Origin of the sequence: Nocardioides sp. NPDC057772 (genome assembly GCF_042798075.1) — a bacterium.
In the GTDB taxonomy this organism is placed as follows: Bacteria; Actinomycetota; Actinomycetes; order Propionibacteriales; family Nocardioidaceae; genus Nocardioides.
The window spans coordinates 1-43,999 of sequence record NZ_JBHVKN010000022.1 but is presented as its reverse complement, the minus strand read 5'-3'; the positions used below and the strand labels follow the sequence as shown (position 1 = coordinate 43,999).

The following is a 43,999-nucleotide window of genomic DNA, read 5'->3' as shown; positions in this document are numbered from 1 at the left end:
CGCCGATTTCATGGTCGACATGACTGATGGGAAACCGCTCGGCGTGGCAGTGGTCGGGGCCGGTTACTGGGGACCGAACCTGGTCCGCAACTTCCGGAACGCACGGGACTGGACGCTGATCGCGGTGGTCGATCTGGACCTCGAGCGAGCCCAGGAGGTGATCGGCGGCGGCACCGACGTGCTGGCCACGACCGACCTCGACGAGGTGCTCGCGCGCGAGGACGTGGACGCGGTCGCGATCGCCACCCCGGCCCGGACGCACCGAGCGCTGGTGGAGCGGGCGCTGCGGGCCGGGAAGCACGTGCTGGTCGAGAAGCCGCTGGCCGACGACGTGGAGTCGGGGCGCAGCATGGTCGAGGCCGCGCGGGCCGACGATCTGGTGCTGATGGCCGACCACACCTACTGCTACACGCCGGTCGTGCAGAAGATCCGCGAGCTGGTCGAGGACGGGTCGCTCGGCGAGATCCTGTTCGTCGACTCGGTGCGGATCAACCTCGGGCTGGTGCAGCCCGACGTCGACGTCTTCTGGGACCTGGCCCCGCACGACCTCTCGATCCTCGACTTCGTCCTCCCGGGCGGGCTGCGCCCCACCGGGGTCGCCGCCCAGGGCTCCGACCCGCTGGGTGCCGGGAAGGCGTGCGTCGGCTACCTGACGCTGCCGCTGGCGGGCGGGGCGATGGCCCACGTCCACGTCAACTGGCTCAGCCCCACCAAGATCAGGCAGATGGTGATCGGCGGGAGCCGGCGTACGTTGGTCTGGGACGACCTCAACCCGCAGCAGCGGCTCAGCGTCTTCGACCGCGGTGTGGACCTGGTCCAGCAGAGCGTGGACATCGCGGACCGCGCCGCCGCGACGATCTCCTACCGCCTGGGTGACACCTGGGCGCCGGCGCTGCCCGAGTACGAGGCGCTCTCCCGGATGGTCGGCGAGTTCGCGGGGGCGATCCGGGGCCAGCGTGCGCCGGTGACCGACGGGGCCGCCGGGCTCCGTGTCCTCTCCGTCCTGGAGGCGGCCCAGACCAGCCTCCGAGCCCGTGGCGCCCTCGTCGAGGTGGCCGCCGAGACCCCGACCCTGGAGCTGATCCGATGACGTCCTTGAACGGTGCGAACGTACTGGTCACCGGGGGTGCGGGCACGATCGCCTCCACCATCGTGGACCAGCTCCTCGACGAGGGCGTCGGCCATGTCGATGTGCTCGACAGCCTGATCCGGGGCCGCAAGGCCAACCTCGACGACGCGCTCGCCTCCGGCCGGGTCACGCTGGTCGAGGGTGACATCCGTGACCGCGACCTGGTCGGCGACCTGACCGCCGGCAAGGACCTGGTCTACCACCAGGCCGCCATCCGGATCACGCTCTGCGCCGAGGAGCCGCGGCTGGCCAACGAGGTGCTGGTCGACGGCACGTTCAACGTGGTCGAGGCGGCGGTCTCGGCGGGTGTGGACAAGCTGGTCTACGCCTCCTCCGCCTCGGTCTTCGGCCTCGCCGAGGAGTTCCCGACGCCGGAGGGCCACCACCACAACAACAACGACACCCTCTACGGGGCGGCGAAGTCCTACAACGAGGGGCTGGTGCGGTCCTTCCGGGCGATGCACGGGCTCGACTACGTCGGGCTGCGCTACTTCAACGTCTACGGCCCACGGATGGACGTGCACGGTGCCTACACCGAGGTGCTGGTGCGCTGGATGGAGCGGATCGCCGACGGCAAGCCGCCGCTGATCTTCGGCGACGGCCGGCAGACGATGGACTTCGTCTGCGTCCCCGACATCGCCCGCGCCAACATCCTGGCGGCGGCCTCCGACATCACCGAGGGGGTCTACAACATCGCCTCCGGCACCGAGACCTCGTTGCTCGAGCTGGCCGAGGCACTGCTGCGGGTCATGGGCGCCTCCGGCCTGGAGGTCGAGCACGGGCCCGAGCGCGCGGTCAACGGGGTCACCCGTCGGCTGGCCTCCATCTCCGCGGCCCGCGAGGACCTGGGCTGGTCGCCGACGATCGGGCTCGAGGAGGGGCTGCGGCAGCTGGTGGAGTGGTGGCGGCCGCTGCGCTCGGAGATCGCTGCCGGCCGGGCGCTTCAGGGTGGTCCGTCGTGAGCCGTGTGAATGTCATGCAGCCATGGCTGGGCGAGGAGGAGGTCGCCGCCGTCACCGAGGTGCTCCGCTCCGGCTGGGTCGCCCAGGGGCCGCGCGTGGCCGAGTTCGAGCGCCGCTTCGCAGCCTCGCAGCAGGCCGCCCACGCCGTCGCCACCTCGAGCTGCACCACGGCGCTGCAGCTGGCGCTGGTCGTCGCCGGAGTACGTCCCGGGGACGACGTCGTCGTCCCGTCCTTCTCGTTCATCGCGACCGCCAACGCTGCCGTCTACCTCGGAGCCCGACCGGTCTTCGCGGACGTCTCGGCGGTCACCGGGAACCTCACCGCGGCGACCGTGCAGGAGGCACTCACCCCGCGGACCACCGCGGTGATCGTGGTCGACCAGGGCGGGGTGCCGGTCGACCTGGACGCCATCAGGGAGGTCTGCGACCCGCTCGGCATCGTGGTGATCGAGGACGCCGCCTGCGGGGCCGGTTCGACCTACCGGGGCCGTCCCGTGGGCGCCGGCGCCGAGATCGCGGCCTGGTCCTTCCACCCGCGCAAGATCCTCACCACCGGCGAGGGCGGGATGCTGACCACCTCCCGCGAGGAGTGGGCCGTGCGGGCGCGCAAGCTGCGCGAGCACGCGATGAGCGTCTCGGCCGCCGACCGGCACGCCAGCCTGGTCTCCCCGCCGGAGTCCTACGACGAGGTCGGGTTCAACTTCCGGATGACCGACCTGCAGGCCGCCGTCGGTCTGGTGCAGCTGTCCCGGTTGCCGGAGGTCGTCGCCCGCCGCCGTGAGCTCGCCGCGGTCTACGCGAAGGCGGTCGCCGAGATCGAGGGGCTGCGCGCGGTCGCGGACCCGGCCTGGGGGACCTGCAACTTCCAGTCGTTCTGGATCGAGATCGGTTCGACGTACGGGACCGACCGCGAGGGGCTGCTGACCGCCCTGGCCGAGGCCGGGATCTCTGCGCGGCGCGGGATCATGGCGGCACACCGGCAGCCTGCGTACGCCTCCTCGGGGGTCAGCCTCCCGGCCACCGAACACCTCACCGACACCACCCTCATCCTGCCGCTCTTCCACCAGATGTCGGACTCGGAGCAGGCGCGGGTCATCGACGTACTCCGGGGGGAACGTCGATGACCGCGCTCGTTCTCGTCGCCGCGAGCGGGCTGGCGGGCGAGGTGGCCGCGGCGGCCGCGGCCAACGAGTTCCGCTACGACGAGATCGTCGCCGTCGACGACGACCGCGAACGCTGGGGCGAGGTGATCGGCTCCGTCGACGGTGTCGGCGGCGCCAAGGTCATAGGCCCGGTCGAGGTCGTCGCGGACTGCGGTGCCGACCTGGTGCTCTGTGCCGGAGCCGGCGCGACGCGACGCCGTCTCGCCGAACGGCTGAGCGGCTACGGGGTCGCATCGGAGCGTTACGCGACCGTCGTCCATCCGTCCGCGTCGGTGCCGAACGGCTGCGAGCTCGGCGCCGGGACCGTACTGCTCGCCGGCGTCGTGCTGACCGCCGGCGTACGCGTCGGTCGCCATGTCGTCGCGATGCCCAACGTCGTCCTCACCCACGACGACGTCGTCGGCGACTACGCCACCCTCTGCGCCGGGGTGACCCTCGGCGGGGAGGTCGTGATCGGCGAAGCCGCCTATCTCGGGATGAGCTCCTCGGTGCGTCAGCGCATCGCCGTCGGAGCCGACTCCGTCCTCGGCATGGGAGCGGTCCTCCTCAGGGACCTGCCCGCCGGGGAGACCTGGGCCGGCGTGCCCGCCCGCCGTCTTCCCGCCCGTTCGATCAAGCATGTCAGGAGCTGATCTGGTGAAGGTGCCGTTCGTCGACCTCGGGGCGCAGCAGTCGGAGATAGATGACGAGGTACGCCTCGGCCTGGACCGCGTCTTCGAGCGCACCGCGTTCGTGGGCGGGCCCGAGGTGACCGCCTTCGAGAACGCCTACGCCGCCTACGTCGGCGCCGACCACTGCGTCGGCGTCGGCAACGGGACCGACGCGCTCGAGCTGGCCATGCGAGCCGTCGGGGTGCGGCCCGGCGGGGAGGTGATCGTGCCCGCGAACACCTTCATCGCGACCGCCGAGGCGGCCACCCGGATCGGGGCCCTGCCGGTCCCGGTCGACGTCGACGAGTCGCACCTGTTGATCGACCCGGCCGCGGTGGAACGGGCTCTCTCGGCTCGCACGCAGGCGATCGTGCCGGTGCACCTGTTCGGGCAGAGCGCGTTCGTGGAGCAGCTGCTGCCGCTGGCGTCCGCGGCCGGGATCCCGGTGATCGAGGACGCCGCCCAGTCCCAGGGTGCCCTTCGCCACGGCCGGGCCGCCGGCTCGCTCGCCACCGTCGCGGCGACCAGCTTCTACCCCGGCAAGAACCTCGGCGCGGCCGGGGACGCGGGCGCGGTGACGACCTCCGACCCGGAGATCGCCCGGACCGTCCGGCTGCTCGCCGCGCACGGCTCGGAGACCAAGTACGTCCACGAGGTCGCCGGGATGAATTCCCGCCTCGACACGATCCAGGCCGTCGTGCTCTCCGCCAAGCTCGCGCGCCTGGAGAAGTGGAACGAGCTGCGTCGCCAGGCGGCCGACCGCTACCACCGTCTGCTCGACGGCATCCCCGGCATCCGTCTGCCCGAGTCCGCGCCGGGCAACGTCGACGTCTGGCACCTCTACGTGGTCCGGGTCGCCGACCGCGACCGGGTGCTGTCGGCGCTCCTGGACGCCGGGATCGGCGCCGGGATCCACTATCCGTTCCCGGTGCACCTGACGGCTGCGTACGCCTCGCTCGGGTTCGGCGAGGGCTCCTTCCCGGTCGCGGAGAAGGCCGCGGACACGATCCTGTCGCTGCCGATGTTCCCCCACCTGAACCCCGAGCAGCAGGAGTACGTCGCCGACGTGCTCGCCGCGGCGGTGAGGCATGGGTGAGGTGCGTACACCGGTCTCGATCGTCTGCGTCTACAACGACCCGGCGGTGCTGGAGTCGTGCCTGGCGGCCTCGGTCAAGGCAGGTACGGGCGCATCGCGGCAGACCGAGCTGATCCCCGTCGACAACGTCTCGGGAGCGTTCGCGAGCGCCGGGGCGGCGCTGAACCACGGCGCCCGGCTGGCACGCAACGAGGTCGTCGTCTTCGCCCACCAGGACGTCTACCTGCACTCGCTGCCGGCGCTGGAGGCCGCTGCGTCCGCCGTCCTGGCCGATCCGGCGATCGGGGTGCTGGGGGCGGTCGGGGTGAGCCACCGCGGCGAGGTCATCGGCGCGATGCGCGATCGGGTCGTCCCGCTCGGCCGCTCCACCTCGGTCCCGATGGACGTCGACACGCTCGACGAGGTGCTCTTCATGGTCACCCGCTCGCGGGTGCTGCGCGAACCGCTCTCGGAGTCACCCGACCTCGCCTGGCACGCGTACGCCGTCGAGTACTGCCTCCGGATGCGTGCCTCCGGCCGCCGTGCCGCCGCCGTCGACATCCCGCTGACCCACAACAGCATGACCACCAACCTCGCCCGCCTCGACGTCGCCCACCGCAGCGTCGGCCGCTCCTACGCGAGCCTGGTGCCGGTGCGGACCACCTGTGGGATCGTCGCCGGCGAGCACGGTACGGCGACCACGTCCTGGCCCGTCCGGCGCGCCCGCGGCGCCCGTCGGTTCTTGGGGGAGTCGGTCCGCGCCCGACAGGTCAAGCGCTCGCTGCGCAGGGTCTCCCGGCCCGTTCGGGGTCAGGTGGTGCTCGCCGACATCCGCCTGCTCGTCGACGACGTCGCGAGTCTCGCCGGCAGCTCCTCCATCCGCGTCATCGACCCCTCCCGCGACGGCACCGTCGGCGAGGCCGACGGCCTCGAGCGCAACGGCGTCCCGTTCTCCGCCGCCACCCTCCGCTGGCCCGGCGTCGTCGCCGCCGTCGCCGCCACCGTTCCCGGCCAGCTCCTCCTCGTCTCCGGCCTCCGGCCCGACGAGATCGCCCCCCTCGCCGCCACCACCACCGAGCCCTACGTGGTCGGTCTCGCCCGCGACACCGGCCTCTGGCTCCTCATCGGCGTCGAGCCCGGGGTGCTCGGGTCGCTGTGGAGTCGGCCGCGGAACCGGGCGTTCTTCGTGGGGTGAGGCTGGTTGGGATACCCGGTTAACCGGGTATTCCTGCACTTCTCTGGCAATGCAATGCCAGAGAAGTGCAGGAAGAGCCAGAGAAGTTCGGGTCCTTCGGCTGCGCGGACGCGATGCAGGGAAATGGCGCCACACCAAAATGTCGGTGGCCATCGGCAGGATGCAGAGCATGACACTCGCACTCGACGATTCCCGACTCGCCCCGATCGCGCTCCGCAAGGAGTTGCTCGACAGCGGGCACAATGATCGCTCTCTGGCGCAGGCGCTCCGCACGGGAGCGCTCGCGCGTCCGCGACGTGGCGCCTACGTGGATGGAAGTCTCTGGGAGGGGCTCTCGGCGGAGGAACGCTACGCCGTGCGCTGCCGCGCGGCGTACCGGCAGTCGAAGACCGATGTGGTTTTGTCTCACGTCTCGGCCGTGCCCTTCCGTGACGGGCCGTTGTGGGGCCTCGACCTCACCGAGGTGCACCTGAGTCGCTCGGACCACCGGACCGGCCGTCGCGAAGCAGGCGTACGTCAACACAGCGGCAAGCTGCTCGAGACGGACGTGGTGACGGAGAACGGTCTTCTGCTGACCTCGCCCGAGCGAACAGCGCTAGAGGTGACCACGGTCGCTCCCATGGTCGCCGCTCTCGGCGTGGTGAACGACCTGCTGCACAGGGAGATCACGACGCTCGAGCGCGTGAAGGCCCGCTACGAGCTCTCCATGGAGCATTGGCCGAACTCGCTGTCGACCCAAGTGGTGCTGCGGCTGGCGGACCCTCGGGTCGAGTCGCTCGCTGAGTCGCTGTTCGTCGGAGTTGCTTGGCTCCAGAACCTGCCGATGCCGATTCCGCAGTACGAAGTGACGGATTCCGAGGGAAAGGTTCGGCGCCTCGACTTCGCGCTTCCAGAGTTCGGCGTGTGGTTCGAGGTTGACGGCAAGGTCAAGTACGAGCGCCCTTATCGAGTCGGAGAGACAGCAACTGACGTGGTTTTCCGGGAGAAGCGGCGCCAGGACAGGATCGTCGAGGCGACGGGATGGCGATGCATGCGGATCACCTGGGCTGACCTCCAAGATCCCGTACGCCTGGCGGTCCGAATCCGCGCATTCCTGGAGTCCGCCAAGGCCGCACAGGTTGCGCGGAGCGCCTGACACACGAGTTGGTGTTCGCCTACCGGATACGGCCGGGCGGGCGCCGCGCAGTCACGCGCGTCACAGCGCTCCGGCAGTTCCTGCACTTCTCGGGCATTGCAACGCCAGAGAAGTGCAGGAATCCCCGGTTAACCGGGTATCACTCCACCCCACCCCCGCGCCGCATCCGCGCCCGCACCGCCGCAACAGCCCACTCGGGCGCCAGGTCGCGGACGCGGCCGGCGCCGCCGCGGCGGGTCTGGCGCCACATCGAGATGCGATCGGTGAGGGGCATCGCGCCGAGGAGGCCGGCGGTGATGTCGGCGGAGGTGCGGCTGAACGGGTTGGTCGCCTGGACGGAGACGGTGAGGAGGTCGAGGTGGCCGCGGCCGCGGACAGGGGCGAGGAAGTCGTCGTCGAGGCGCTGCGGCATCCGGTAGAGGGACTCGGCGTCCTCGACCCAGCCGGGGCCGGTATGGCACTCCAGGATCGCCTGGGCGGTGGCGGTGCCGCGGGTGACCCGCTCGCGTGGGCGGCGGGCCAGGTCGAGGAGGGTGTCGCGCAGCAGGTCGGGGGTCTTCGGGCGCAGCATCAGGCGGTCGATGCCGGGGGAGTCCGAGCCCCACACCGCACACTCGGGCCGGTGTCCGCGGAAGGTGACGACCGGGTTGCCGAGGCCGCCGGACTCGAGCAGCGAGGTGAGCCCGGCGAACGGGAACGAGTCGAGGTAGACGTCGGCGGCGTGGTGGAGCGGGGCCACGTCGGTGAGCATGCCGACGGCCTGGATCCGCCCGGACGTACGCCGCGCCAGCCCCGCCCACGGCTCCGACTCGGGATCGGGGCCGGCGACCCGCCACTGCAGCCGGGGCTCGGCGGCCACGGCCGCCTCGACCGCCGCCAGGTAGGTGTCGCCGCCCTGGAACTTGCTCGAGTCGGCAGCGGTCACGACCAGCACGTCGGAGGCGGGGATCTGCCACTGCGGCTTCGCCGTCTCCCGGCGCCTCGTCCGGCCGCGTACGGCCAGCGGGCGGTTGCGCAGGACCGAGCGCTCCAACGGCAGGCCGCGGCGGTGCAAGGCGAGGTCCTGGCCGCTGCGACGCAGGTGGACGACGCGGTCATAGGCGTGCACGCCGACCCAGAAGACGTGGTCGGTGTTGTCGATGTAGACCACCGGCGGCAGGCCGCGACGGTCGGCGAACGCGAGCGCCGGGACCACGTCGAAGGGGTGGCAGTGGGAGACCACCAGGTCGGCGGTCGCGGCGAGCGCGCGCAGCCGCGCCGCGCGGTGCAACAGCGACCCGGGTGTGGTGTCGAGCATCGTCAGGCCGACCCGCTCTCCGAGGCGGGAGGCGATCTTGGCCGGCACGGGCGAGGTCATGTGCCGGGTCGCGACGATCTCGTGGGAGCGGTCGGCGAGCTGGTCGGTCCAGCCCGCGATGATCTGGGTGTGCCCGCCGCTCTGGTACATCTGCGTGACTACGTGCAGCGTGCGCGGCCCGCGAGCCGGCGAGGACGACGACGGGAGCGACCGGCCGAGGTCGGCGAGCAGCAGCTCGAGCGGTTCGTACGCGAACCAGCCGGTGTGGTTGCCCCAGGCGAACTCCGCCGCGGCCTGGGCCAGCGCGGCCGCGCGCTGCGGGCGTCGTCTCCCGGCGGATGCTGCGGCGACGTACATCTCCGCCAGGGCTTCGTTGTTGCCGTCGAGACGGTCAGGCATGGACGTCCTCGCTCCGGGTCGTGGAGGGCTCGGTCGGGGTGGGGGAGCCGGCACCGGAGCGGAACCAGCGGATGTCGTCGCGGCGGCGCCGCAGCAGCACCGCCCAGACGGCGGCGAGCACCAGACCGGTGGCTGCGCAGGTCACCCAGACCGACGGCTGAGCCGCACGAAGAACGACCGCGGCCGCCCCGACGGCAACAGCGCCGAGAGCCGGGAGGGCCGCACCCGCGGCGAGGCCGCCGAGCCCGATTCCCGCCCGCGCGAGGTAGAAGAGGTGCAGCGGCAGGATGACGACGAGCCCGACCACGAACGTGGCCAGTCCGACCCCGCCGACGCCGGACCAGGCAGCGCCGGCCACCAGGGAAGGCACCAGCGCGATCAGCCAGACGATCTGGATCGTCATCAGGCTACGCGTGGAGCCGGCGATGACCAGGTAGTCGTAGGCGAGCTCGAAGGAGATCCGCAGGACGGCCAGCGCGCCGAGCCAGGCCAACGGCGCCGCGGCAGCCTGCCAGGCCTCTCCGTAGACCAGCCGGATCACCTCCGGCGCCAGCGCGGCCAGCGCGGCGCAGCCCGGGAGCGTCACGGTCAGCACCAGCGCGGAGAGCCGCGAGAAGGCATGCCGCATCCCGTCCGGGTCGCGTTGCAGTCGGGAGAAGATCACCGGCGAGACCTGCCGCAACGGCTTCGACAGCATGGTCACCGGCCAGCTGGAGAGGTTGAAGGCGACGACGTAGAACCCGAGCGCCGTCGCGCCGAGCATGCTGCCGAGCACGATCTGGTCGGCGAACCCCACCGCGAAGACCAGGATGCTGGTCACCGCGAGCGGCGTGCCGAAGCGAAGCAAGGCGACCGCGTGATGACGGGAGAGTCCCATCCGCCACGGCAGCGGCGACATCCGCAGGAACATCACCGTGGTGACCGCGACACCGAGAAGGTGCCCGATGACCAGCGAGTAAGGGCCGGCGCCGGCCAGTGCCAGGCCGAGCATGACGGGGACCGCGACGAGCGTGGCCATCTGGTCGATGAGCATCCGTTTGCCCTGCATCAGGTTGCGCTGGAGCAGTGCCGCGGGGGTCGCGGTGATCCCGCTGAGCACCACCGGCACCGAGAAGAGCGCCACCAACGCCACCGCGTCCGGCTCACCCATCGCGCGCACATAGGGACCGGCCCCGATCACCATCCCGGCGGCGATGAGCAGGCTCGCGCCGACCGAGATCGTGGTCACCGTCGGCGCGATCTCTCGCGGGTCGTCCTTCCAGCGCACCACCGCGAGGCTCACCCCGAGCTCGTTGAAGCTCAGCACCGCCATCAGGGCGAGGAAGGCGACGGCGTACGTCCCGTAGCTCTCCGGACCGAGCAGTCGCGCGACGAGGATGCCGACGACCATCGTGCCGAGCTTCGTCACGGCGGTGTTCGCGATGCTCCAGGCGAGGGCCGTGTGCGGACGGCCGTGTCCGTGCTGGGTCTCAGACAACGTCGGGCTCCGTGAGGGTCTTGGCGCGGCGCTCCCGGCGCCGCAGCAGGATCGGGTCGATGCGTACGACCAGGTAGAGGGTCGCGGCCGCACCGAGCAGCCCGGTGACGGCGAACGCGCGCCGCGAGCTGCCGCCGACCGGATAGACGACGGTCGAGCCCGGTGCCTCCTTGGTGGTCATCCGGAACGCCTGGGCCACCTGGTATTCGTCCTGCACCTGGTCGAGCGCGGCCGCCATCTCCTCGACGAGGCGCTCCTTGCGGGTGCGGACGGTCACCGGGTCGGGGCCGACGACCTCGATGATCAGCCACTGGTCGACGTAGTTGGGCGCCCACTGGCCGCCGGTGTCGGGCAGCCGGACGGTCCACCCGTCACGTACGCCCATCCCGATCAGCCCCGCGTCGGTGGCGGTGAACTTCGGCACCTGACGGGTGCCGGCGACGAGCTTGCCGACCACGCCGGCGGTGATCACCAGGTCCTCGGAGGTCGCCCGCAGCGCGTTCGGGAACTGCGCGTTCTTCGGAGCCAGGAAGACCAGGTCCGTACGTGTCCAGTAGATGCTCCGGTCCTGACTGGCGTAGTTCGCGGCAGCGAGCGTGATGATCGCGCCGACCACCACGAACGGCCATCGCCGGACCATCGCCCGCAGCAGGTCCCACAGCGCCATGCTCCGAACGCTAGGTCCGTGGGCGGTGGGTCCGTGCAGGTCAGCGGGGTCATCGCCCAAATCGGGTAGGACCTCGGCGAGGTCGGCCCGGACCGGTCAGGCGTCGGTACGTTCGTGGCCATGGTGTTGTCGGAGTTCGTCGGTGCGATCCGGCGACGCTGGTATCTCGCGGTGATCGGCATCCTGCTGACCGGGGTGCTCGGCTGGAGCGCGTCGGCCTTCGTGGCGCCGTCCTACACCGCCCGCGGTCTGGTCCTGATGCTTCCCTCGAAGAACGCCGTCGGCCCGGGCGGCAACCCGTTCCTGGGGCTCGGTGGGCTCGACCTGCCGGCCCGGGTCGTGGTCGCCTACTACACCAGCGCGCCCGCGCAGGAGGCGATCGCGGAGGTCACGCCGGGCGCCTCGGTCACCGTCTCGATGGAGGAGTCGACGCGCGGTCCGGTGATCGCGATCGACGTCAGCGCGGACACCGAGGCCAATGCGATCACGGCGTTGAACTTCGTCGCCGACTCCATCCCGGACACCCTCGGCCGGCTTCAGGACGAGGTCAATGCGCGTGGCAACGCCCGGCTGCGCTCACGCCCGCTCGCGCTGGACGAGACGGCCGCGGTCGACGGCAGCGGTCCGCTGCGTGCGCAGATCATGGCGGTCGGGCTCGGTCTGGCGATGACCGCGGTGCTGGTCTATGCCATCGATGGGATCGTGCTGCGTCGTCGCCTGGCGCGCGAGGAGCGTGCGGCCTCGCTGGCTGCCCAGGACGTCGTCGACGACGAGCCGGACGAGGACGCCCGGGACGTCCGGAACAACCGGGACGACGACCACGTCGTCCAGCGTCTCCACGGCTGAGGTCCTGCGATGGCCGTCCGCCGTGGTGTCGACGCGGTGACCTGGCTGAGCCTCTACACGCTCGCCGTCTTCGTGATCCCCTCGTGGCTGGTCTTCCGGCCGCTGGGCAGCGCAGGCTCTGTCTCCATGCTGATGGGCCTCGGCAGCTTCGCGATCTGGGTGCTGCTGAGCATCGGCCGGCCGCTGCCGGAGAACCGGCCCCGGCAGCCGATGCGGCTGATGCTGGCGCTGTTCCTGTTCAGCGTCGGGATCACCTACGTGATCGCGATGTCGCGGCCGATCAGCCGCGACGAGGTCAGCCCGGCCGACGTCGCGATCCTCGCGATGGTCTCCTGGGTGGGCACGCTGCTGCTCGCCGGTGACGCCATCCCGAGCATGGCCAGGGTCCACGTGCTGGTGTGGCGGCTGGTCGTGGGCGGGACCTTCCTCGCGCTCCTCGGCCTGGCGCAGTTCTTCGCCAGGCAGGTGTTCGTCGACCGCATCTCGATCCCGGGCCTGACCCCGATGACGACGGTCGAGCTGGCGATGCGCAACGGCCTCGTTCGTCCGGCTGGGACCGCGCTGAGCCCGATCGAGTACGGCACCCTGATGGGAATGCTGCTGCCGATAGCGCTCCACGTCGGCTTCCACCACCGCAACCTCAACCTGTTCGTACGCTGGGCCCCGGTCGCGCTCATCTGCATGATCATCGCGGCCTCCTCGAGCCGGTCGGCCTACCTCGGTGCTGCCATCGCGGTGCTGGTCTGCATGATCGGCTGGTCGCGCAAGCAGCGTGGTCTGGTGCTGGGGCTCGCCGTCGGCGGCCTGTCGCTGGTGTTCCTGGTCGCGCCGCGGATCATCAACTCGGTGACCGGCATGTTCGTCGGCGCCGAGGAGGATCCAAGCGTCACCTCCCGCACCGACAGCTACGGGGTGGCCTGGTTCTTCGTTGAGCGCAACCCGTTCTTCGGGCGGGGGCTGGGGACCTTCCTGCCGAAGTACCGCATCTTCGACAACCAGTACCTCCAGATGATGGTCAGCATCGGGATCGTCGGCGTGCTCCTCTTCGTCGCGTTCGTCGTCGCGACGTTCATCCAGCTCGCCCGGGTCTACCGTGCTTGCGAGGACCCGAAGACCCGTGACCTGGTCATCGCGCTCATCGGCGCTGCCGCCGCCGGCTTCGCCGGCCTGGCCTTCTTCGACGCGTTCGCGTTCCCGATGACGATGGGCACGATCTTCCTGGTGCTCGGGCTGGGGAGCGCGGTCACCCGGCTGACCGCGCACCCGCCACCCGTGGACGAGCGACCCTCACTCGCAGGGCAGGTCGCGGATCGGGACGGGCTGACCCGCTGAGTCCATGGTCACCACGGCCGCGCTCCACTCGGTGACCACCGAGCAGTCCACGTCGAGCGGGCTGTAGACCCAGCTCTGGTCGACGACGTAGAGGCTGCGGACCGGCCCGGGCATGCCGTTGCGGAACGGGTAGCCGCCGCCGGCCACGACCAGGCCGTCGATGTCGACCGAGTCGTTGCCCTGACCTGCGGGGTTGAAGAAGGGAGCGGTGCCGTGGCAGTTGTTCTCGACGTCCAGGATCATCACCGTACGCCGCACCTTGACCTTGCCGCCGCCGTAGCCCTGCAGACCGTCGCCGTGCCAGTCGCTGCACACGTCCGGTGAGGTGACCCGAACGAACGAGTCGTGGATCCCGACGCCGCCGCAGCGCTCCTTGTTGGAGGCGCGCAGCCCCTCGGGGATGCCGTCGATGACGATGTTGCGCACCGTGTAGCCGCCCGCGGAGACTGCCGGCCAGGCCTCTTCCGTCGTCGGTGCGCTGCTCCGGACGAAGTCGGAGTCCTCGATGAGGAGCCCGCCGTTGCACTGGCCGTTGTAGTCGTTGACCACGACCGAGGCGATCGCCTCGATGCGGCGCAGCGTGACGCCGGGGGCGGTGACGTAGATGACGCCGTTGGTGATCCGCAGGTCCTCCACGACCGCCCCACGGTGCCGGATCCAGAAGTCCCCGGTCACGGTGCGCTTCGGCTTCCAGCCGGCCGGCAGACCCGCCGACTCGCGCGTGGGGAACCCCTTGGCCGGCGGAGCGGCAGCGGTGGATGACTTCGTACGCTCCGGGGTGGCCGACGGCGTGGGCGTGGGCTCCGACAGGGTCGACGGTGTCGGCGATGACGACGGGGTCGGGCTGGCCGAGGGCGTGGGGGTCGGGGTCGCGCTCATGGGCGGCGGGACGGTCGGCAGCGAGTCGGAGCCGACGTTGCGTACCTCGGCGGAGTCGGGCCACAGGAACCAGGTCGTGGCGGCCAGCAGCAGGACCAGGCCCCCTACGACCGCGATCCGCCGGCGCCGGCCTGGCTTGGTTGGCATGTGTTCGCACCCGTTCGCGTCTCGATGGCCACTGTCTTGTCGGCACTGTCCTGCCGACCCTGCCCGACCCAAGGGTTGGGGGCATCCTTCAAACTGGTTACTTCTCCCGCGGTCCGGTCCGGCTCATCGCAGCCTCTTGACCAGGCCCGCCGCCTGGCGCTCCACCCGCCTGGCGATGCCCTGCCCGTTGAGGATCTGGCTGCGTACGCTCGCGCCGTCGTCGGTCGCGGTGATGCTGAACCTCGGCTGCAGCCAGGCGCCGGCCACCGCGTGGGCACGGTCGCTGGTGTGCACGTGCTGGTATCCGAGGCGGCGCAGGTGGCGCAGCGTGGTGCGGTCGTAGCGGCCGAGCGGCAGCGCCGCCTCCTCCACCACCTCACCGGCCGCCATGGTGATCTGCTCGCGGGCCTCGATCAGCTCGCGGCGTACGCCCGCGGCGTCGAGGCCGCGCCAGCTGACGTGGTCCATGCCGTGGGTGCCGATCCGCATGCCGGCCACCCGGAGGAGGCGGATGTCGAGGCGGTCGACGCTCCCCGGCAGGCCCATCCGGCCGGCCAGGACGAAGAAGGTCGCGGTCAGGCCGCGGTTCAGCAGGCCCGGCAGCCCGAAGGCGACGTCGGAGCGGTTGCCATCGTCGAAGCTGATCCGCACCTCGGGCCGGCCGGCGACGGCGTCCAGGATGTCCTCGTAGGCGTCCTGGCTGATCCAGTAGCGCTCCTCGCCCGGCTCCAGCTCGCGCTCGGGCACGCCGATGCCGTGGAAGCAGATGTTGGTCACGTGGGCGGGCATGTTCTCCACGCTAGGGAGCCGGAGGCCGTGTCCGCTCGCCCGGTGCGAAGGCCTACCTCATACGGGGGATCTGCGGTCGGGAGGCGGGTCCGGCGGGGGGCGGAGCCGTCGAGACTCGTGACGTGTCGCAGCCCATCCGCTCCATCGCCGTCGTGGTGGTGACCTACAACAGCGCTCACCTGCTGTCCGATCTCGTCGACTCCCTGCCGGGTGGGCTCGCCGGTCTAGTGTGGCGGCTGGTGGTCGCCGACAACGCCTCGGGCGATGACACCGTGGTCGAGGCCCGCCGCCTTGCGCCGGACGCCACCGTCGTCGAGACCGGCCGCAACGGCGGCTACGCCGCCGGGATCAACGCCGGCGTCGCGGCCGCGTTCGCCGAGGACCGCGATCTCGATGCGGTGCTGGTGCTCAATCCGGACGTACGCCTCGAGCCGGGCTGCGTCGCGGCGCTGGCGCGCGAGACCGGGCCCGGTGTCGGTGTCGCCGTTCCGCACCTGGTCGACGCCGAGGGCCGACTGATCGAGTCGATGCGCGGTGCGCCGAGCCTGGTCAGGGCCTTCGCCGACGCCGTCGTGGGCGCCAACCGCGCCGGACGGGTGCGGTGGGCGGGGGAGATCGTGGCGTCGCCCGCGGAGTACGAACGGGCCCAGGACACCGACTGGGCCGAGGGGTCGACCCAACTGATCAGCGCCGCCTGCTGGCGCGCCTGCGGGCCGTGGGACGAGTCCTACTTCCTCTACTCCGAGGAGACCGAGTTCCATCTGCGCGCCCGCGACCGGGGCTTCCGGGTGCGGTACGTCCCCGCCGCCCGCGCCGTCCACCTCGGCGGCGAGTCCACCACCTCGCCCGGGCTGTGGGCGCTGCTGGTCGCCAACCGGGTGCGGCTCTTCACGGCCCGCCGCGGGCGGGCCCAGGGTGCTGCGTACTGGCTGATGGTGCTGGCCCGCGAGTGCAGCCGGGCGCTGCTGGGGAAGCAGACCTCCCGACGTGCCGTACGCACCCTGGTCAGCCCCCGGCGGATGAGCGCCCCGCGGGGACCCGAGTGGGTGGCGAGCGCATGAAGGCGAGGCTCGCTCCGATCACGGCCGAGGACCTTCCGGCCGTCTCGTCGTTCCTGCACGAGCAGCTGAACCCGCGAGTGCGGGAGCTGGAGTGGACCCAGGCGCTGCGGGTGCCGTGGGACGTACCTCAGCCCAACCACGGCTTCTTCCTCGCCGAGGCCGAGCGGGTCGTCGGGGCCTACCTCGCCTACTACTCCGAGCGGACGGTCGGCGATCGGACGCTCCAGATCTGCAACCTGGGGGCCTGGTGCGTGCTCGACAGCCACCGCCACCAGGGGCTGCGGCTGCTGACCACGCTGCTCAAGCAGCCCGGCTACGAGTTCACCGACTTCTCGCCCTCGGGCAACGTGGTCGCGCTCAACCGGAAGCTCAAGTTCACCGACCTCGACACGACCACCTCGCTGGTCCCCGCGGTGGCGCTGCCGGGGCGCGGGGTGCGGGTGAGCAGCCGTCCCGACGTACTCGACTCGGCCCTGCAGGGCGAGGAGCGCGACCTCTACGCCGACCACCGCGCCGCCGCCGCGGCCCGGCACGTGGTGCTGAGCACCGGCTCCGAGCACTGTTACGTCGTGGTCCGCAAGGACACCCGCAGGGGCGTACGCGCCTTCGCCTCGGTCCTCTACGCGAGCAACCCCGAGCTGCTCCGCCGACACGCGCCGCGGCTGGCCTCGCACCTGCTGAGCCAGCACGGCGCCGCGGCGACCCTGATCGAGCACCGGGTGGTGGGTGGCGTGCCGGCCGGGGGCCACCGACTGTCGCGGTCGCGGCCCAAGATGCTGCGCAGCGACGCCCTCGACCCGGCCCGGGTCGACTACCTGTACAGCGAGCTGACATGTCTGGAGTGGTGATGACCGACCCTGATGGACCGGCCGTAGGGGGTGTGCCGGTGCGGCTGCTGGCGGAGCGGGTCGGCTCGACCCCGTTCTTCGCGTACGACCGTGCCGCGATCGACGCCCGGGTCGCCTCCTTGCGTGAGGCGCTCCCGGAGGACGTGCACCTGAGCTATGCGGTCAAGGCCAACCCGATGCCCGCTGTGGTGCAGCACCTGGCCCGGATTGTGGACGCGCTCGACGTCGCCTCGGGCGCCGAGGTGCGGGTGGCTCTCGACACCGGGATCGATCCAGGTTCGGTGAGCTTCGCGGGGCCCGGGAAGTCGGTCGCCGAGCTGACGTCGGCGGTGGCGGCGGGCGTCCTCGTCGAGATCGAGTCGCCGCTGGAGGCCGACCGCCTCGTCGAGGCCGCCGAGCGGCTCGGGATCCGGCCGCGGGTCGCGGTGCGGGTCAACCCGGACTTCGAGGTCAAGGGCTCCGGGATGCGGATGGGCGGCGGCGCCCAGCAGTTCGGGGTCGACGCCGAGACCGTGCCGCTGCTGCTCAAGACGCTGCACGACCGCGACGTCGAGGTGGCCGGCTTCCACGTCTTCTCCGGCTCCCAGAACCTGCACGCGTCGATCCTCGCGGAGGCGCAGGAGCGCACGGTAGACCTCGTGCTGCGGCTCTCCGGCGATCTCCCGGCGGAGATGACCTTCCTCAACATCGGCGGCGGCTTCGGGATCCCCTACTACACCCAAGATCGGCCCCTCGACCTCGACCTCGTCGGCTCACGGCTCGAGGACCTGCTGGCCACCCGGGTACGTCCCGCACTGCCGTCCGCGCAGGTCGTGATCGAGCTCGGTCGCTATCTCGTCGGCGAGGCCGGGGTCTATGTGACCCGGGTCGTCGACCGCAAGATCTCCCGCGGCACGACCTTCCTCGTCGTCGACGGCGGCATGCACCACCAGCTCGCCGCCTCCGGCAACTTCGGCCAGGTCATCCGCCGCAACTACCCGATCTCGGTCGCGGCAGCCCGTGCGGCTGGCGAGGAGACCGTCCAGGTCGTCGGCTGCCTGTGCACACCACTGGACCTGCTCGGCGACAAGGTGAGCCTGCCGCGGGCCGAGGTGGGCGACCTGGTCGTGCTCCACCAGGCCGGGGCGTACGGCCTCACCGCCAGCCCCACCGCGTTCCTCAGCCACCCGGCGCCGCTCGAAGTGCTCGTCTGAACCTCTGAACCCCTGAACCCCGACCTCAAGGAGTCCCTGCTGATGACCATCGACACCACCGAAGCGACCCTCGACCGGGTCGGCGAGGCGATCACCGACGTGATCGGCCCCGACCACAGCGCCGGCACGCTCACCGCGGACACGCTGCTCTTCGGCTCCCTGCCCGAGCTCGACTCGCTCGCCCTCGTCGAGCTGATCACCGTCCTCGAGGACCGGTTCGGCTTCGAGATGGACGAGGACGACATCAACGCCGAGGTGTTCGAGTCCGTCGGGTCGCTGGCCGAGTACGTGCGGGGGCAGATCGGGTGATGTTCACCGAGGTAACTCGGTCTGGTGTCACTTCGTTCGTGGAGTTCCGCGAAGGAAGTGACCGCTCACTGAGGTAGCTCGGTGGGCATCCCGCCCTCGACCAGCGAGGAGCTGAGCCGCCGCCTGGTCGATCTTGCCGTTGCCGAGGCGGGGGAGCTGGGCGACGGGGACGAGTACGTCGGGCACCGAGTCCGGCCGCAGCATCGTCGCCAGGCGGCGGCGGAGGTCGTCGATGTCGGTGCCCTCGACGAGGCTGACCAGATCGCCCTCCGGGGTGGCGGCCGTGAAGGTGGCGAGGCCGAAGGCCTGCTTCACCTCGGCGTCCAGGGCGTCCAGGTCGACGAAGCTCGCGCTGCGCTTGACCCGGCGCCCCGCGCGGCCCAGGCAGAAGAGCTCCTCGCCGAGCCGGGCACCGAGGTCGCCGGTGAGCACCCGTTCGGTGCCGTCCCAGCGCGGGAACTCCCCGCTCGGGGTGCCGAAGAGATAGCCGCCTGGCAGGTGGGGTGACTCGATGGCGAGCATGTCCTCGCCCTCCACCAGCGATGTACGCCACCCCCCGACCGCACCGTGCCCGATCCCGACAGCGCCGTGGACCGTCGCCAGCTCGTCGCCGGCGTCGAACCGGGCGGCGCTGGCGAACCCGATGGTCTCGCTGGTGCCGTAGGTGTTGACGACGGTCGCGACGCCGAGGTCGAAGACGCGCCGGGCGTCGGCGGCGGAGAGCCGGTCGCCTCCGGAGCCCCACACCCGCAGGCTCCGCGGAGCCGCGTCGACCCGCTCGGCGGCCGCGAGGTCGATGAACCGAGGGGCCAGCCGCAGATGGGTCGCCCCGACGCGGGCGCAGAAGCCGAGCGGCCGGAGCCGGTCGCCCAGCGCCCCGGACAGGTGGAGGGAGGAGCCGGCGGCCAGGGCCACCAGCAGGTTGGTCATCGCCAGGTCGTAGGAGAGGTGCGAGACCTCGGCCCACACCGAGGCGGCGTCGAGATCGAGCGCGGCCGCGCCGTGCGGGACGAACGCGTCGATCCCGGCCCAGGCGGACAGCACCCCCTTGGGGCCGCCGCCGGTGGAACCGGAGGACATCGCGACGTACCCGGCCTCCACGCCGTCCCGAGACGATCCTGAAGAAGCGACCGTCCGGATTCCCGACCGGTCGAGCACGACGTCAGGATGAAGCGCCTGGACGAGGGTCCGCCGGTGCTCCTCGGGCGCCGACGGGTCCATGAAGCACACCGAGAGGTCGCCGAGGATCGCGGCCATGAGCGCGACGACCGCGTCGGTGGAGAGCGGCAGCGACACCGCGACCAGCGGCCGCGGGCCACTCGCCGCCGCGACGAGCGCGACGTGCAGTTCCTCGGCCGCCTCGACCAACCCGTCAGCTCCGAGAGCGACGCGCCGATCCGCGATCACCGACCCCGGCAGCGGTCGGGTGCGTACGGAGAGGATGCGCTCGGCCAGCGGGTTCACAGCAGGCGACGCTAGGAGCCGTAGGGCACCGCGGCACCCACGTCACCGTTCACGATCCCCGGATTCGGGGATATGCCGGGTGTCCCCGGTGAGCGGGTCTCCGCACTCCTCAACGCTGCTCGTATGGTCGACGCAGCCCAGCAGAGAAACGGCGTGGCAAGGACGCACGTGCTGATCATCGTTCAGAACCTTCCGGTGCCGCTGGACCGTCGGGTCTGGCTGGAGTGCCAGGCGCTGGTCGCGCGTGGCTACGAGGTCAGCGTGATCTGCCCGAAGGGCCCCGGAGACCCGGGACGCCAGCAGATCAGCGGCGTACGCATCTACAAGTACCGGCCCGCACCGCAGGCTCGCGGCGTGCTCGGCTACCTGCTCGAGTTCGTCTACTGCTGGATCCGCACGGCGCTGCTGGCCACCACGGTCTGGCGCGACCGTCCGTTCACGATCATCCAGGCATGCAACCCGCCCGACACCTACTGGCTCCTGGCCCGCATCTGGAAGCGCCGCGGCGTCCGGTTCGTCTTCGACCAGCACGACCTCAACCCCGAGCTCTTCCTCTCCCGGTTCGGCAGCCCGACCTCGCTGTCGGGTCGCGCCCAGCTGGCCGCGCTGCGCTGGCTCGAGAAGCAGACGTACGCCACCGCCGACCGGGTCATCTCGACCAACGAGTCCTACCGGAAGGTCGCGATCACCCGCGGCGGGATGGACCCCGACGACGTGACCGTGGTCCGCAGCGGGCCGGACACCTCGGTGATGCGTCCGGTACGTCCCCACGACCCCGCGCCCCAAGGCCGCCGGCACACCCTGGCCTACCTCGGGATCATGGGTCCCCAGGACGGTGTCGACACCGTGCTGGAGGTCATGGACGAGCTCGTCCACCGGCGTGGCCGCACCGACGTCGACGCCGTGCTGATGGGCTTCGGCGACTGCCTCGAGGACCTCAGGCGCCGCTGCACCGAGCTCGGCCTCGACGACGTGGTCACCTTCACCGGACGAGCCGGGTCCGCGCTGATCGCCCAGCACCTCAGTGCGGCCGCGATGGGCCTGTGCCCGGACCTGAAGACGCCGCTCAACGACGTCTCGACGATGAACAAGACGATGGAGTACATGGCCTACGCCCTGCCGTCGGTCTCCTTCGACCTGGTCGAGACGCGGGTCTCCGCCGAGGACGCCGCGCTCTTCGTCCCGTCGGGAGACGTGGCCGCGTTCACCGACGCCGTCGAGTCGCTGCTGGACGACCCCGAGCTGCGGGTCGAGCTGGCGTTGCGCGCCCGGGAACGGGCGGCGAAGGTGCTCGACTGGGGACCGCAGTCGGCGGCGTACGTGCAGGTCTACGATTCCATGTGTGCGATCGGGGAGGCCCCGGCGGCGGTCGAAGGGTTCGAGTACGTCGATCTGGATGACCCGGACGCGCTGCGCCAGTTCGTACTCACCCGCGGACCTGCGGTGACGTAACCGATTTGGGGTATATAACCCGGAATTCGGGACCGCGGTCCGCAGGAATCCCTTTAGATGGCTCCTTGTGCTGAAAATAGGGGCCATCGGCTCCTGACAAACGAGGAGTCAACCCCACGTGACCCCCACTGTACGGATGCTCGGGACCCGTGGCGTGCCCGCTGCCCACGGCGGCTTCGAGACCGCGGTGGAGAACATCGGACTCGACCTGGTCGACCGCGGCTGGCGGGTGGTCGTCTACTGCCAGGACGACGAGCCGCACGCGGACCTGCGCATCGACTCGTGGAAGGGCATCGAGAGGGTCCACGTGCCCGCCCGTCACGACGGTCCGCGCGGGACGATCGAGTTCGACGTCGGCGCGGTGCGCCATGCCGCAAGGGAGGCCGCGCAGGACGGCAGCGTCTGTGTGACGTTCGGCTACAACACCGGCGCGCTCAACTCGATACTGCGCTCCCGTCGCATCCCGAACATCATCAACATGGACGGGATCGAGTGGAAGCGGGCCCGCTGGTCCGGCGCCGAGAAGGCGTTCCTGTGGACCCAGGAGCGGGCCGCCTGCTGGCTGGGTGACCACCTCATCGCCGACCACCCCGAGATCGCCCGTCACCTGGCGACGCGGGTGCCGGCCGAGAAGATCACCACGATCGCCTACGGTGCCCCGAACGTCGTCGACGCGCCCGAGTGGGCGGTGCTCGACCACGGGCTGGAGCCTGGCTCCTACCTCACCCTGATCGCCCGCCCGGTGCCGGAGAACAGCATCCTGGAGGCCGTCCGCGCCTTCTCCAGCCGCCGGTGGGGCCGGCAGCTGGTGGTCCTGGGCGACTACGACCCGGCCGACGACTACCAGCGCGCGGTCCTCGAGGCCGCGAGCGACGAGGTCGTCTTCCTGGGCGCGATCTACGACACCGACATCGTCTCGGCCCTGCGCTTCCACTCGATGGCGTACGTCCACGGGCACCAGGTCGGTGGCACCAACCCGTCGCTGGTCGAGGCGCTGGGCTGCGGCAACGCCGTGATCGCCCACGACAACCGCTACAACCGCTGGGTCGCCGACGGTGCGGCGCTCTACTTCTCCGACGAGGCCGGGATCGTCACCGCGCTGGAGCGGCTGCTCTCCGAACCCGAGCTCACGGCGTCGCTGTCGTCGGCGGCGCGCGCCCGGCACTCGGCCGAGTTCACCTGGAGCCGGATCACCGATCAGTACGAGGCGCTCATCCGCGCTCACCTGCGCTGAGGTCGCTAGACGTCGGTGGTGATGTCCGCCGCCCGGGGCGCCGCCTCGCGGGCGGTGTAGGCGCGGTAGGCGAGGACGCAGGCGACGGTGAGGACCGCGGCGGTGGCCGCGCAGGCGGCGAAGAGGGTGTGCCACCGGTCGTGGTCGGCGGCAGGTCCGGCGACGACGGCGGCGACGGAGCTGCCGATGAAGAGGGACGCGGCGAAACAGGCGACGACGGTGCCGCGCGCCTCCGGCACGATCGAGGTGGCCCAGGTCTGCAGCGAGGTGTGCAGGAACGCCCAGGTGATGCCGAGCATGATGACGATGCCGACGATCGTGGGCACCGAGACCCGGACGGTCGCCGCTGCGTACCCGACCGTCAGCGCGCAGCCGCCGATCCCCATCAGCGCCCAGCGTGGGAGCCGCCGGGTGAGCGCCTTGAGGACCTGCGAGGAGAGCAGGACCGCGATGCCGTACGCAGCCGCGGCGAGCCCCGCCCGCGCGGCGTCGACCCCCTGGTCCTGGAGCGCTGGGGCGAGGAGGGTGAGGACGCCGAGGACCAGGCCACCCTCGACGAAGACGAGCAGCCCGACCACCAGCACCCAGCGGTTGCTCAGCGCTGCCCGGAACGCCGCTCGGACCCCGCCGTCGGTGGCTCGTGGCGGCTCGGCGAGCTTCCTCAGCCCCCAGGCGCTGACCAGCGCCACGACCGCCGGCACCGCGAACACGACCCGCCAGCCCGCGAGCTGACCGGTGATCCCCGCCGCGGCAGCGGCCAGCGCGGTCCCGACAGCCATCGCCGCCATCAGGTCGGACAGCGCACGCTGGCGGTAGGTGGTGGAGACGGTGTCACCGACGTAGGTCAGTGACGTCGGCACGATCGCCCCGAAGAAGGCCCCGGCGACCACCCGCACCACCACGAGGGTGACCAGGTTCGGTGCCGCGGCCGACACCAGTCCGGCGATCCCCGCGCCGACGAGAGCGCCCTGCATCAGCCGGACCCTGCCGAACCGGTCCGAGAGCGCGCCCCACAGCGGCTGGCTCAGCCCGTACGCCAGGTAGTAGCCGCTCGCGATCGCCACCGCCTGCCCCACCGAGACCCCGAAGGTCGTGGCGACCAGGACCAGGATCGGGCTCACCACGAACCGGTCGAAGCTGCTGACGAACGAGGCGACGGCGATCCAGAGGGGTGGGCGGTGGTTCTGGTCCGGGGGCACGTTTGTCAGGTTAGTAAAGGATGGTTGTCTGGGGGCTGGTGAGACCGGGGTCAGGAGGACAGGTGCGGCGTGGCGAGGTCTGGTGGGTGGAGTTCGACGAGCGGCGGCCGGTCGTGCTGCTGTCGGGAGACGAGGCGGCCGGGATCGAGGTGATGCAGGTCGTCGCTCCGGCGGGTGTCGACCTCGCCGGTCTGGGCGTCGAGGTGGCCGTGGGCGCCAGGGAAGGGCTGCCGTTCGACGGTGTGCTCCGGGTCGCGTTGCCACGCCCGGGATTCACCCCGTGCACGTGGCTGACCAACCTGACCCGGGACGATCTGATCGAGCGAGCAGGCGCCTTGTCCGCTGCGAAGCTCAGCGAGGTCGACGACGCCCTCCGCCTGGCCGGACTCGGGTAGCAGGGTTCAGGGCAGCAGTGCCGCCCGGAACGCCGCTGCGTGCAGAGCGGCAGACTCCGGCCACTCCCGTGCCGAGAGATCCGGCCGCCCGGACGGCGGGTGGGCGGCAACCGTCTTCAACGCACGCTCGAGGTCCTCGATGGTGAGGGTGCCTTCGAAGAGATGGATCCAGCCGTCGCCGACCTCCTCGGACAGCCGGCGGTTGACCTCGTTGTCGGGGGCGAGGACCGGGGTGTCGAGGGAGAGGGCGAGCAGCAGAGCGCCGGAGTTGTGCATCGCCTTGTAGGGCAGCACCACCAGGGCGGCGGCGGCGATCTCGGCGGCCAGGGTGGCGTCGTCGGCATAGCTCAGCTCGGCGCTCACGCGCGGGTCGGCGGCGACCGCGGCGCGGACCCGGGCCTCGAGGGCAGGGTCGGTCGGGGACCCGACGAGGCGTACGTCCAGGTCTGCCTCGGGACTGTCGGCGACCGCCTCCAGGAGGTGCTCGACGCCCTTGTAGGGCTTGATCAGCCCGAAGTAGAGGGCTCGCCGTGGGTTCGGGGTGGCCTCGAAGGCGGGCTCGAAGGCGGGCTCGATCCGTTCGAACCAGTCGCGGTAGTGGGCGTGGACGATCGTCGAGGTCGGCACGGCCAGCGGGGGAGCGGTCTGCTCGGTGAGGCGGATGACGTGCCTGGTGCGGCGCTCGAGGGCGTCGAGGAGCCGGTGGTCCCAGCGGCTCAGACCGTCGGGGCGGGAGAGGTTGTGCCAGGTGCGGACGACCGGGGTCCGGGTCAGGTGCAGCCGGGTCACGAAGGCGGTGATGAGCAGGCGGCGGGCGAGGCGGCGAAGCGGTGTGCGTGCCGACATGAGCAGCTCGGGCCAGTGCACGTGGAAGACGTCGTAGCGGCCGACGATGGCGCGCGCGAAGCCGAACAGGAGCACGTCGGTGTCGTCGCGGTGCTCCAGGGTCTCGACGAGTTGGACGATGTAGGGGTTGGTCGTCGCGCGTAGCTCCCGCACCGACTCCATGACCCGCACCGGCCGGTCACGGTACCCGTCGCGCAGCCCCTGCAGGACCGCGGAGAGGGGACGCACCGGGTGCAGGAGCTGTCGGCGCCCACCCCGCATCAGGATCTCGTACGCAGCCCCGACCGCCCCGCGACGCCAGGCCCGCTGCCGCTCCTGGCTGAGCCAGGTGCGTGCGAAGAGGGCGCGGTTGCGGATGTTGAAGTAGTAGTAGGCCGGCGACTTGGCGCGGGATCCCTCGGCGCGCTGGGTGCCGCCGCCGGAGTGGACCGCGGTGGCCCCGTCGACGACCGTGACCCGGCCGCCGAACGCCCGGACCCGGGCGCACAGGTCGACGTCCTCCCAGTAGAGGAAGTAGCGCTCGTCGAAGCCGGCCAGCCGCTCCCAGAGCTCACGGGTGACCGCGAAGCAGGCGCCGGTCACCCAGGGGAGCGTCTCGGCGCTCGGGGCCTGCTCGGTGCGACGTCGCCAGGGGCGCATCGTCCCGGTGTCGAGGTCGAGGTCGAGTCCCGCGGACGCGACCTCTCCGTCCGGGCCGAGCACGGTCGGCGCGGCGAGGAGGAGCGGCTCGGCCTCGACGGCTGCCATGAGGCGTACGGCCGACTCGGTGTCGATCGTGGCGTCCGGGTTGAGGAAGAGCACCACCTCGGCGCCCTCGGCCAGCGCTGCCGCGGCACCCAGGTTGCAGCCGGCGCCGAAGCCGGTGTTGGTGCCGGGGTAGACCCCGGTCCAGCCCTCGCGCTCGCACAGGGCCCGGACAGCGGCCCGGTTGGCGTCGGTCGAGTGGTTGTCGACCACGACGATCCGGGCGGGCCGGAGCGCGCCGGCGACCTGGGCCGTGTGTCGTTCCAGCAGCGCCGGGCCGCCATAGCCGACCACGACCACGGCGACGCGCGAGAGGTCGCTCATCGTGACCCCTGGGAGGGGCCGTCCAGCGCCCGCAGCTCACGCCACCACTTGCGCAGCGCGATGGCCAGGGCGGCGGCGTTGCAGACGAAGACGAGCGCGTAGGTCCACGCGAAGACCATGCCGAAGCCGAGCAGCACGAACATCCAGCACTGCGCGCCGTAGTCCGTCGGCAGCAGCGCCCACTTGCGCAGCGGGTTCTCGTGGGCGGTCGACGGCGACGACTCGGTGGGAGCCGGGCGAAGGGTGGGCATCAGGATCAGCCCGAAGTACGTCACCACGGCGACCACCTCGAACCCGAGCGGCACCAGCAGCCAGCCGTCGGTGACCGGGCCGAACCGGAACCAGGACACCAGCACCGCCAGATGCAGGCTGGCGGTCTTGAAGCAGTCGATGGTGTGGTCGAGCCACTCGCCCGAGCGCGACCCGCCGCCCCGCAGCCGCGCGAGCTGACCGTCGGAGGAGTCGAGGACGTAGCCCGCGGCCAGCAGCACCGCGACCAGGATCCCGGTCCACCAGCGCGGCTCGACCAGTGCGAGCACCGTCAGCCCCGCGGTCGAGAGCGTCGCGCTCAGTGCCGTGACCTGGTTGGGCGTCGCCCCGAGCGTGTGCGCCGCGGCGGCGACGACCCGGCCGGCGGGCCGGTTGACGAGCCGCGAGTAGGCCGCGGTGTTGAGCGAAGGCTTCTGCGCCCGACCCAGCGCCTCCAGGTGCGTACGGAACCCGCCGGGGGCGCGTTCGGCGCCGGTCGCGGCCATGCTGGATCCTGCTTCGCTGTGACGTGGGGGAGGGACAGCGGGACCTTAGACGAGGCGGGATCGGGCGTGGCCGCTCGGGCCGTCCGCTCCCCAGATCTGGGTAGGACTTTGCCAGGACCTTCGGCCCGGGCCCGTTCGGTGGCCTACCTTTGCTCATCATGCGTTTGTTGGTCGCCCACCCGTCGCCGGACGTCTACGGCTCCGACCTGCAGCTGGTCGAGACGGTGCACGGGCTGCGTCGGGCGGGCCACCAGGTCACGGTCGTCGTACCCGCGCGCGGCCCCCTGGTCCCGCTGCTCGAAGCCGCCGGCGCGAGCGTCGAGGTGATGACGTTCCCGGTGCTGCGCAAGGCCTACCTCAGCCCCACCGGGCTCCTCCGGCTGGCCGCGGCGCTGATCGTCTTCTGGGTGCGTGCGGCGCGGCTGTGGCGGCGGGTCCGGCCCGGCCGGCTGCTCGTCAACACCGTGACGATCCCGTGGTGGATCGTCGTCGGGCGGGCGGCCCGTGTCCCGGTGGTGTGCCACGTGCACGAGGCCGAGGACGACCAGCCCAAGCCCGTACGTCTCGCCCTGACCGCTCCGCTGCTGCTGGCCAACCGCGTGGTGGCGAACTCGCGGGCATCGCGCGATGTGCTCGCGCGCACGGTGAAGGTGCTGGGGCGGCGTACGACGGTCGTCTACAACGGGGTGCCGGGGCCGGAGTCGGTGACGGCGGCTCGCCCCCGGACCCCCGACGGGCCGCTGCTGCTGGTGCTGGTCGGGCGGCTCTCGCCGCGCAAGGGGACCGACGTGGCCCTCGAAGCGCTCGCCGAGGTGCGCCGCGGCGGGATCGACGCGCGGCTGCGGGTGTGCGGGTCGGTCTTCGCGGGCTATGAGTGGTTCGAGCAGGAGCTCCGCTCGCGTGCCTCCGACAGCGACCTCGCCGGCAGCGTCGAGTTCCTCGGCTACGTCGACGAGCCGGCCCGCGAGCTCGAGCAGGCCGACGTGGTGCTGGTGCCGTCCCGGGTCGAGCCCTTCGGCAACGTCGCCGTCGAGGCGCTGCTCGCCGAGCGACCGCTGGTCGCGAGCCGGGTGCAGGGGCTGGCCGAGATCGTGACCGACGGCGAGACCGGTCTCCTGGTGACCCCCGGTGACGCCGGCGACCTCGCCGAGGCGATCCGGCGGCTCGCCGCCGATCCCGCCCTGGCCGCCGAACTGGCGTCCGCCGGACGCAAAGACGCCGAGGAACGCTTCGGCGCCGAGCGCTACCGCGATCAGATCGCCACCGAGGTGCTCGGTTGAGCCTCGGTAGGAGTGCTGCCCGGGGCGGGATGGTGGTGCTCGGCGGCCAGGGCGTACGCATCCTGGTGCAGGTCGCCTCGGTCGCGGTGCTGTCCCGGCTACTCAGCCCCCGCGACTACGGCCTGGTCGCGATGGTGCTGGCGGTCATCGCGGTCGCCGAGATCTTCCGCGACCTCGGGCTCTCGACCGCCGCGGTCCAGGCCAAGGTGCTGACCCGCGAGCAGCAGACGAACCTGTGGTGGCTCAACACCGCCCTCGGTGGCGGCCTCGCACTCGTCGCCGTCGCCTCCGCCCCGCTCGTCGCCGCCCTCTACGACGAGCCCGCTCTGACGGGCCTGACCGCGGCGATGGCGGGGATGTTCGTGCTCAACGGCATGGCGGCGCAGTATCGCGCCGATCTCACCCGCCGGATGCTCTTCGCCAGGCTGGCCGCCGCCACGACCCTGGCGCCGCTGCTGGCCCTCGGGATCGCGGCGTACGCAGCAGCCAACGGCGCCGGCTACTGGGCCCTCGTCGTCCAGCAGCTGGCCCAGGGCGCTGTCGCCCTGGTGGCCGTCGGCGCGTTCGCCGGCTGGCTCCCCGGCCGCCCGCGACGTGGCGTGGAGATCGGCGAGTTCCTCCGTTTCGGCTGGTCGCTGGCGGGAACGCAGCTGATCAACTACGCGGCCAGCAACATCGACTCCGTGCTCATCGGCACCCGTCTCGGCGCCGACCAGCTCGGCTCCTACAACCGCGCCTGGCAGCTGCTGATGAACCCGCTGGTCCAGCTGCGCGGCCCCACCACGACCGTGGCGCTGCCGGTGCTGAGCCGGATTCGCGACAACCCGGCGCTGACCCAGCGGTTCGTGCAGCGCGGCCAGGTCGCGCTCGGCTACAGCCTCGGGGCCGGGCTCGGGCTGCTCGCGGGCGCAGCGGCCCCGGTCTGTGCTCTCTTCCTCGGTCCCGGCTGGGACGTCGCCGGCGTCTTCGCCCTGCTCGCCTGCGCGGGCCTGTTCCAGACGCTGGCCTACGTCGGCTACTGGGTCTACCTCGCCCACGGTCTGACCACCGAGCTGCGCCACTACACGCTGGTCGCCTCGGTCCTGAAGGTCGTCTGCGTGCTCGTCGGCGTGCGCTACGGGATCACCGGCGTCGCGGTCGGCTACGCGACCGCCCATCTGCTCGAGTGGCCGCTGTCGCTGTGGTGGATCTCCCGCCGCACCCAGCTCCGGGTCGGGCCGCTCTACCTCGGTGCCGCTCGCATCCTGCTGGTCGCGGGCGCGGTCGCCGGTGCGGCGTACGCCACCGCTCAGGCCCTTCACGGGCAGCACCCCGGGGTGACGGTGCCGGTCTGCGTGGTCGCCGGAGGCGTCGCGTACGCGCTTCTCCTTCTTGTCCCGTCGATCCGCCGTGACGTGATGTCGCTGGTGGTGACGGTGCGCGGAGCGGTCGGGCCGCGCTTGCCAGGCTTCAGCCGCGGCTCGGCCTGACCGGCCTGCCGGTGTCGTCCCAGACGTTGCCGGAGTGGGTGATCTTGGTGGAGGACGGGTGGATGATCGCGCAGCCGTCGATCCGCTGGTCGCTGAGGAACCGGTTGTCGCGGATCACGGTGCCACGGATCGGGCCCCGGCTCTTCTCGGCGATGTTGACGGTGCAGCCACCGCCACCGAGGAGGTTGTCGCGGATCGTGACGTCGCTGACGGCGCTGATGCTCTGGGTGATCTGCACCCCGGCGTTGAAGGCGCCGGTGAAGCGGTTGTCCGCGATCGTGATGTTGCTGCCGCCGATGATCTGGATCGAGTCGTCGTGGGAGGCGCCGCCGCCCTGGTAGGGGTCGCTCTCGAAGTGGTAGTTGTCGTGAAACCAGTTGTCGCGCACGATCACGTTGCTGCCGGTGATGTGCACCTGGTCGGTGACGTGGTGGATCTCGGAGTCCTCGAGGATGAAGTCGTGGCCGACCACGCCGTTGACGCCCGGCGCGGCGTTCTCGGCCATCACCTCGACGTTGCTGACCAGCATCCCCGCGCCGTTGGCGTTGTTGTTGGAGATCCCGGCGGTCTCGGAGCCGGTCGGCACGATCACCTTGGTGTTGCGGATCGTCACGCTCGGTGCCTCGACGCGGATCCGGCCGTGCACCTCGAGGCCGTCGACCACCTGTCCGGGCGTCCTGACGACCAGGTCGCCGCGATGGACCCGCAGCTTCTTCTTCGGAGGTACGCCGGTGTCGTCAGGTCCCGGTGACCCGGCGCCCGGAGGGGGTGAGCCCAGCGGCTCGCCCTCGCGCGGCTCCTCCTCGGAAGGCCGGTCGCCGGACCGGTTGGCCGGGTCCGAGGGCCGCGTCTTCGTCGCCGACGGGCTCGCCGAAGGCCTGACCGAGCTGGTCGAGGAGGCGGACGGGGACGCCGACGCGGACGGAGACGGCGTCAGAGTCACCGGCCCTCCGAAGTCGTCGGGCGGCAGGTCGGCGTAGTTCCGCTCCGCGCGCGGAGCCGGCTCCTCGGCGGGCCCCGACGTCAGCGCGTACGTCGAACCCAGCGCGACCACGGTGGCGATCGCGGACATGGCGAGGAGGAGGATCCGGGACGATCCGGGCGGGACAGCCAAGAGACGTATGCCTTCCTGTGGACTGTGCAGCCTACTGACGTGTCGGGAGTCTGCACCACGCAGTTTGCGCGGGTTGGGTGCCTGGGTCCAACACATACCCGATTCAGGGGATCGCAGCTGCGTTTCACGGGCGGATGGCTGTGGGTGTCCGCGACACTGCCGTGTCGCGGCCGAGGGAGCCGCCTTGTGCAGGGATGGATGATGACGCGGATTCGACGCCAGTGGCGCTTGATTGCGGCCGGGGCGGTCGCAGCTGTTCTCGGGGTGAGCAGCCTGGTCATGTCGGGAGGGGCGACGGCGGACACGGCTCCGGTCGACCCGGAGCTGCCGGAGACGGTCTCGGCCGACGTACTTCCGACGGTGCAGATCGACGGGGTCGCCTGGAAGCAGGTCATCGTCGGTGACACCGTCTACGTCGGCGGCAACTTCACCACGGCTCGCCCGGCGGGCGCCGCGGCCGGCACGAACGAGACCCCGCGCGCCAACATGCTGGCCTACCGGCTCTCCACGGGTGAGCTGATCCCGGGCTTCGCGCCGAGCTTCAACGGCCAGGTCAAGGACATGGCGCTCTCGCCCGACAAGTCCCTGCTCTACGTCGCCGGCAGCTTCACCCAGGTCAACGGGGTCAACCGTTACCGCGCTGCCGCGATCAACCTGGCCACCGGCGCGGTGACCAGCTTCCGGCCGATCTTCAACTCGACCACCAACGCGGTCGCGGCCACGTCCACCGCGGTCTTCTACGGCGGGGTCTTCACCTCGGCCGACAACACCGCGCGCACCAAGGTCGCCGCGGTCAGCCCCACCGACACCGGCACAGGTCTGCTGCCGATGAACCCGACCGTCTCCAACGGCTCCGTGCAGGACATCGTGGTCTCGCCCGACGGCGCCGACATCGTGATCGGTGGCAACTTCACCCGGGTCAACGGCTGGTCCAACCCCGGCTACGGCCTGGCCCGGATCAAGGTCGCGACCGGCGCCTCGATGTCGCTGCCGGTCAACTCCGAGGTCCGCAACGGTGGTTCCAACTCCGCCATCCTCTCCCTGGAGAGCGACGGCACCAGCTTCTACGGCACCGGCTACCACTACGGCAGCGGCGGCAACCTCGAAGGCTCCTTCAAGTCCGACTGGGCCACCGGCAAGCTGACCTGGCTCGAGGACTGTCACGGCGACACCTACTCGATCTGGCCGACCGCCAAGACCGTCTACCAGGCCAGCCACAAGCACTACTGCGGCAACTCCGGGGGCTTCCCGGAGACCAACCCGCGCAGCTTCCAGCACTCCACCGCGGTCACCCAGGCCGTACGCGGCACCAACACCCGCGACATCTACGGCTACCCCGACCACCCGGGCACCCCGCGGCCCGAGTTCCTCGAGTGGTACCCGAAGTGGACGCCCGGCACCTTCACCGGCGCCAACCAGGCCCCCTGGACGGTGACCGCCAACGCCGACTACGTCGTCTACGGCGGCGAGTTCCTCAAGGTCGACGGGGTCGCGCAACAGGGCCTGGTCCGCTTCGCGATCAAGACCATCGCGCCCAACAAGGTCGGTCCGGCCCTGTCCGGCGCGGACTTCGGGCTCACCGCGACCTCGCCCGCCGACGGCCAGGTCCGGCTGACCTGGCCCGGCAACGCCGACCGGGACAACGCGACCGTGACCTACAAGGTCTACCGGGCATCGGCCGACGCTCCGATCCACACCAAGGCCGTCACCGCGGCGTTCTGGAAGCAGACCACGCAGAGCTTCCTCGACACCGCGGCGCCGCCAGGCACCACCCAGAGCTACCGGGTCGTCGCAGAGGACGCCTTCGGCAACCAGTCGCCCACCGCGTGGGTCGCCGTCGACGTCGCCGGCGAGCCGGCACCGCCCGTCGAGGGCATCGTCGCCGCGGACACCTTCGGGCGTGCCGAGACGAGCGGCTGGGGGACGGCCGACACCGGCGGCGCCTGGGCCCGCACCGCCGGCACCGCCGGCAGCTTCTCGGTCTCCGAGGGTCGCGGCCGGCACGCGATCGCTCCCGGCGCGACCACCGAGTCCCGGCTCCAGGAGGTCTCGGCCGGCGACGTGGACGCGACCGTCAGCGTCGGAGTCTCCCGGCTCCCCGACGCTGGCTTCGTCTGGTCGATCCTCGGCGCCCGTGTCTCCGGCAGCGACCACTACGCCTCGCGACTCCGGTTCAACCCAGACGGCACCGTCGGCATCCACCTCGTACGCAGCGGCAGCCCGGTCGTCGGCGCCAACGCTGTCCCGGGACTCAGCGTCGCCCCCGGCGACCGGCTGAAGGTCCGCCTCCAGGTCACCGGCACCGCGCCGGCGACCGTGCGCACCAAGGTGTGGCCGGCCGGGTCGGCGGAGCCGTCGGGATGGACGTACGAGTTCTCCGACTCGACCGCGGCCAACCAGCTTCCCGGCGGGGTGATGCTGCGCGGCTACGGCTCCTCGACGATCGGTGCCACGCCTGTGGAGGTCAGCTACGACGATCTGAAGGTCATCGAGCCCTGACCGGCATACCCGATCTTGGGGAGTAGGCGAGCGGATCCCCCCGCGGGCGTCGGACTTGGGCTTGAATGCAACGTCTTCGAATCGATGTCTTTGTCCGACCCCGCCCGCGGAAGATCCCCCATGCTCAGTCAAGTCCCGCGATCGAGGATGTACGTCGCGGCAGCCGTCGCTGCCGTCGTCCTCGTGAGCGTCGCGGTCGTGCTCATCGTGCGCAACCCGTCCGGCCCGGCCACCGCCGGGTCGGACTCGACGGTGGCCGCCGCACCCTCTCCGACGGCGACCCCGTCGGAGGAGGAGTCCGTCTCCTCGTCCGACGAGGAGGAGACGGAGCCGGGGAAGCCATCGAACGGCAACCGCGCGGTCGGCCTGAAGGCCGAGGCGACCTCGGCCCCCGGCGTCACGGCACGGCTGGCCGAGATCGAATCCGTCCAGGCCACCGCGAGCCTGCCCGGCGAGGTCGGTGGTCCGGCGCTCGCGATCACCGTGAAGGTGAAGAACGAGACCGGGAAGAAGCTCGATCTGGCGCTCGGTGTCGTCAACGCCTACTACGGGCGCGAGCGCACCCCCGCGGTCAGCGTCGCCTCCGACGGCGAGGTGCCCTTCCCGGCCTCGGTCGCGGACGGCGAGTCGGCCACAGGCGTCTATGTCTTCCAGATCCCCGAGGAGGCCCGCCCCGTCCGCGTCGAGCTCGATCTGGGCAACGGCGCCGACGTGGTGGTCTTCAAGGGCCGTCCCCAGCGATAGACCTCCCCCACGATGAGAGATGTGATGAAGCCGATCCTGGCTGTGCTGGCGCTCGTGGCGACGAGCCTGACCCTGGCGACCTCCGCGACCTCCGCGTCCGCGGACACTGCGCCGACCGATCCTGATCTGCCGACGACGGTCTCTGCCGACGTACTTCCCACCGTGCAGATCAACGGCGTCGCCTGGAAGCAGGTGATCGTCGGCGACATCGTCTACGTCGGCGGCAACTTCACCTCGGCGCGTCCGGCGGGGGCCGCGGCCGGCACCAGTGAGTCGGCCCGGTCCCACATGCTGGCCTACCGGCTCTCGACGGGTGCGCTGATCACCGGCTTCGAGCCGAAGTTCAACGGCCAGGTCAAGGACATGGCGCTCTCGCCCGACAAGTCGACTCTCTACGTCGCGGGCAGCTTCACCCAGGTCGACGGCCTCAACCGCTACCGCGGCGCCGCGATCAACCTCTCGACCGGCAAGGTGACGAGCTTCCGGCCGATCTTCAACTCGACCACCAACGCGGTCGCGGCCACGTCCACCGCGGTCTTCTACGGCGGCGTGTTCACCTCCGCCGACAACACCGCGCGCACGAAGGTGGCCGCGGTCAAGCCCACCGACACCGGCACCGGTCTGCTGCCGATGAACCCGAAGGTCGCCGGCGGCAACGTCAACGACATCGTGGTCTCCTCCGACGGCACCAAGATCGTGATCGGCGGGGCGTTCACCAGCGTCAACGGCTCCTCCAACCCGGGCTACGGCCTGGCCCGGCTCGAGGTCTCCTCGGGGAGCTCGCTGGCGCTCCCGGTCAACTCCGAGATCCGCAACGGCGGCGCCGAGGCAGCGATCCTCTCGCTGGAGTCCGACGGCACCAGCTTCTACGGCAGCGGCTACAACTACGGCGGTGCCGGCAATCTCGAGGGCTCCTTCAAGGCCGACTGGGCCACCGGCAAGCTGACCTGGCTCGAGGACTGCCACGGCGACACCTACGCCGTCTGGCCGACCGCCAGCGTCGTCTACCAGGCCAGCCACAAGCACGGCTGCGACACCTCCGGCGGCTTCCCGGAGACCAAGCCGCGGGCCTGGTACCACTCCACCGCCACCACCCAGGACGTACGCGGCACCAACATCGCCGACGACAAGTACGGCTACCCCGACCACCCCGGCACCCCGCGACCGGAGTTCCTGGAGTGGTATCCTAAGTGGACCAACGGCACGTTCACCAGCGCCAAGCAGTCGACCTGGACCGTGACCGCCAACGCCAAGTACGTCCTGTTCGGCGGTGAGTTCCTGAAGGTCAACGGGGTCGCGCAGCAGGGTCTGGTCCGGTTCGCCGTCAAGGACATCGCGCCCAACAAGGTCGGTCCGACGCTGAAGGGCGCCAAGTGGGCGCTCACCGGCTCCTCGCCCTCCGCGGGCAAGGCCACGCTGAAGTGGCCGGGCAACCCCGACAAGGACAACGCCACGGTCACCTACAAGCTCTACCGCGGGTCGATCGACTCCACGCCGATCAAGACTGTCAAGGTCACGGCTCCGTTCTGGAAGCACGCCGCGATGACCTTCACCGACACCGGCCGCGCCAGCGGTTCGGCGCAGAGGTACAAGATCGAGGCCGTCGACCCGCTCGGCAACATCTCCCGCTCCGACTGGGTGACGGTCACGATCAAGTGATCTGGGTCTGCATGCTCACCTATCGGCGGCCCGAAGGGCTCGCCGAGGCGATCGGCATGCTCCGGGCCCAGCTCGACCTCGTCCCTGAGGCGCGGCTGCTCGTCGTCGACAACGACGAGCAGCCCAGCGCCGCCTCCGCGGTGGCGGGGGCGGCCGATGGAGACGTACGTGTGCGGTACGTGCATGAGCCGACCCCCGGCATCGCTGCCGCCCGCAACCGGGCGTTGGACGAGGCCGGTCCCGATGCTGTCGTCGTCTTCATCGACGATGACGAGCAGCCTTCGGAGAAGTGGCTGCCGACCCTGCTCGCGTGCTGGGAGGAGAGGGGCGCCGCGGCCGTGGTCGGGCCGGTGATCTCCCACTTCGAGGGGGCGCTGGACCCGTGGATCGAGGCGGGTGGCTTCTTCCGGCGCCTACGGCACCCGACCGGCACCGTCGTCACCACCGCGGCGACCAACAACCTCCTGCTCGACATGACTCAGGTCGGCGAGCTCCGCTTCGACCTCGGCTTCGGTCTCTCCGGTGGCTCCGACACCGTCTTCACCCGCACCCTGTCCGCCGCCGGCGGCCGGATCGTGTGGTGCGACGAGGCCCCGGTGCACGACCTGGTGCCCGCGGACCGGGCGACCCGGGAGTGGGTACGCGCCCGCGCCTCCCGCATCGGCAACTCCGACTCTCGGGTGCAGGTCCACCTCGCTCCTGCCGGCCGTCGCCCGATCGCTCGGCTGCGCGCCACGGCCCGCGGCCTCGTACGTGTCCTAGGGGGCTCCGCCCGCGTCGCCCTCGGCCGCCTGACCGGCTCGCAGCCCCACCACGCCCGCGGCACCCGCACCCTCCTTCGCGGTCTTGGCATGCTCCGCGGAGCCTGGGGTTCCCACGTCTCCGAGTACGCCCGCTAGCAACGCCGACCCGGCGCATCTGTCTCGCCGCAGATCGCCCAGTCGGCGCGTATGTCCCATATCCAGCTGCCGACTCGGCGCTGGTTGGCGGGACAGTTGCGCCGAGTCGATCCGTCTTCAGGAGCGCTGCGGACCCGCGGCGAGGTATCGGCGACGGGCGCGCCCGCCATCGTGGGCTTGGCGTTGCCGTGGCGGCTCCGACGTCCTCGCAGAGGACGGCGCCGGATCGGCTTCCTTGCGCTGCAGCAGGAACACCCCGAGCGCGAGCGCGAGCGGCGGCAGGGAGCTGATGATGGGGCCGAAGAAGAGGTTCCAGCCGAGCTGCAGGGCGAGGAAGATGCCGAGCGCGGTGCCGGTGCGGTGGGACATGCTGCGGCCCAGATAGATGGTGGCGAGCCACAGCAGCCACCCCGACAGCACCAGGCCGGCCAGGCCGAACCAGATCCACAGGTCGCCGATCAGCGAGTGCACCTCGATCCGGGTGCCGAACATGTAGTGCTCGACGTAGCCGTTGTCCGGGTCGTAGCCCAGGCGGGACATGCCTTGCTTCGCGGCCTGCATGTCGGTCGGCGTGGCCATGATGCCGGCGCCGTAGCCGAGGGGTTCGTGCAGCATCAGCGCCACCGTGGCTCCGATCTCGGGGCGGCCGCCGAGGATCAACGATCCGGCAGCCTGGGTCTGCTCCTGGGTGCGCTCCTGCGCCGACTGGCCGAGGTAGCCCTCCAGCGCGGCCCCTTCCAGCGCCCGGTAGAGCCCGAGGCCGAGCGCGCCGACCAGCACCAGCGAGAGCAGCGCGGAGGTGGTCCGCTTCGCCGTCCGCGGCCGGTGCTGCCACAGCAGCAGCACGGCGGTCATGATCAGGAACGCGCTCATCGAGCGGGCCCCCGACAGCGCGGTGACCGCGGTGAGAACCCCGAGGACGGTCATGTCCGCGAGGAGTCTCTTGCGGGGACGCCGCCGGATGAGCAGGCAGGCACCGAGCAGCAACATCGTCGAGGGCATCGCGAACCCGAACCGCCATGGTTCTTCGGCGAAGCGCGAGCCCATCGTCGCGGTCGTGAACGAGCCCAGCGCGTAGAGGCACACCACGGCCCCCGGCGAGAGCACGCGCTGCCCCCACAGGAGGGCTCCGACGCACATCGCGGCCGAGACGACCGGCATCAGCTCGAACAGCACGCCGGCCTCGGTCGGCGGGTGGGTCGCCGAGCGCCAGGTGTGGAGCGCGAGCGCGGAGAAGAGACAGGCGAGCAGCAGTACGCCACCCAGGACCGCGCCGCGGTAGCGGCCGGCCTCCCGGATCCAGATCGGGGCCAGGGCCGCGCCCATCAGCCCGCCCACGGTCAGGCCTCGGGCGAGAGTGAAGTCGGTGCCGGCCAGGAACGCCGCGGCTCCGGCCAGGAGCGCGGTCAGCACCTCCCAACCGGAGGCCTCGGCCCGCGCGGTCCGCCCGCCGCGGACCCGGACCGCCGTCACGACGGCCATGCTCAGCTCCCGGCGGCGGGGTAGCCCTGCTGACGCGGTTCCCGGGGACGTACGAAACCGGAGAGGAGGCGGGCGAACCAGCCCTGTTCCGGCTGGCCGTAGTAGGTGTGCGCGGCCGTGTCGCGGACCTGGTTGGCGACGATGCCGAGGCAGCGGGCGTCGACGGTCTCGAGGCTGTCGATGGCCTCCAGGACCTGGGGACGGTGGATGGTGCGGCAGTTGGCGACGACCAGGGCCCCGTCGGTCAGGCGGGACAGGATCGCGCCGTCGGCGACCGGAAGCAGCGGCGGGGAGTCGAGGATGACCACGTCGTAGCTCGCGCGCGCCTCCTCCAGCAGGTCGGCCATCCGCGGCGAGCCGATCAGCTGCGCCGGGTTGGGCGGGATCTCACCCATGGTGAGCACGTGCAGGTTGGCGTCGCCCCAGACCTGGACGACATCCTCGAGCTCGGCCTTCCCGATCAGCACCGTCGTCAGTCCGGCCGCGCCCTCGAGGCCGCAGTAGTCGGCGACCGCCGGTCGGCGCATGTCGGCGTCGACGAGCAGCACCCGCTGGCCCTGCTCGGCGATCGCCAGCGCCAGGTTGATCGACGTCGTCGACTTGCCCTCACCGCCGATCGAGGAGGTCACGACCATCGAGCGGACCGGCGAGGACGCGTCGAGGAACTGCAGGTTGGTCTGCAGTCGCCGGTAGGCCTCCGCGGCGACGTTGTGGGGATCGATGGCGGTCACCGCGCCCCGCGCGCGCCGCTGACCCCGCCGCCGGGGGATCGCCCCCAGGAGCCCGACGTCGGTGAGCTGCTCGATCTCGGCCGCGGTGCGGACCCGGGTGTCGAGGAGCGCGCGGACCACGGCGATCGCGACGCCGAGCCCGAAGCCGCCGGTGAAGCCGACCAGGGCGGCCAGCCGCGTACGCGGCGCGAACGCCTCCTCCGGCGGGTCGGCGCGGGCGACCACGGTCACCTCGACGGCGGACTTCTTGTTGGAGCTGGGGGAGAGGTTGGTGATCGTGGTGGTGAGCTCGTCGGCGACCGAGTTGGCCAGGTCGGAGGCGCCGGTGCTGGTCGTCGCCACCGCGTCGATCTCGATGATCACGGTGTCGAGCGGGTTCTCCGCGGTGATCTGCTCGGCCAGGGCCTTCGGGGTCGTGTCGAGGTCGAGGTCGTAGATGACCTGGTCGAGCACCACCGGCATCGTCGCCAGCTTGGCGTAGGACTGGACGATGTCCTGGGTGAAGGTCGAGCCCTGGACCAGCTCCTGGGTCGTCGCGCCGCGGGCGATCGAGACGAAGACGGTGCTCTGCGCGCGGTACTGCGGCGGGCTCGCGTGCGCCTGCGCGAAGACCGCGCTGGCGCCGAGGATCGCCAGCACGGCGACGATGTACCAGCGCTTTCGCAGGGCAGCGACATAGTCGCGCAGGTCCAACAGGTCACTCCGTCCGATGTCTGTGCCAGGCTGCTCGTCCGTGACTCATCCGCCGGCAGGCGGGTCCACACGGGGCCATTGCACATCCTCACCCGAAATCGAGGATGGCAGGGCCGGGTGTTCCGCTCGTTCCCCCAAATGGGGGATTGATCTCCCGTCGGTTCTCGGGGCCGTACGCCGACTGCGTAATGTCTGTTCGTCACGTTCGGGGGTTGGCTGCGTGGATGAGCGATTCCATGCTCCAGAATCGTTCGGCAACTCGAAGGTAGGCAGGGATGGACACCGCGACGATCCTGGTCGTCTGCACCGGGAACGTACGACGATCCCCGGCGATCGAGGCGATGCTCCGTGAGGGTGTCGGCCAGATCGGTGGGCTCGCGCGCCACGGCATCAACGTGATCTCGGCCGGCAGCGAGGCGCTCGAGGGCTACGAGATGGACCCGATGATCGCCTCCGAGGTGGCGCTCGCCGGCACCCGGCTGACCAGACACCAGGCCTACCCCCTCGACGTCGCCGACATCGAGAGCGCCGACCTGATCATCACCGCCGAGCGCTCCCACCGCAGCGAGGTCGCGCGGCTGGTGCCGTCGGCGGTCAAGCGCACCTTCACGCTCGTCGAGATCGCCGCGCTCAGCGACCTGCTGGGCCGCACCGCGCTGGGCGGGCCGGCGGGTTCGGACGCGGATGCGGCCACCCGGCTGCGTACGTTGGTCCAGCTCGCCCCGCTGCAGAAGGCTCGGCGCCGGGTCCGCCGACCGGCCGACGACGATCTCGCCGACCTGAAGAAGCGGTCACCCCGCGAGGCCCGGCGGCTCGTCACCGAGGCCCGAGGTCACGTCGAGACCCTGCTGAAGGTGCTGGAGCCGAGCCTGTCGCTGGTCAGCAAGCCGCAGCGGCCCGCTCCCACGATTCCCTCGCCCGCCGCTCCGGTCGAGACGACCCAGCCACGGTCCGTGCATTCGACCCGGTCGGCGGGTTGACCGCAGGGGGTTTGTCGCCAAGTTAGGGTTGCCTACATGAACCGTCCCGCGAAGCCCGAGACCGTCCTCGTCGTCACCGCCACCGAGCGGCTGAGTCCGACGATGATCCGGGTGAGCTTCCGCTCCGAGGACCTCGGCGCCTTCTCGTCGAGCGTGTTCACCGACCGCTACGTGAAGCTGGTCTTCCCGCACGAGGACGGCGAGGTGGTGCGCACCTACACCGCACTCAACCCCTCAGTCGAGAACGGCACGCTCGACATCGACTTCGTCGTCCACGGCACCGAGGGATACGCCGGCCCTTGGGCCGCTGCCGCCCAGCCCGGTGACACCCTCTCGGCGCGTGGGCCCGGCGGGGCCTACGCGCCCGACCCCACGGCCGACTGGCACCTGCTCGCCGGCGACGAGACCGCCCTGCCCGCCATCCGCGCGGCGCTGGGTGCCCTGCCCGCCGACGCCCGCGGCTACGCGATCATCGACGTACCGACCACCGGCCTCGAGCAGCCCCTCGACCACCCCGAGGGCGTCGAGGTGACCTGGCTGGTCACCGGCGGCCACACCCACCACGCCGCCGAGGACGCCGAGGGCCACGAGCAGCCCCTCGTCACCGCCGTCCGCGAGCTGCCCTGGCTCGAGGGCCGCGTCCACGCCTTCGTCCACGGCGAGGCCGCGGTCACCATGCACGGCATCCGCCCCTACCTCCTCGAGGAGCGCGGCGTCCCGAAGGCCGACCTCTCCATCTCCGGCTACTGGCGCCGCGGCCGCACCGAGGAGACCTTCCGCGAGTGGAAGCGCGAGCTCGCCGCCGCCGAGTCCGTCTGACCCCCGACTCGGCGCATCTGTCCCGCCGAAAGCGGTCGACCCGGCGCGTCTGTCCCGCCGAAAGCGGTCGACCCGGCGCGTCTGTCCCGCCGTAGGTCTGGGACAAACGCGCCGACTCGGCGCTGAATTGCGGGGCAGACGTGCCGAGTCGGTCGTTGATCTTGGGACAGTTGCGCCGAGTCGGCGGGGTCTCAGGTGCCGTTCTCGGAGAAGTGCTGGTAGTCCTTCAGCGAGTTCCAGTCGCCGCCCCATTCCCAGCCGATGTCGGCGAAGGCCCGCACGACCACGTCGTCCGGGTGGATCATCCCGGGCGCCTTCCGGGACCGGTTCAGATACCAGCGGGCGAGCTCGGGGATGACGCGGTCACCTTTGACGTATGGGTTCTGGAAGGTGTTGATGTCGATCGCCAGGCCGTAGGCGTGCTGAGAGAACGAGGTCTGACCCACCGACGGGCGGCAGACGAAGCCGCCGGTGCCGTTGCCGTCGCCGGTGGGCGGCGCGTCCAGGGCCGCCTTCGTGGTGATGTCCATCTGCTCGATCGGGAACCTCGCCTCGTAGAGGCGGCGGAAGACCCCGACGACGTCCTCGGCGACCCGGGCGTTGATCAGCATCTCCCCGGTGTGGCGGGCGCCGTCGAAGCCCCAGAACGTCATCCGGACCCAGGCCAGCTCCTGCCGCGAGACCGGACATCCCGGCACCCAGGTCGAGCGCGCGATCACGTCGTCGGGCGCGACGTCGACCTCGGCGGCGAACCCGCCGCCGGGCAGCATCGGCACGACGTCCGGCAGCGTCCACGCCCGGTGACGCAGCTCCGGCGGCGTCGGCCGCGCGATCCCGTAGCCCTGCGCGTCCTCCGGCAGCACCCGCGTCCCGAGCCACGGCGGCGGCACCGACCCCGGCTTCGGGGGAGCCGGAGAAGACGAAGGTACGTCGCTGGGCGACGGCTCAGCGGACACCGACGTCCCCGAGGAGTTGGTCGTCGGGCTCGGGGAGGACTCCGGTGACCCTCCGCACCCGCCTAGCACCAGCGTGAGGACCGTCAGGACGGCGACGGCCGGGCCGGCGGCGTACGTCCTCTTCACCCGTCCAACGTAGCCGAACCCGCTTGACTTCGAGTGTGCTCGAACCGGGACACTGGAGCCATGACGTCCCACGGACTCAGCATCGCCGAGGTGGCCGAGCGGACCGGCCTGACTGCTCACACGCTGCGCTACTACGAACGCGACGGGCTGATGCTCGACGTCGGCCGCAACGGCTCGGGCCACCGGGCCTACACCGAGGACGATCTCGGCTGGATCACGCTGATCACCCGGCTCCGCTCGACCGGCATGCCGATCCGGGAGATCCGGCGCTACGCCGAGATGGTCCGGTCCGGTGCGGGCAACGAGGCCGACCGGCTGGGTCTGCTGCGCGCCCACCGCGACCGGGTGCGCGCGCAGCTCGCCGAGACGGCCCGCCACCTGGAGGCGATCGAGTTCAAGGTCGACTACTACGAGGCGACCGTCGGGGGCTGCGACCCCGACGCGGAGCTCATCGCCCAGCAGCGTCGAGCCGAGCCCTCTGCTCCTCGCTGAGCTCCAGGTCCACCGCCGCCAGGCTCTCGTCGAGCTGGGCCACCGACGACGCCCCGACCAGCGGGATCACCGGGAGCGAGTCGCCGAGCATCCAGGCCAGCACGACCTGGTTGCGGGTCGCGCCGGTCTCCGCGGCGACCTCCTCGAGCACCGCCAGCCGGGCGGTCGTCCCCGGGTGGTCGTAGGCGCGGTCGAGCGGCTTGGCAGGATTCGTGTAGGCCCCGCTGAGCAGCGGCGTGTACGCCACCAGCGTCAGCCCCGGCGTGGCCCGCAGGTAGGCGAGCAGCGAGGCGTCGGCGACACCGATCTCGCCGTCGACGGAGAGCCGCCGGTCGGGGATGTCGGTGCGCATCCGCAGGTAGGTGTGGTGATACTGCAGCACGCTCGGCCGTGCCGCCTCCGGGTTGACTGCCCGCGCCCGCTCCACCTGCCAGGACCAGTGGTTGCTCAGCCCGAACTGGCCGATGACACCGTCCTTCACCAGAGCCGCGAACCCGGCGGCGTACTCCTCCAGCGGCACACCGTTCATGTCCGGCACGTGCGCGTAGTAGAGGTCGAGCCGCTCGACGCCGAGGCGCTCGCGGGAGCGGTCGGCCTGCTCGCGTACGTTCTCCGGGGCCAGCCCCTCCCAGCGCCGGTTGCGCTGGTTCTCCCAGCCGTTCTCGACGCGCTCGACGACGTCCGTCGGTCGCGCGCCGACCTTGGTGGAGATGACGAGCTCGTCACCGATGCCACGGTCGCGGCGCCACTGCCCGAGCGTGGTCTCGCTCTCGCCGCCCTGGGTGCCGTTGGCCCAGTAGGCGTAGTTGTTGGAGGTGTCGACGAAGGTGCCGCCGGCCTCGACGAAGCGGTCGAGGATGTCATAGGAGGTCGAGACGTCCGTGTCCGTGCCGAACCGCATCACGCCGAGCGCGAGCTTGCTGACGCGCCGGGAGCCGGCGCCTGATCCGATGGTCGTGTATCGCATGACCTCCACGCTCCGGCTTCGTGCGCGCTCGAAGTCAAACGTCTTTACGAGCGTCTCCTAGACTGGTGCCCGCAGGGGAGGCGCTGTCGGGGCTGCGGGAACGGCTGGCGGGAGCGCCGGGAC

39 protein-coding genes are annotated in these 43,999 nt (G+C 71.3%); 25 read left to right on the top strand and 14 right to left on the bottom strand.

Annotated features, from left to right (window positions below; translation table 11 throughout):
- From ACFVJS_RS06630 to ACFVJS_RS06600, 7 genes are all read left to right on the top strand, one after another.
- A partial coding sequence (locus ACFVJS_RS06630) for a Gfo/Idh/MocA family protein (RefSeq protein WP_378878128.1) occupies positions 1-1,090 on the top strand: 1,090 nt, incomplete at its 5' end.
- On the top strand, positions 1,087-2,091 hold the full coding sequence (locus ACFVJS_RS06625) for an NAD-dependent epimerase/dehydratase family protein (protein ID WP_378878127.1): 1,005 nt from the start codon (positions 1,087-1,089) through the stop codon (positions 2,089-2,091). The genes ACFVJS_RS06630 and ACFVJS_RS06625, both read left to right, overlap by 4 nt.
- Positions 2,088-3,215, top strand: coding sequence for a DegT/DnrJ/EryC1/StrS family aminotransferase (locus ACFVJS_RS06620; RefSeq protein WP_378878126.1), 1,128 nt, complete (start codon positions 2,088-2,090; stop codon positions 3,213-3,215). The genes ACFVJS_RS06625 and ACFVJS_RS06620 overlap by 4 nt, the downstream gene beginning before the upstream one ends.
- Positions 3,212-3,886 carry an acetyltransferase gene (locus tag ACFVJS_RS06615; protein ID WP_378878125.1) on the top strand — a complete coding sequence of 225 codons (675 nt, stop codon included), beginning with the start codon at positions 3,212-3,214 and terminating at the stop codon, positions 3,884-3,886. Before ACFVJS_RS06620 ends, ACFVJS_RS06615 begins: the two co-directional genes overlap by 4 nt.
- Complete coding sequence (locus tag ACFVJS_RS06610) at positions 3,873-5,000, top strand: DegT/DnrJ/EryC1/StrS family aminotransferase (RefSeq protein ID WP_378878124.1); 1,128 nt, start codon at positions 3,873-3,875, stop codon at positions 4,998-5,000. The genes ACFVJS_RS06615 and ACFVJS_RS06610 overlap by 14 nt, the downstream gene beginning before the upstream one ends.
- Positions 4,993-6,174, top strand: a complete 1,182-nt coding sequence (locus tag ACFVJS_RS06605; RefSeq protein ID WP_378878123.1) for a glycosyltransferase — start codon at positions 4,993-4,995, stop codon at positions 6,172-6,174. Before ACFVJS_RS06610 ends, ACFVJS_RS06605 begins: the two co-directional genes overlap by 8 nt.
- Positions 6,175-6,319: 145 nt before the next feature.
- On the top strand, positions 6,320-7,309 hold the full coding sequence (locus ACFVJS_RS06600; protein WP_378878122.1) for a hypothetical protein: 990 nt from the start codon (positions 6,320-6,322) through the stop codon (positions 7,307-7,309).
- A 139-nt stretch (positions 7,310-7,448) separates the two neighbouring features.
- Here ACFVJS_RS06600 and ACFVJS_RS06595 read toward each other — a convergent pair whose 3' ends face one another.
- The 3 genes from ACFVJS_RS06595 to ACFVJS_RS06585 are packed head-to-tail and all read right to left on the bottom strand — an operon-like array spanning position 7,449 to position 11,149.
- Positions 7,449-9,005 carry a hypothetical protein gene (locus tag ACFVJS_RS06595; RefSeq protein ID WP_378878121.1) on the bottom strand — a complete coding sequence of 519 codons (1,557 nt, stop codon included), beginning with the start codon at positions 9,003-9,005 and terminating at the stop codon, positions 7,449-7,451.
- Entirely contained in the window at positions 8,998-10,482 is a 1,485-nt protein-coding gene (locus tag ACFVJS_RS06590) for an oligosaccharide flippase family protein (RefSeq protein WP_378878120.1), read from the bottom strand. The genes ACFVJS_RS06595 and ACFVJS_RS06590 overlap by 8 nt, the downstream gene beginning before the upstream one ends.
- Positions 10,475-11,149, bottom strand: coding sequence for a hypothetical protein (locus ACFVJS_RS06585; RefSeq protein WP_378878119.1), 675 nt, complete (start codon positions 11,147-11,149; stop codon positions 10,475-10,477). Before ACFVJS_RS06585 ends, ACFVJS_RS06590 begins: the two co-directional genes overlap by 8 nt.
- Before the next feature lie 120 nt (positions 11,150-11,269).
- On the opposite strand from ACFVJS_RS06585, the gene ACFVJS_RS06580 reads away from it, so the two are divergent.
- Both ACFVJS_RS06580 and ACFVJS_RS06575 read left to right on the top strand, forming a co-directional pair.
- Entirely contained in the window at positions 11,270-11,995 is a 726-nt protein-coding gene (locus ACFVJS_RS06580; RefSeq protein WP_378878118.1) for a hypothetical protein, read from the top strand.
- 9 nt (positions 11,996-12,004) lie between these two features.
- On the top strand, positions 12,005-13,327 hold the full coding sequence (locus tag ACFVJS_RS06575) for an O-antigen ligase family protein (RefSeq protein WP_378878117.1): 1,323 nt from the start codon (positions 12,005-12,007) through the stop codon (positions 13,325-13,327).
- Here the strand turns inward: ACFVJS_RS06575 and ACFVJS_RS06570 are convergent.
- Together ACFVJS_RS06570 and ACFVJS_RS06565 are read right to left on the bottom strand one after the other, a co-directional pair.
- The gene (locus ACFVJS_RS06570; protein ID WP_378878116.1) at positions 13,283-14,353 is read right to left on the bottom strand and encodes a hypothetical protein; all 1,071 of its coding nucleotides are present in this window, start codon (positions 14,351-14,353) and stop codon (positions 13,283-13,285) included. The genes ACFVJS_RS06575 and ACFVJS_RS06570 overlap by 45 nt on opposite strands.
- A 123-nt stretch (positions 14,354-14,476) precedes the next feature.
- Positions 14,477-15,142, bottom strand: coding sequence for a polysaccharide deacetylase family protein (locus tag ACFVJS_RS06565; protein WP_378878115.1), 666 nt, complete (start codon positions 15,140-15,142; stop codon positions 14,477-14,479).
- 122 nt (positions 15,143-15,264) lie between these two features.
- Here ACFVJS_RS06565 and ACFVJS_RS06560 point away from each other — a divergent pair, with 122 nt between their 5' ends.
- The 4 genes from ACFVJS_RS06560 to ACFVJS_RS06545 are packed head-to-tail and all read left to right on the top strand — an operon-like array spanning position 15,265 to position 18,553.
- The gene (locus ACFVJS_RS06560) at positions 15,265-16,203 is read left to right on the top strand and encodes a glycosyltransferase family 2 protein (RefSeq protein ID WP_378878114.1); all 939 of its coding nucleotides are present in this window, start codon (positions 15,265-15,267) and stop codon (positions 16,201-16,203) included.
- Positions 16,200-17,051, top strand: a complete 852-nt coding sequence (locus ACFVJS_RS06555; protein ID WP_378878113.1) for a GNAT family N-acetyltransferase — start codon at positions 16,200-16,202, stop codon at positions 17,049-17,051. Before ACFVJS_RS06560 ends, ACFVJS_RS06555 begins: the two co-directional genes overlap by 4 nt.
- Entirely contained in the window at positions 17,051-18,244 is a 1,194-nt protein-coding gene (locus ACFVJS_RS06550) for a pyridoxal-dependent decarboxylase, exosortase A system-associated (protein WP_378878112.1), read from the top strand. Before ACFVJS_RS06555 ends, ACFVJS_RS06550 begins: the two co-directional genes overlap by 1 nt.
- A 42-nt stretch (positions 18,245-18,286) precedes the next feature.
- Positions 18,287-18,553 carry an acyl carrier protein gene (locus tag ACFVJS_RS06545; protein WP_378878111.1) on the top strand — a complete coding sequence of 89 codons (267 nt, stop codon included), beginning with the start codon at positions 18,287-18,289 and terminating at the stop codon, positions 18,551-18,553.
- A 27-nt stretch (positions 18,554-18,580) separates the two neighbouring features.
- Here the strand turns inward: ACFVJS_RS06545 and ACFVJS_RS06540 are convergent, their stop codons facing one another.
- Complete coding sequence (locus ACFVJS_RS06540; protein WP_378878110.1) at positions 18,581-20,017, bottom strand: AMP-binding protein; 1,437 nt, start codon at positions 20,015-20,017, stop codon at positions 18,581-18,583.
- 168 nt (positions 20,018-20,185) lie between these two features.
- Here ACFVJS_RS06540 and ACFVJS_RS06535 point away from each other — a divergent pair, with 168 nt between their 5' ends.
- Both ACFVJS_RS06535 and ACFVJS_RS06530 read left to right on the top strand, forming a co-directional pair.
- Positions 20,186-21,469 (top strand): glycosyltransferase family 4 protein, encoded by a 1,284-nt coding sequence (locus tag ACFVJS_RS06535; RefSeq protein WP_378878109.1) that lies wholly within the window; start codon positions 20,186-20,188, stop codon positions 21,467-21,469.
- A gap of 118 nt (positions 21,470-21,587) precedes the next feature.
- On the top strand, positions 21,588-22,703 hold the full coding sequence (locus ACFVJS_RS06530) for a DUF1972 domain-containing protein (RefSeq protein ID WP_378878108.1): 1,116 nt from the start codon (positions 21,588-21,590) through the stop codon (positions 22,701-22,703).
- 5 nt (positions 22,704-22,708) lie between these two features.
- Here ACFVJS_RS06530 and ACFVJS_RS06525 read toward each other — a convergent pair whose 3' ends face one another.
- A complete protein-coding gene (locus tag ACFVJS_RS06525) occupies positions 22,709-23,902 on the bottom strand; it encodes an MFS transporter (RefSeq protein WP_378878107.1) in 1,194 nt (397 codons plus the stop codon).
- 62 nt (positions 23,903-23,964) lie between these two features.
- Here ACFVJS_RS06525 and ACFVJS_RS06520 point away from each other — a divergent pair, with 62 nt between their 5' ends.
- Entirely contained in the window at positions 23,965-24,297 is a 333-nt protein-coding gene (locus ACFVJS_RS06520; RefSeq protein WP_378878106.1) for a type II toxin-antitoxin system PemK/MazF family toxin, read from the top strand.
- Between the two features lie 6 nt (positions 24,298-24,303).
- Here the strand turns inward: ACFVJS_RS06520 and ACFVJS_RS06515 are convergent, their stop codons facing one another.
- Together ACFVJS_RS06515 and ACFVJS_RS06510 are read right to left on the bottom strand one after the other, a co-directional pair.
- Positions 24,304-26,211 (bottom strand): glycosyltransferase, encoded by a 1,908-nt coding sequence (locus tag ACFVJS_RS06515; RefSeq protein ID WP_378878105.1) that lies wholly within the window; start codon positions 26,209-26,211, stop codon positions 24,304-24,306.
- Positions 26,208-26,966 (bottom strand): CDP-alcohol phosphatidyltransferase family protein, encoded by a 759-nt coding sequence (locus ACFVJS_RS06510; RefSeq protein ID WP_378878104.1) that lies wholly within the window; start codon positions 26,964-26,966, stop codon positions 26,208-26,210. Before ACFVJS_RS06510 ends, ACFVJS_RS06515 begins: the two co-directional genes overlap by 4 nt.
- A 158-nt stretch (positions 26,967-27,124) precedes the next feature.
- Here ACFVJS_RS06510 and ACFVJS_RS06505 point away from each other — a divergent pair, with 158 nt between their 5' ends.
- Positions 27,125-28,246 (top strand): glycosyltransferase family 4 protein, encoded by a 1,122-nt coding sequence (locus ACFVJS_RS06505; protein WP_378878103.1) that lies wholly within the window; start codon positions 27,125-27,127, stop codon positions 28,244-28,246.
- Positions 28,243-29,715 (top strand): lipopolysaccharide biosynthesis protein, encoded by a 1,473-nt coding sequence (locus ACFVJS_RS06500; RefSeq protein WP_378878102.1) that lies wholly within the window; start codon positions 28,243-28,245, stop codon positions 29,713-29,715. Before ACFVJS_RS06505 ends, ACFVJS_RS06500 begins: the two co-directional genes overlap by 4 nt.
- Here the strand turns inward: ACFVJS_RS06500 and ACFVJS_RS06495 are convergent.
- Positions 29,696-30,829: a right-handed parallel beta-helix repeat-containing protein gene (locus tag ACFVJS_RS06495; RefSeq protein ID WP_378878101.1), complete on the bottom strand. Its 1,134-nt coding sequence runs from the start codon at positions 30,827-30,829 to the stop codon at positions 29,696-29,698. The genes ACFVJS_RS06500 and ACFVJS_RS06495 overlap by 20 nt on opposite strands.
- A gap of 201 nt (positions 30,830-31,030) precedes the next feature.
- Here ACFVJS_RS06495 and ACFVJS_RS06490 point away from each other — a divergent pair, with 201 nt between their 5' ends.
- The 4 genes from ACFVJS_RS06490 to ACFVJS_RS06475 all read left to right on the top strand — a co-directional run bounded on the left by ACFVJS_RS06490 (position 31,031) and on the right by ACFVJS_RS06475 (position 36,630).
- On the top strand, positions 31,031-33,328 hold the full coding sequence (locus tag ACFVJS_RS06490) for a hypothetical protein (RefSeq protein ID WP_378878100.1): 2,298 nt from the start codon (positions 31,031-31,033) through the stop codon (positions 33,326-33,328).
- A 120-nt stretch (positions 33,329-33,448) separates the two neighbouring features.
- The gene (locus ACFVJS_RS06485; RefSeq protein ID WP_378878099.1) at positions 33,449-34,072 is read left to right on the top strand and encodes a hypothetical protein; all 624 of its coding nucleotides are present in this window, start codon (positions 33,449-33,451) and stop codon (positions 34,070-34,072) included.
- Positions 34,073-34,096: 24 nt separating this feature from the next.
- On the top strand, positions 34,097-35,731 hold the full coding sequence (locus ACFVJS_RS06480) for a hypothetical protein (protein ID WP_378878098.1): 1,635 nt from the start codon (positions 34,097-34,099) through the stop codon (positions 35,729-35,731).
- An 11-nt stretch (positions 35,732-35,742) separates the two neighbouring features.
- Positions 35,743-36,630: a glycosyltransferase family 2 protein gene (locus ACFVJS_RS06475; RefSeq protein ID WP_378878097.1), complete on the top strand. Its 888-nt coding sequence runs from the start codon at positions 35,743-35,745 to the stop codon at positions 36,628-36,630.
- Between the two features lie 117 nt (positions 36,631-36,747).
- Here ACFVJS_RS06475 and ACFVJS_RS06470 read toward each other — a convergent pair whose 3' ends face one another.
- Positions 36,748-38,112, bottom strand: coding sequence for an O-antigen ligase family protein (locus ACFVJS_RS06470; protein WP_378878096.1), 1,365 nt, complete (start codon positions 38,110-38,112; stop codon positions 36,748-36,750).
- A 2-nt stretch (positions 38,113-38,114) separates the two neighbouring features.
- On the bottom strand, positions 38,115-39,536 hold the full coding sequence (locus ACFVJS_RS06465) for a polysaccharide biosynthesis tyrosine autokinase (protein ID WP_378878095.1): 1,422 nt from the start codon (positions 39,534-39,536) through the stop codon (positions 38,115-38,117).
- 275 nt (positions 39,537-39,811) lie between these two features.
- Between ACFVJS_RS06465 and ACFVJS_RS06460 the strand changes: the two genes are divergently transcribed.
- Entirely contained in the window at positions 39,812-40,516 is a 705-nt protein-coding gene (locus ACFVJS_RS06460; protein ID WP_378878094.1) for a hypothetical protein, read from the top strand.
- Positions 40,517-40,552: 36 nt separating this feature from the next.
- Positions 40,553-41,335, top strand: a complete 783-nt coding sequence (locus tag ACFVJS_RS06455) for a siderophore-interacting protein (protein ID WP_378878093.1) — start codon at positions 40,553-40,555, stop codon at positions 41,333-41,335.
- A gap of 191 nt (positions 41,336-41,526) precedes the next feature.
- Here the strand turns inward: ACFVJS_RS06455 and ACFVJS_RS06450 are convergent, their stop codons facing one another.
- Positions 41,527-42,417, bottom strand: a complete 891-nt coding sequence (locus ACFVJS_RS06450; protein WP_378878092.1) for a M15 family metallopeptidase — start codon at positions 42,415-42,417, stop codon at positions 41,527-41,529.
- 60 nt (positions 42,418-42,477) lie between these two features.
- On the opposite strand from ACFVJS_RS06450, the gene ACFVJS_RS06445 reads away from it, so the two are divergent.
- Complete coding sequence (locus tag ACFVJS_RS06445) at positions 42,478-42,909, top strand: MerR family transcriptional regulator (RefSeq protein WP_378878090.1); 432 nt, start codon at positions 42,478-42,480, stop codon at positions 42,907-42,909.
- On the opposite strand, the gene ACFVJS_RS06440 is transcribed toward ACFVJS_RS06445, so the two are convergent.
- A complete protein-coding gene (locus ACFVJS_RS06440; RefSeq protein ID WP_378878089.1) occupies positions 42,866-43,876 on the bottom strand; it encodes an aldo/keto reductase in 1,011 nt (336 codons plus the stop codon). The genes ACFVJS_RS06445 and ACFVJS_RS06440 overlap by 44 nt on opposite strands.
- Positions 43,877-43,999 lie beyond the last annotated feature (123 nt).

What these genes read in the sequence shown, in the direction of transcription:
- ACFVJS_RS06625 (WP_378878127.1), top strand. Translation starts at nt 1,087, where the DNA reads ATGACGTCCTTGAACGGTGCGAACGTACTGGTCACCGGGGGTGCGGGC.
- ACFVJS_RS06615 (WP_378878125.1), top strand. Translation starts at nt 3,212, where the DNA reads ATGACCGCGCTCGTTCTCGTCGCCGCGAGCGGGCTGGCGGGCGAGGTG.
- ACFVJS_RS06610 (WP_378878124.1), top strand. Translation starts at nt 3,873, where the DNA reads ATGTCAGGAGCTGATCTGGTGAAGGTGCCGTTCGTCGACCTCGGGGCG.
- ACFVJS_RS06605 (WP_378878123.1), top strand. Translation starts at nt 4,993, where the DNA reads ATGGGTGAGGTGCGTACACCGGTCTCGATCGTCTGCGTCTACAACGAC.
- ACFVJS_RS06595 (WP_378878121.1), bottom strand. Translation starts at nt 9,005, where the DNA reads ATGCCTGACCGTCTCGACGGCAACAACGAAGCCCTGGCGGAGATGTAC.
- ACFVJS_RS06585 (WP_378878119.1), bottom strand. Translation starts at nt 11,149, where the DNA reads ATGGCGCTGTGGGACCTGCTGCGGGCGATGGTCCGGCGATGGCCGTTC.
- ACFVJS_RS06580 (WP_378878118.1), top strand. Translation starts at nt 11,270, where the DNA reads ATGGTGTTGTCGGAGTTCGTCGGTGCGATCCGGCGACGCTGGTATCTC.
- ACFVJS_RS06575 (WP_378878117.1), top strand. Translation starts at nt 12,005, where the DNA reads ATGGCCGTCCGCCGTGGTGTCGACGCGGTGACCTGGCTGAGCCTCTAC.
- ACFVJS_RS06570 (WP_378878116.1), bottom strand. Translation starts at nt 14,353, where the DNA reads ATGCCAACCAAGCCAGGCCGGCGCCGGCGGATCGCGGTCGTAGGGGGC.
- ACFVJS_RS06565 (WP_378878115.1), bottom strand. Translation starts at nt 15,142, where the DNA reads ATGCCCGCCCACGTGACCAACATCTGCTTCCACGGCATCGGCGTGCCC.
- ACFVJS_RS06555 (WP_378878113.1), top strand. Translation starts at nt 16,200, where the DNA reads ATGAAGGCGAGGCTCGCTCCGATCACGGCCGAGGACCTTCCGGCCGTC.
- ACFVJS_RS06550 (WP_378878112.1), top strand. Translation starts at nt 17,051, where the DNA reads ATGACCGACCCTGATGGACCGGCCGTAGGGGGTGTGCCGGTGCGGCTG.
- ACFVJS_RS06545 (WP_378878111.1), top strand. Translation starts at nt 18,287, where the DNA reads ATGACCATCGACACCACCGAAGCGACCCTCGACCGGGTCGGCGAGGCG.
- ACFVJS_RS06515 (WP_378878105.1), bottom strand. Translation starts at nt 26,211, where the DNA reads ATGAGCGACCTCTCGCGCGTCGCCGTGGTCGTGGTCGGCTATGGCGGC.
- ACFVJS_RS06510 (WP_378878104.1), bottom strand. Translation starts at nt 26,966, where the DNA reads ATGGCCGCGACCGGCGCCGAACGCGCCCCCGGCGGGTTCCGTACGCAC.
- ACFVJS_RS06505 (WP_378878103.1), top strand. Translation starts at nt 27,125, where the DNA reads ATGCGTTTGTTGGTCGCCCACCCGTCGCCGGACGTCTACGGCTCCGAC.
- ACFVJS_RS06490 (WP_378878100.1), top strand. Translation starts at nt 31,031, where the DNA reads ATGACGCGGATTCGACGCCAGTGGCGCTTGATTGCGGCCGGGGCGGTC.
- ACFVJS_RS06485 (WP_378878099.1), top strand. Translation starts at nt 33,449, where the DNA reads ATGCTCAGTCAAGTCCCGCGATCGAGGATGTACGTCGCGGCAGCCGTC.
- ACFVJS_RS06480 (WP_378878098.1), top strand. Translation starts at nt 34,097, where the DNA reads ATGAAGCCGATCCTGGCTGTGCTGGCGCTCGTGGCGACGAGCCTGACC.
- ACFVJS_RS06475 (WP_378878097.1), top strand. Translation starts at nt 35,743, where the DNA reads ATGCTCACCTATCGGCGGCCCGAAGGGCTCGCCGAGGCGATCGGCATG.
- ACFVJS_RS06470 (WP_378878096.1), bottom strand. Translation starts at nt 38,112, where the DNA reads ATGGCCGTCGTGACGGCGGTCCGGGTCCGCGGCGGGCGGACCGCGCGG.
- ACFVJS_RS06460 (WP_378878094.1), top strand. Translation starts at nt 39,812, where the DNA reads ATGGACACCGCGACGATCCTGGTCGTCTGCACCGGGAACGTACGACGA.
- ACFVJS_RS06455 (WP_378878093.1), top strand. Translation starts at nt 40,553, where the DNA reads ATGAACCGTCCCGCGAAGCCCGAGACCGTCCTCGTCGTCACCGCCACC.
- ACFVJS_RS06445 (WP_378878090.1), top strand. Translation starts at nt 42,478, where the DNA reads ATGACGTCCCACGGACTCAGCATCGCCGAGGTGGCCGAGCGGACCGGC.
- ACFVJS_RS06440 (WP_378878089.1), bottom strand. Translation starts at nt 43,876, where the DNA reads ATGCGATACACGACCATCGGATCAGGCGCCGGCTCCCGGCGCGTCAGC.